Annotated in this window: 49 protein-coding genes and 1 other RNA gene; 20 read left to right on the top strand and 30 right to left on the bottom strand. The window is 67.0% G+C overall.

Going from position 1 to position 54,360, the window contains the following annotated elements; genetic code table 11:
- Positions 1–277: 277 nt before the first annotated feature.
- The 4 genes from paoC to ssrA form a co-directional block, all read right to left on the bottom strand.
- Entirely contained in the window at positions 278–2,485 is a 2,208-nt protein-coding gene (gene paoC, locus RQI43_RS20120; protein WP_311276367.1) for an aldehyde oxidoreductase molybdenum-binding subunit PaoC, read from the bottom strand.
- 3 nt (positions 2,486–2,488) lie between these two features.
- Positions 2,489–3,439 (bottom strand): xanthine dehydrogenase family protein subunit M, encoded by a 951-nt coding sequence (locus tag RQI43_RS20115; protein ID WP_311276366.1) that lies wholly within the window; start codon positions 3,437–3,439, stop codon positions 2,489–2,491.
- Positions 3,436–4,071 carry an aldehyde dehydrogenase iron-sulfur subunit PaoA gene (gene paoA, locus RQI43_RS20110; protein WP_311276365.1) on the bottom strand — a complete coding sequence of 212 codons (636 nt, stop codon included), beginning with the start codon at positions 4,069–4,071 and terminating at the stop codon, positions 3,436–3,438. Before paoA ends, RQI43_RS20115 begins: the two co-directional genes overlap by 4 nt.
- A 368-nt stretch (positions 4,072–4,439) precedes the next feature.
- Positions 4,440–4,767, bottom strand: a transfer-messenger RNA (tmRNA) gene (ssrA, locus tag RQI43_RS20105).
- 154 nt (positions 4,768–4,921) lie between these two features.
- On the opposite strand from ssrA, the gene RQI43_RS20100 reads away from it, so the two are divergent.
- A complete protein-coding gene (locus tag RQI43_RS20100) occupies positions 4,922–5,491 on the top strand; it encodes a peptidase S14 (protein ID WP_311276364.1) in 570 nt (189 codons plus the stop codon).
- A gap of 133 nt (positions 5,492–5,624) precedes the next feature.
- Here the strand turns inward: RQI43_RS20100 and RQI43_RS20095 are convergent, their stop codons facing one another.
- The gene (locus RQI43_RS20095) at positions 5,625–8,384 is read right to left on the bottom strand and encodes a molybdopterin cofactor-binding domain-containing protein (RefSeq protein ID WP_311276363.1); all 2,760 of its coding nucleotides are present in this window, start codon (positions 8,382–8,384) and stop codon (positions 5,625–5,627) included.
- Positions 8,381–9,208: an FAD binding domain-containing protein gene (locus tag RQI43_RS20090; protein WP_311276362.1), complete on the bottom strand. Its 828-nt coding sequence runs from the start codon at positions 9,206–9,208 to the stop codon at positions 8,381–8,383. The genes RQI43_RS20095 and RQI43_RS20090 overlap by 4 nt, the downstream gene beginning before the upstream one ends.
- Before the next feature lie 233 nt (positions 9,209–9,441).
- Here RQI43_RS20090 and RQI43_RS20085 point away from each other — a divergent pair, with 233 nt between their 5' ends.
- Positions 9,442–10,305 carry a DUF6925 family protein gene (locus RQI43_RS20085; RefSeq protein WP_311276361.1) on the top strand — a complete coding sequence of 288 codons (864 nt, stop codon included), beginning with the start codon at positions 9,442–9,444 and terminating at the stop codon, positions 10,303–10,305.
- A gap of 31 nt (positions 10,306–10,336) precedes the next feature.
- Here RQI43_RS20085 and RQI43_RS20080 read toward each other — a convergent pair whose 3' ends face one another.
- Genes RQI43_RS20080 through RQI43_RS20065 form a run of 4 tightly spaced genes read right to left on the bottom strand, consistent with a single transcriptional unit; the run spans position 10,337 to position 13,743 of the window.
- Positions 10,337–11,185, bottom strand: coding sequence for an alpha/beta hydrolase (locus RQI43_RS20080; protein ID WP_311276360.1), 849 nt, complete (start codon positions 11,183–11,185; stop codon positions 10,337–10,339).
- The gene (locus RQI43_RS20075) at positions 11,182–11,961 is read right to left on the bottom strand and encodes an ABC transporter ATP-binding protein (RefSeq protein WP_311276359.1); all 780 of its coding nucleotides are present in this window, start codon (positions 11,959–11,961) and stop codon (positions 11,182–11,184) included. Before RQI43_RS20075 ends, RQI43_RS20080 begins: the two co-directional genes overlap by 4 nt.
- Positions 11,954–12,799, bottom strand: a complete 846-nt coding sequence (locus RQI43_RS20070; RefSeq protein ID WP_311276358.1) for an ABC transporter permease — start codon at positions 12,797–12,799, stop codon at positions 11,954–11,956. Before RQI43_RS20070 ends, RQI43_RS20075 begins: the two co-directional genes overlap by 8 nt.
- Positions 12,796–13,743 (bottom strand): NrtA/SsuA/CpmA family ABC transporter substrate-binding protein, encoded by a 948-nt coding sequence (locus RQI43_RS20065; RefSeq protein ID WP_311276357.1) that lies wholly within the window; start codon positions 13,741–13,743, stop codon positions 12,796–12,798. Before RQI43_RS20065 ends, RQI43_RS20070 begins: the two co-directional genes overlap by 4 nt.
- Before the next feature lie 405 nt (positions 13,744–14,148).
- On the opposite strand from RQI43_RS20065, the gene RQI43_RS20060 reads away from it, so the two are divergent.
- The 3 genes from RQI43_RS20060 to RQI43_RS20050 all read left to right on the top strand — a co-directional run bounded on the left by RQI43_RS20060 (position 14,149) and on the right by RQI43_RS20050 (position 17,107).
- Complete coding sequence (locus RQI43_RS20060) at positions 14,149–15,051, top strand: LysR family transcriptional regulator (RefSeq protein ID WP_207411728.1); 903 nt, start codon at positions 14,149–14,151, stop codon at positions 15,049–15,051.
- Between the two features lie 464 nt (positions 15,052–15,515).
- Positions 15,516–16,262 (top strand): PIG-L family deacetylase, encoded by a 747-nt coding sequence (locus RQI43_RS20055; RefSeq protein WP_311276356.1) that lies wholly within the window; start codon positions 15,516–15,518, stop codon positions 16,260–16,262.
- A complete protein-coding gene (locus RQI43_RS20050; RefSeq protein WP_311276355.1) occupies positions 16,259–17,107 on the top strand; it encodes a galactosyltransferase-related protein in 849 nt (282 codons plus the stop codon). Before RQI43_RS20055 ends, RQI43_RS20050 begins: the two co-directional genes overlap by 4 nt.
- 208 nt (positions 17,108–17,315) lie before the next feature.
- On the opposite strand, the gene RQI43_RS20045 is transcribed toward RQI43_RS20050, so the two are convergent.
- From RQI43_RS20045 to RQI43_RS20030, 4 genes are all read right to left on the bottom strand, one after another.
- On the bottom strand, positions 17,316–18,392 hold the full coding sequence (locus RQI43_RS20045) for a glycosyltransferase (RefSeq protein ID WP_311276354.1): 1,077 nt from the start codon (positions 18,390–18,392) through the stop codon (positions 17,316–17,318).
- Positions 18,389–19,504, bottom strand: a complete 1,116-nt coding sequence (locus RQI43_RS20040) for a glycosyltransferase (RefSeq protein ID WP_311276353.1) — start codon at positions 19,502–19,504, stop codon at positions 18,389–18,391. The genes RQI43_RS20045 and RQI43_RS20040 overlap by 4 nt, the downstream gene beginning before the upstream one ends.
- Positions 19,497–20,606 (bottom strand): glycosyltransferase family 4 protein, encoded by a 1,110-nt coding sequence (locus tag RQI43_RS20035; protein ID WP_056425992.1) that lies wholly within the window; start codon positions 20,604–20,606, stop codon positions 19,497–19,499. The genes RQI43_RS20040 and RQI43_RS20035 overlap by 8 nt, the downstream gene beginning before the upstream one ends.
- 208 nt (positions 20,607–20,814) lie before the next feature.
- A complete protein-coding gene (locus RQI43_RS20030) occupies positions 20,815–21,201 on the bottom strand; it encodes a tautomerase family protein (protein ID WP_311276352.1) in 387 nt (128 codons plus the stop codon).
- Between the two features lie 114 nt (positions 21,202–21,315).
- Here RQI43_RS20030 and RQI43_RS20025 point away from each other — a divergent pair, with 114 nt between their 5' ends.
- From RQI43_RS20025 to RQI43_RS20005, 5 genes are all read left to right on the top strand, one after another.
- Entirely contained in the window at positions 21,316–22,218 is a 903-nt protein-coding gene (locus tag RQI43_RS20025; protein WP_311276351.1) for a LysR substrate-binding domain-containing protein, read from the top strand.
- A gap of 7 nt (positions 22,219–22,225) precedes the next feature.
- Positions 22,226–22,738, top strand: coding sequence for a hypothetical protein (locus RQI43_RS20020; protein WP_311276350.1), 513 nt, complete (start codon positions 22,226–22,228; stop codon positions 22,736–22,738).
- A gap of 336 nt (positions 22,739–23,074) precedes the next feature.
- Positions 23,075–24,568 carry an HWE histidine kinase domain-containing protein gene (locus RQI43_RS20015; protein ID WP_311276349.1) on the top strand — a complete coding sequence of 498 codons (1,494 nt, stop codon included), beginning with the start codon at positions 23,075–23,077 and terminating at the stop codon, positions 24,566–24,568.
- Between the two features lie 58 nt (positions 24,569–24,626).
- Entirely contained in the window at positions 24,627–25,232 is a 606-nt protein-coding gene (locus RQI43_RS20010; RefSeq protein ID WP_056426004.1) for a sulfite oxidase-like oxidoreductase, read from the top strand.
- Positions 25,225–25,947 carry an FAD-binding oxidoreductase gene (locus RQI43_RS20005; RefSeq protein WP_311276369.1) on the top strand — a complete coding sequence of 241 codons (723 nt, stop codon included), beginning with the start codon at positions 25,225–25,227 and terminating at the stop codon, positions 25,945–25,947. The genes RQI43_RS20010 and RQI43_RS20005 overlap by 8 nt, the downstream gene beginning before the upstream one ends.
- A 676-nt stretch (positions 25,948–26,623) precedes the next feature.
- Here RQI43_RS20005 and RQI43_RS20000 read toward each other — a convergent pair.
- The 3 genes from RQI43_RS20000 to RQI43_RS19990 all read right to left on the bottom strand — a co-directional run bounded on the left by RQI43_RS20000 (position 26,624) and on the right by RQI43_RS19990 (position 29,898).
- The gene (locus RQI43_RS20000; RefSeq protein ID WP_311276348.1) at positions 26,624–27,718 is read right to left on the bottom strand and encodes an NAD(P)/FAD-dependent oxidoreductase; all 1,095 of its coding nucleotides are present in this window, start codon (positions 27,716–27,718) and stop codon (positions 26,624–26,626) included.
- A 144-nt stretch (positions 27,719–27,862) separates the two neighbouring features.
- A complete protein-coding gene (locus RQI43_RS19995) occupies positions 27,863–29,200 on the bottom strand; it encodes an acyltransferase (RefSeq protein ID WP_311276347.1) in 1,338 nt (445 codons plus the stop codon).
- A 458-nt stretch (positions 29,201–29,658) separates the two neighbouring features.
- Positions 29,659–29,898 carry a hypothetical protein gene (locus tag RQI43_RS19990; RefSeq protein WP_207411715.1) on the bottom strand — a complete coding sequence of 80 codons (240 nt, stop codon included), beginning with the start codon at positions 29,896–29,898 and terminating at the stop codon, positions 29,659–29,661.
- Between RQI43_RS19990 and RQI43_RS19985 the strand changes: the two genes are divergently transcribed.
- Both RQI43_RS19985 and RQI43_RS19980 read left to right on the top strand, forming a co-directional pair.
- Positions 29,867–31,882: a right-handed parallel beta-helix repeat-containing protein gene (locus RQI43_RS19985; RefSeq protein WP_311276346.1), complete on the top strand. Its 2,016-nt coding sequence runs from the start codon at positions 29,867–29,869 to the stop codon at positions 31,880–31,882. The genes RQI43_RS19990 and RQI43_RS19985 overlap by 32 nt on opposite strands.
- A 435-nt stretch (positions 31,883–32,317) precedes the next feature.
- Entirely contained in the window at positions 32,318–34,033 is a 1,716-nt protein-coding gene (locus RQI43_RS19980) for a DEAD/DEAH box helicase (RefSeq protein WP_056426018.1), read from the top strand.
- A 200-nt stretch (positions 34,034–34,233) separates the two neighbouring features.
- Here the strand turns inward: RQI43_RS19980 and RQI43_RS19975 are convergent, their stop codons facing one another.
- Together RQI43_RS19975 and RQI43_RS19970 are read right to left on the bottom strand one after the other, a co-directional pair.
- A complete protein-coding gene (locus tag RQI43_RS19975) occupies positions 34,234–34,941 on the bottom strand; it encodes a hypothetical protein (protein WP_311276345.1) in 708 nt (235 codons plus the stop codon).
- Positions 34,942–35,074: 133 nt separating this feature from the next.
- Positions 35,075–35,638, bottom strand: coding sequence for a DUF308 domain-containing protein (locus RQI43_RS19970; protein ID WP_311276344.1), 564 nt, complete (start codon positions 35,636–35,638; stop codon positions 35,075–35,077).
- Positions 35,639–35,802: 164 nt separating this feature from the next.
- Here RQI43_RS19970 and RQI43_RS19965 point away from each other — a divergent pair, with 164 nt between their 5' ends.
- Entirely contained in the window at positions 35,803–36,678 is an 876-nt protein-coding gene (locus RQI43_RS19965; RefSeq protein ID WP_311276343.1) for an AraC family transcriptional regulator, read from the top strand.
- A 49-nt stretch (positions 36,679–36,727) separates the two neighbouring features.
- Here RQI43_RS19965 and RQI43_RS19960 read toward each other — a convergent pair whose 3' ends face one another.
- Positions 36,728–37,753, bottom strand: a complete 1,026-nt coding sequence (locus RQI43_RS19960; protein WP_311276342.1) for a hypothetical protein — start codon at positions 37,751–37,753, stop codon at positions 36,728–36,730.
- Positions 37,754–38,087: 334 nt separating this feature from the next.
- Between RQI43_RS19960 and RQI43_RS19955 the strand changes: the two genes are divergently transcribed.
- Both RQI43_RS19955 and RQI43_RS19950 read left to right on the top strand, forming a co-directional pair.
- Positions 38,088–39,554 carry an ATP-binding protein gene (locus RQI43_RS19955; RefSeq protein ID WP_056426030.1) on the top strand — a complete coding sequence of 489 codons (1,467 nt, stop codon included), beginning with the start codon at positions 38,088–38,090 and terminating at the stop codon, positions 39,552–39,554.
- A complete protein-coding gene (locus RQI43_RS19950) occupies positions 39,551–40,213 on the top strand; it encodes a response regulator transcription factor (protein ID WP_056426034.1) in 663 nt (220 codons plus the stop codon). Before RQI43_RS19955 ends, RQI43_RS19950 begins: the two co-directional genes overlap by 4 nt.
- A gap of 18 nt (positions 40,214–40,231) precedes the next feature.
- Here RQI43_RS19950 and RQI43_RS19945 read toward each other — a convergent pair whose 3' ends face one another.
- Positions 40,232–41,134: a LysR family transcriptional regulator gene (locus RQI43_RS19945; RefSeq protein WP_311276341.1), complete on the bottom strand. Its 903-nt coding sequence runs from the start codon at positions 41,132–41,134 to the stop codon at positions 40,232–40,234.
- 98 nt (positions 41,135–41,232) lie between these two features.
- On the opposite strand from RQI43_RS19945, the gene RQI43_RS19940 reads away from it, so the two are divergent.
- Positions 41,233–42,198, top strand: a complete 966-nt coding sequence (locus RQI43_RS19940) for an alpha/beta hydrolase (RefSeq protein WP_311276340.1) — start codon at positions 41,233–41,235, stop codon at positions 42,196–42,198.
- Positions 42,199–42,226: 28 nt separating this feature from the next.
- On the opposite strand, the gene RQI43_RS19935 is transcribed toward RQI43_RS19940, so the two are convergent.
- The 5 genes from RQI43_RS19935 to tsaD are packed head-to-tail and all read right to left on the bottom strand — an operon-like array spanning position 42,227 to position 46,107.
- Positions 42,227–42,643, bottom strand: a complete 417-nt coding sequence (locus RQI43_RS19935) for an EVE domain-containing protein (RefSeq protein ID WP_311276339.1) — start codon at positions 42,641–42,643, stop codon at positions 42,227–42,229.
- Positions 42,644–42,691: 48 nt separating this feature from the next.
- Positions 42,692–43,156: an opioid growth factor receptor-related protein gene (locus tag RQI43_RS19930; RefSeq protein ID WP_311276338.1), complete on the bottom strand. Its 465-nt coding sequence runs from the start codon at positions 43,154–43,156 to the stop codon at positions 42,692–42,694.
- Entirely contained in the window at positions 43,153–44,142 is a 990-nt protein-coding gene (locus RQI43_RS19925; protein WP_311276337.1) for an NAD(P)H-dependent glycerol-3-phosphate dehydrogenase, read from the bottom strand. The genes RQI43_RS19930 and RQI43_RS19925 overlap by 4 nt, the downstream gene beginning before the upstream one ends.
- On the bottom strand, positions 44,139–45,044 hold the full coding sequence (locus RQI43_RS19920; RefSeq protein WP_311276336.1) for a GNAT family N-acetyltransferase: 906 nt from the start codon (positions 45,042–45,044) through the stop codon (positions 44,139–44,141). The genes RQI43_RS19925 and RQI43_RS19920 overlap by 4 nt, the downstream gene beginning before the upstream one ends.
- 19 nt (positions 45,045–45,063) lie before the next feature.
- On the bottom strand, positions 45,064–46,107 hold the full coding sequence (gene tsaD, locus RQI43_RS19915) for a tRNA (adenosine(37)-N6)-threonylcarbamoyltransferase complex transferase subunit TsaD (RefSeq protein WP_311276335.1): 1,044 nt from the start codon (positions 46,105–46,107) through the stop codon (positions 45,064–45,066).
- 157 nt (positions 46,108–46,264) lie between these two features.
- Between tsaD and RQI43_RS19910 the strand changes: the two genes are divergently transcribed.
- From RQI43_RS19910 to RQI43_RS19895, 4 genes are all read left to right on the top strand, one after another.
- On the top strand, positions 46,265–46,981 hold the full coding sequence (locus RQI43_RS19910; RefSeq protein WP_311276334.1) for a uroporphyrinogen-III synthase: 717 nt from the start codon (positions 46,265–46,267) through the stop codon (positions 46,979–46,981).
- A gap of 136 nt (positions 46,982–47,117) precedes the next feature.
- Positions 47,118–49,385, top strand: a complete 2,268-nt coding sequence (locus RQI43_RS19905) for a hypothetical protein (protein WP_311276333.1) — start codon at positions 47,118–47,120, stop codon at positions 49,383–49,385.
- A 129-nt stretch (positions 49,386–49,514) separates the two neighbouring features.
- Positions 49,515–51,095: a heme biosynthesis protein HemY gene (locus RQI43_RS19900; RefSeq protein WP_056426058.1), complete on the top strand. Its 1,581-nt coding sequence runs from the start codon at positions 49,515–49,517 to the stop codon at positions 51,093–51,095.
- Positions 51,096–51,202: 107 nt separating this feature from the next.
- Positions 51,203–52,330, top strand: a complete 1,128-nt coding sequence (locus tag RQI43_RS19895) for a DUF2336 domain-containing protein (RefSeq protein WP_311276332.1) — start codon at positions 51,203–51,205, stop codon at positions 52,328–52,330.
- Between the two features lie 24 nt (positions 52,331–52,354).
- Here RQI43_RS19895 and RQI43_RS19890 read toward each other — a convergent pair whose 3' ends face one another.
- The 4 genes from RQI43_RS19890 to RQI43_RS19875 all read right to left on the bottom strand — a co-directional run bounded on the left by RQI43_RS19890 (position 52,355) and on the right by RQI43_RS19875 (position 54,308).
- Positions 52,355–52,696, bottom strand: coding sequence for a DUF1491 family protein (locus tag RQI43_RS19890; protein ID WP_311276331.1), 342 nt, complete (start codon positions 52,694–52,696; stop codon positions 52,355–52,357).
- A 247-nt stretch (positions 52,697–52,943) separates the two neighbouring features.
- Positions 52,944–53,381 (bottom strand): hypothetical protein, encoded by a 438-nt coding sequence (locus tag RQI43_RS19885; RefSeq protein WP_311276368.1) that lies wholly within the window; start codon positions 53,379–53,381, stop codon positions 52,944–52,946.
- Between the two features lie 13 nt (positions 53,382–53,394).
- The gene (locus tag RQI43_RS19880) at positions 53,395–53,775 is read right to left on the bottom strand and encodes a glycosyl hydrolase (RefSeq protein WP_311276330.1); all 381 of its coding nucleotides are present in this window, start codon (positions 53,773–53,775) and stop codon (positions 53,395–53,397) included.
- A gap of 71 nt (positions 53,776–53,846) precedes the next feature.
- Complete coding sequence (locus RQI43_RS19875; RefSeq protein WP_056426073.1) at positions 53,847–54,308, bottom strand: hypothetical protein; 462 nt, start codon at positions 54,306–54,308, stop codon at positions 53,847–53,849.
- Between the last annotated feature and the right edge of the window lie 52 nt (positions 54,309–54,360).

Genomic DNA, 54,360 nt, shown 5'->3' with positions numbered 1-54,360 from the left:
ACACAACAGCCGCCCGCCGAACCGAAGTCCCCGCTGGCCGCCGCCGATGAACAGGCTTCTAGACCCACCCCTCACTCTCGTCAATGCCAAAATGACAGGACACTGAAACTTTCGCGACAATCCCATGAAACAAGGACATGGCAAGGCTCGATAACGCTCTGCTAATTCTGGGAAAATTGCTCCCGAGCGCAGCTCGCCGGCTGGGCCGCCGGCTTACGTCGGCGCGCCTTGTCATTGAGTGAGACGAAGGCGCGCGGATCGCACGCCTTCGAGAGCGCTACGCAGCGTCGGGCATTTGGTCGATGAGCTTGTCCAGCGTGACCGGATAATCCCGGACCCGTATGCCGGTTGCGTTGTACACCGCGTTTGCCACCGCCGCGGCGACACCGCAGATCCCGAGTTCGCCAACGCCTTTGGCTTTCATCGGCGAGGAGATCGGATCGGTCTCATCCAGGAAAACCACCTCCTGGTGCGGTATGTCGGCATGGACCGGTACTTCGTAACCCGCGAGGTCGTGGTTGACGAAGAAACCGCGCCGTGTGTCGACGGCGAGTTCCTCCATCAGCGCCGCACCGACGCCCATCGTCATACCGCCGATGACCTGGCTCCTCGCCGATTTCGGATTGAGGATACGCCCTGCGGCGCAGACCGCGAGCATGCGTCTGACCCGGATCTCGGCAGTGCTCGTATCGACACCGACCTCTACGAAATGGGCTCCGAACGTCGATTGCTGATAGGTCTTCGAGAGATCGCCACCAAACTCGATCGTATCCTCGGCGACGAGCTCCCCATCTTTCGCCGCATCCGCGAGGGGCACCGAACGGTTTCCGGAGCGGACATATCCATCCGCGAATACGGCATCGTCCGAGTTGACGCCAAGCGCCCGTGCGACCGCCTCGCGCAGCTTGACGCAGGCGGCGTACACGCCCGAGGTCGAAGAGTTCGCGCCGAACTGGCCACCAGAGCCCGAAGAGACTGGGAAGGCCGAATCTCCAAGTCGAACCACGACTTTGTCGAGGGTCAATCCCATCATCTCGGCGGCCGTCTGGCCGATGATCGTGTAACTGCCGGTGCCGATATCGGTCATATCGGTCTCGACAGTCACGACGCCTCGATCGTCGAGGCGAACACGCGCGCCGGACTTGACGTTGATGTTGTTGCGGAATGCGGAAGCGACACCCATCCCGACGAGCCAGCGTCCTTCGTGGACCTGACCTGGCTTCGCGATCCGCTTGTCCCACCCGAACTTTGCAGCACCCTGGCGCAGGCATTCGACGAGGCTGCGCTGGGAGAACCGGCGCTCGGGCTTCTCGGGATCGACCTGCGTGTCGTTGCGAATACGGAACTCCACCGGATCGATCCCGATGCGCTCGGCCATCTCGTCCATGGCGATCTCGAGCACCATCAGGCCTGGAGCCTCACCGGGCGCGCGCATGGAATTGCCCTCCGGCAAATCGAGCATGGCGAGGCGGGTCTGGGTCATGCGGTTGGCGCCGCCATAGAGCAGGCGGGTCTGCTGCACCGCAGCCTCCGGCTTGCCGCCGGGCAAGTTGCCGGACCAGCTTTCGTGGCCGATCGCCGTGATCGTCCCGTCCGGCGTCGCGCCGAGCCGGATACGCTGAATCGTAGCGGGGCGGTGAACCGTGTTGTTGAACGTAAGCGGCCGCGTCAGGGCGACCTTCACCGGTCGCTTGGCGGCTCGCGCGCCCAAGGCGGCCATCACAGCCTCCGAACGCAGGAACAGCTTGCCGCCGAACCCGCCGCCCACGAAGGGGGAGATGAGGCGGACCTTCTCCTTCGGCATACGCAGGGTCAGAGCGAGGTCCCGCGTTCCCCAATCGATCATCTGGTTCGAGGTCCAGACGGTGAGGCTGTCGCCGTCCCAGGAGGCGATGGAGGCATGCGGTTCCATCATCGCATGAGCATGGTCGGGTGTCGTGTAGGTAGCATCGAGCTGGATGGGCGCCGCCGAGAAAGCCCCCTCGAAATCACCGATCGATGTATCAGAGGGCGCGCTCGCGAGCTTCTCCGGCTTCCCGGTGTCCTTCACCGCCGCAAGATCGAAGGCGCCCTCGGTCTCGGTGTAGTCCACCCGCACGAGCGCTGCGGCTGCGCGCGCCTGCTCGAAGGTTTCGGCCACCACCAGTGCTACGGCTTGATGGTAATGCTCGATCTCCGGGCCACCCAGAAGCTTGGCGGCGTTGAGCTTGCCCTTGTCGAGGGGGCCGGCATTCTCAGCGGTAACGATAGCCAGGATACCGGGTGCCGCCTTGGCAGCGCTCAGATCCATCGCATTGATCCGCCCTTTTGCGATGGTCGCGCCGATGACATAGCCATAGGCTGCCTTCGACTTCGGATCGTACCAATCGTAGGCGTATTGCGCCCTGCCCGTCGTCTTGAACGGACCGTCGATCCGGTCCGTGGGCTTGCCCACCACCTTCAGTTCGTCAATCGGGTTCCGACCCGCGGGAGTGTCGAACTTCATGGTTCAGGCCCTCGCTTCGGTCAGGACGGCGCCAAGTGCGCGCTCGGTCAGCTTCAGTTTGTAGGCATTGTCGTCAGTCGGCCTCGCATCCGCGAACAGACGGTCCGTCACGGCCTTCGCTCCCTTCGGAAGCTCCGCTTCGGCGGCCTCGTCACGCCAGGGCTTCGGAGCGACACCACCGATTGCCACGCGCCCGCTTCCGTCGCGCTGGATAACGGCCGCCACGGAGACCAAAGCGAACGCGTATGAGGCGCGGTCCCTGACCTTGCGGTAGATATGCGTCCCCGCCACCGGCTTGGGGAGCGTGACAGCGGTGATGAGTTCGCCGGGCTGCAGGCTCGTCTCGATCTGCGGCGTGTCTCCCGGATTGCGATGAAACGCGGCGATGGGGATCGTCCGGGTAACTCCCTCACCGTTCACCGTCTCGACATGAGCGTCGAGGACCCGCATGGCCACGGCCATGTCGCCGGGATGCGTGGCGATACAGGCTTCACTGGCACCGACCACTGCCAGCTGGCGGCTGATACCGCCGATGGCGGAGCAACCGCTTCCAGGCTGGCGCTTGTTGCAGGGCTGCGCAGTGTCATAAAAGTAGGGGCAGCGGGTTCGCTGAAGCAGATTGCCGGCCGTGGTCGCCTTGTTCCGTAACTGGCCCGAGGCACCGGACAGAAGAGCCCGGCTCAGCACGGCGTAACTGCGCCGCACCCGCATGTCGGCCGCCAGATCGGTGTTGCGCACCAAGGCACCGATCCGTAAGCCCCCCTCCTCCGTCGGCTCGATCGTATCGAGAGCCAAGCCGTTGACGTCGACGAGGTGGGTGGGCGTCTCCACCTGTAATTTCATCAAGTCCAGGAGGTTGGTGCCGCCGGCGATGAACTTCGCGCCGGGGACGCGCGTGATGGACGCAGCGGCTTCGGCCGGTGATGTTGCCCGCTCATACGTAAAAGACTTCATGCCTGCCTCCCCGCAACTTCGGACATGGCATCGACGATGTTGGAGTAAGCACCGCAGCGGCAGATGTTGCCGCTCATACGCTCGCGGATCTCGTCAGTGGTGAATGAAGCGGTCGCGGTGAGATCAGCGGCGACATGACTTGGGATGCCAGCCTTGATCTCATCGAGGACCGCAATGCCTGAGCAGATCTGGCCCGGCGTACAGAAGCCGCATTGGTAACCGTCATGCTTGATGAAGGCTGCCTGCATCGGATGTAGCTCGTCAGGCTTCCCCAGCCCTTCGATGGTGGTCACGGTATCGCCCTGGTGCATCACCGCGAGAGTCAGGCAGGAATTGATGCGCCGACCGTCGACGATCATCGTGCACGCCCCGCATTGGCCATGGTCGCACCCTTTTTTGGCACCCGTCAGGTGAAGATGCTCGCGCACGGCGTCGAGGAGGGTCGTGCGGGTATCGATATCGATCTCGTGTGCCGTTCCGTTCACGGTCAGCGAGACCTTTGACATGACAGGGCCGGACGCGTCACCGGAAGCAGCCCAGGCGGAGGAGGGGCAAGCAACAGCGACCGCACAGGCTGATGCTCCCGCCATCAAATCGCGCCTGTTGAGTTCGAGGTCTTCAGTGCCATGCATGGCGTTCTCCGAACCTGAGCCATAGACATTGGAATCCGTTGCGTCGTGTCGCGGTAGTCTTGGCGGAGCTTCGACCAGCCACCGGCAAACGCTCGACGTCCAGGGGCTTTCCCTAATGATGCGAACTAGCGCAGGCAGATCGGTCAGCAATGCTTTGGAAGAGTTCCAGATGCCGAATGTGCGTACGCACACACGGCCTGCTCATGCCCCCGCCCAGCTGGCAATGTCATCAGATGCCGGAGGATCTGGCGATGAAGTCTCACATGAAAATTTCGTGCCAGTAATAAACGACGATCCAACCGAAACCGGCGGTGCCGCGGCTGCCACATATCCAATGAATCCATGAGAAAAGTGGGTCCCGGGGCCGAAGCCCCGGGTTCTGTTTCGACGGTTACCCTACCGCAAGATGCTTACGCCGCGAGGCGGGCATCCATGACAACGTTATCGTTGGCATTTAGAGTTTTGGCCAAATACTTGGAACAGGGGTTACCTGCGCCAAACCGGTCGAGTCCTTACCGACGCTCTCGCGATCCCTTTACCGCCCAGTCGATCCTATTTCGCCCCCATCAGAAACGCATCACGATGCGCTTTTGGTGGAGGCGCCGGAGTACTGCCCTCCGGGTCCTGAAACGTTATTACGAACCGGTCATCAAACGCAGGCTGGATATAGGCTCGATGGGCCGAAAAGTCCAGATCCGTCCCCGGGCCGTGAGGACGTGCTTCGCCGTCCTGGCCGTGATTTTTCGTCGTCATCGCAACCGCGGACGAGGTTAGGTCTTCTGATCCGATACGAGACGGGCATGAGTCCTGCGGGAGGAAGCTCTCCGCGCAACCCGGCCAAGGATCGACAATGGACGCTTCGCCTCTTTCCGCCCCCGATTTCAAGGCTCCCGCCATCTTGCTGTCGGGCCCGGTCGATCATGACATGTACAAGGATTTCCGTCGCCAGTTCGACGCTGCCTGCGAGCGCGATCTGGTGGTGGTCGAACTCACGACTCTGGGTGGCGACCCCGAAGTAGCCCGTATGATGGGCGAAGACATCCGCTTCGCCAGCGAGGTCACGCCTCACCGTCGCCTCGTCTTCCTCGGAAAGGCCGCGATCTACTCCGCCGGGACGACCCTGATGAGCTTCTTCGCCCGCCCCAACCGCTATCTCACGCGGGGGACACGGCTTATGATTCATGAACGCAAAATGGCCAAGACCCTCGAGATCCACGGCCCGCTGACCACATGCATTGCCAGCCTGAAGGCGACCCTGCACGAGATCGAGACCTCCATCGAGATTCAGAACGAGGGTTTCGCCAACCTCGTCGCCGGCTCGAACGTCACCCTTGACGAGGTCATCGAGAAGGCATCGTACAATTGGTACATCGAAGCTGACGAAGCCAAGCGCCTTGGGCTGATCGAAACGGTCCTCTGAACGCTTCCCGCCGAAGTGGATACCGCTTTGGCCAGGAGAAACGCAGCACGGAAACAGTCAACAGCTGCACCCGACGCAATGTGGTGAGATGCAGCTTCCTTAATCGATACAAAATCCGCGGCAAAGGCCGAGCTCATACCGAGCCGTCACGACGCTCTACCGCTTCCATGACCGACAAGTAGATACGGTCCGGCGCGAACGGAGTCGCGGTGAGCCGCGCACCCGTAGCGTCGCGGATGGCATTGGCGAGCGCCGGAGCAACCGGGTTGAACGGGCTCTCGCTCATGGATTTCGCGCCGAGCGGGCCAATGCTGTCGTAGGTGTCGGCAAAAATGACCTTGGTGCGGGGTACATCTGCAAAGGCGGGGATGTGATAGTTACGGAACGTCTGCGTGACCACACGCCCCTCGTCATCGATGCGCACCGCCTCGTACAAAGCCGCGCCGATCGCCTGAGCTACGCCTCCCTCGATCTGGCCACGGCATTGCATCGGGTTAATCACCCGGCCGGCATCGGCGGCATGCAAGCTGTCGAGGATGCGCACTTCGCCGCTCGACCGGTGCACTGCGACCCGGAAACCCTGGACGTTGAAGGCGACGGAGCGCGGCGACCCATCCGCCTTGCCCCTGCGCGCGATCGGTCCATCCGAAAGGAGGTCCGAGAAACCAATTTCCCCCAACGGGCTCGAAATGCCGTCGCGGTGCAGACGGTATTGATCGGGAGCCTCCCCTCCCCTCTCGGCGGCAGCCTCGCGGAGGCCCTGCGCCAGAGCGAGTGCGGCCTTCAACGTCGCCTGCCCGGCCACCACGATACCGGTCGATCCATAAGCCCCGGTGTCATGGGAGATGCGGTCGGTGTCACCGTGGCAAAGGGAGATACGGTCCGGGATCGTACCGAGGGCCGAGGCCGCGATCTGCGCATGAACCGTGGTCGTCCCGTTGCCGAACTCGGCGGTGCCGACATCAAGAGCATAGGTCCCGTCCGCGCGAAGCGCGATCCGTGCTTCTGAGAAATGCCCACGAGGCGGGATCGTGTCGATCATCGCCAGGGCCATCCCCGTGCCGACGAGCCAATCGGCGGAAGGAATGTCTGCCGGGGCGAGTTCGCGCATGGCAGCTGCAACGAGATCGAGGCACTGATCGAGGCCGTAGCTTCCGTATTCCACGTCGTGCGGTTCGAGGCTGTTCGACACCATCGGATCGCCGGGCCGCACGACGTTGCGGCGGCGCATCTCGAACGGGTCGAGGCCAAGGCCACGGGCCAGTTCATCCATGGCCGATTCCACCGCGAAGATGGTCTGGCTCAAGCCATAGCCCCGAAACGCGCCGCTCGGCAGAGTATGCGTATAGACCGCATATCCGTCGACACGCTTGTTGGGGCAGCGATAGACGCCGATCACCTCGTTGCAGCCGTGATGGATCACGCCGCCGGCATGGTTGCCGTAGGCACCGGTATTGGAGACCACATTCAGCGCGATCGCCGTCAGGGTGCCGTCCCGGCGAGCCCCCATCTTCACGGTCACCCGCATCGGGTGGCGTGTGGTGGTGGCGCTGAACTGCTCCTGACGCGTCAGTTCCCATTTGACCGGCCGACCTGTGGCGAGAACGGCGAGTGCCACGAGATCTTCAGTCAACATCTCCTGCTTGCCGCCGAAGCCGCCGCCGACCCGGCCACAGAGCACCCGCACCGAATCCCGCTCTAGCTCGAGGAGGTCGGCCAGCGCATCGCGGGTGAGGAACGGCGTCTGGGTACTGGAGCGGATGACGAGGCGGCCCTGCTCATCGCGCCAGCCGAGAGCCCCATGGGTCTCGAGATGGGCATGCTGCACGCGCTGGGCGTGATAGCTCGCCTCGTGGATGAGATCCGCCTCCGCGAAACCCGCCGCGACGTCGCCGACCTCGCCATGCACCTCCGCGGCAAGGTTGGGATGAGAGAGACGCGGCGGCGCATCCTCACCCGCCCGGTCGGCGCTGTCATGGACCAGGGGTGAGCCCGGTCGCATGGCCTCGTCCGGATCGAGCACCGCATCGCGGATTTGGTAATCGACGAGGAGCGCCGCGCAACCGGCCTCCGCCGCTTCCTCGCTGATGGCCACGACGGCCGCGACCCGCTGGCCGATGAAACGCAGGATCGGATCGAGAATCCGCGTATCCGCCGCGTCGTCGAGGGGATTTTCATGCCGCCCAGTGGAGAAGCTCTTCGCCGGAACATCCTCATGGGTGAAGATGGCCACCACACCCGGTATGGCCAGAGCAGCTGCCTTATCGATCCGCGAGATCCGTGCATGAGCATGGGGTGAACGCAGAACCTTCATATGGAGCAGGTCGGGCACCGCCAGATCGAAGGTGAAGGCGGCATCGCCCGAGACGATCCCCTGCCCCGCCGGGGCCGGGATGCTGCGCCCGCAGGGATCGCCACCTTCCCCCCCGAGGCGTTCGACGCGCGCCACCCCCGCGACGGCGTCGGCGATGGCGCCATACCCGGTACAGCGGCAGAGATTGCCCTTCAAAGCGGTGGCGAGATCGCTCCTTTGACCCTGGTCCAGGACCGATGCGGTCATGATCATGCCGGGGGTACAGAAGCCGCACTGGTACCCCTGGGCATCGACGAAAGCCTGCTGCATCGGGTGTAATCCCGCGGTCTCACCGAGTTCCGGCTTGCAGGACCCCGCCAGCCCTTCGATCGTGGTGACGCGGCGCCCCTCGGCGCGGAAGGCGGGCAGCAGGCAGCTATGGACCGGTTCGCCGTCGAGATGGACCGTGCAGGCGCCGCAATCCCCGGCATCGCACCCCTTCTTGACGCCGAACCAGCCGAGTTCGCGCAACATCGTGCGCAGACATTGGCCAGGCCGTGGCGATGCATCCTGCTCCTGGCCGTTGACGTGCAGGATCATGCCCGAATCTCGTTCTCGAATTCGCGCCTGACCTCTTCGGCGAGGCTGAAGGTCATGTGCCGGCGCCAATCCGGCGCGCCGTGAACGTCGTCATGATACATTGCCATCGGCACCGCCTCGGTAATGGCAGCGATGAGCGCTGCCTCATCCGGCAGCGCGTGGAAGACTAGACGCAGCGGGCGACGCGTCGCGGCCGTGATGGTCAGAGCGAAAGAACCGCTTCGGTCCAGGGTACCGATCAAGAGGGCACCGGAACGTCCATTGGGGCTCAGGGAGATCTGGCGAAAGGCAGTCCGGCGTTCCAGCGCGGCCACGGGGAGATCGACGCGCCGAAGGATCTCCCCGGGCGCCAGGGCATTGCATTGCGCGCCGACGATGAGGTCGACGATGGCGACCTCACGGTCCGCCCCCTCGGGCGTCCAGACGAGGCATGTGCCCTCCAGGGCAGTGGCGAGCGCGATCATCGGCGCGGCCGGCAGCGCGAGACAGATGTTGCCTCCCACGGTGGCCATGTTCCAGATCTTGAACGATCCGAGCAGCGCCCGGCAGCATTGCGCGACGAGCGGCGACGCGCGCCAGGAGACCGGCAGGTCGAGGCGGAACAGGTCGGCAATGGTGCAGGTCGCGGCGATGGAAAGGCCACGCTCACTCACCTCATGCGCTTGCCAGCCGAGTCGGGAAAGGTCGACGAGCCGGCGCGTGTGCGGCTGAGGCTCAGAGAACAGCCACGTCCCACCGGCCAACCACGCATCACCGTCCTGCCAATCGGCCAAGTCGAGGCGATTCCTCGGCGTGGCGACGGCGCCGACTGAATTCAGGTCCATCCTCGAAATCCATGAATGATCGGGCCGAGAGACTGCCCGGTCGAGACGACGATGGGAAGCGTCCGGCGAGGGCGAACGCATTGGGTCCGCAGCAATTTCAGTGCCGCCTGTGATCGCACCTCGCGCACGACGCTTCGCCCCGGTAATCTGCTGCGATGGAGCTTGTCACAGACGCGTTTCACACACCAAAGCGCCCACCGGGCGCAGCCTCCAGGAGAGCCGTTGCTGACCTGATGAGGAAGGCGCTCGACGATTCCTCTACGAGTTGGAGTTTAGGCAGTTTCGGCGCGGTCGCGAGCTTCCTTCGGGATGCGACTGAGGAAGCACGGCCGCTGACGGACGCACGGGTGGGTCTGACCACGGCACGGGGAGCCATCGCCCTCGACCCAGACGCCGACTGTCGTCCCGTGGCTTACGAAACCGGCTTCGCCTTCGGCTGGAGCCATGCCGTGGCCCTGTGCCTGCCCGATCATGCCTGCGCCATGAATAGACGGTCGGTCATCACCGAACTCGGCCCCGATCATCATGCAGCAAACCCCGAAGATCGCGATGGCATCCTGTTCGATCTCGGTCTGAGCTTACTCGCTGTCGATGCCTGTATCCGGACGAACGATCCAAGCACGATCGCGTTGCTGAGGAGCTCCGTCGGAAAAGGTCTCTTCGGAGCCGACGATACCGTTGCCGCGCAGCTCGTCGCCGCCGGTCCTCATCGCGTCTTCGTCACGCGGATCGGGCGGATCGAGGTGTTCTCGCCCATCCGCATCGAGGCGGGATTGGCTCCGATCGGCCCGAGGACCCATCTGGTGCCGAACATCCTGCGCCTCGGCCGGACCCATCCCGCCACGGCTCCGATCCCGCCTGGCTGGGTGCCCTGCGGCGCGATCCACCCGCCTCATCCGTGCAGGGACAGTGCCGGCGGGAGAATTCCCTTTCGGCGTGAGCGACACGAGGCTTTTCAAGCCTTGCTGGCGCGCTGGGGCGAGCCGGACCTGCTCGCAGCGAAGAAGGCGGAAGCCGTCGTCGGACGCCATGCGAGGAGCGCGCGGCGGGCGGGCGAGGCTCAGGAGGCGTGCCTGCGCGGCGAAAATTCGGTGTGATGGACTGGGCTTAGGCACGGCGGGAGGCGCGCTACGGGTCCTTCCCGGCCAGCTCCACGGCGAGGGCCGTCAGCGCGCCGTCGGGGCGGATCAGCTCGTCGAGGATCGAGAAATGGTCGTGGCCGGGCAGTTCGGTGAAGCGTGACGCGTTCCCGCGCGACCGCCACGCGCGGTCGTAATCAGCGGAATGCCGCCGCAATTCGGGCAATTCGTTCGATCCGCACACGATGGCGAGGGGCTTTTCCGAATGCGGCACCTGCCGGATCGGCGAGAGCGTCTCGATTTCCGTCTCGGTCAGGTGCAGGCGGTCGTCGAGCTCGGTGTGCCGGATCGGCTCCAGATCGAACACACCGCTGATAGCGAGGCCCGCATCGACCTCGGGCCACGCCATGGCAAGCGCCGCGAGATGCCCGCCCGCCGACCAGCCCGAGACGACGAGGCGACGGCGCCCCCTCCCCTCCTCCAGACCGCGCAGGACAACGAGCGCCGCCCGGATCTCGGCGGCGATCTCGGTGAGGCTGGCATCGGGCGCCAGGGTATATCCCACCAAGCCCACATCGAGACCGTGATGCAACGGCCCTTCGGCCATGCAGGCGAAATCCTGGCGCGTATTCCTGATCCAGTAGCCGCCATGGATGAAGACGAGGAGCGGCGCATCCTCCGCCCCGCTCCGGAACAGGTCGATCCGGTTCCGCTCGGCCGGCCCATAGGCAAGGTCGAGCGTGTGGGGGTGGAGCGCGCGAAACGCGGCGCTCCGGGCACGCCAACCGGACAGTCGCGCGGCAGAATCGGCGACGGCGCGGGTGTTGTCGTAGGCGCGGCTCAGGGTCTCGCGGTCCATCCGGCGCCAGTCGCCGGATCGCGACGCCGCGCCGCTCATGCGGCCACGGGGGCGTGGTGGCTGTGGAGCTGGGCCGAGAGCATCCGGCGCACATCGTTGAAGGCCGGGCTCGCCACGTCCCGGCGGCGGGCGAGGTCGATGGTGTGGATCGCGTCGATCCGGCCGGGGCTCGGGGACATGACCACGACACGGTCAGCGAGGAAGATCGCCTCCTCGATGGCATGGGTCACGAACAGCACCGTCAACCCGGTGCGGCTCCACAGGTCGAGGAGCTCGTCCTGCAGCCGCTCGCGGGTCATGGCGTCGAGCGCTCCGAAGGGCTCGTCCATGAGGACGATTTCGGCATCGTTCGCCAGTACACGCGCGATGGCGACCCGCTGCTTCATGCCCCCGGAGAGCTGGTGCGGAAAGGCGTCGGCGAAGCGCTGTAGCCCGACGAGGGCGATGTAGCGCTCCACCGTATCGCGGATTTCCGCCGCCGGCCGGCCACGCGATTTCAGGCCGAAGCCGATATTGTCCCGCACGGTGAGCCAGGGGAACAGGCCGTAATCCTGAAACACCATGCCCCGGCTCGGGCTGGGACCCTCGATGGGCTTGCCCCACATCAGCGCCTCGCCGCCGGTGGCCGTCTCGAACCCGGCGACGATGCGGAGCAAGGTGGACTTGCCGCAGCCCGAAGCACCGAGCAGGCAGATGAACTCGCCCTTGGCCACGGTGAGGTTGGCGCCGCTGAGAGCCTGTACCGTGCGGCCCTGGACGGCGAAGGATTTCGACACGCCGCGAATGTCGAGGATCGGCACGGTGGGCTCAGCCATGTGAGGGGCTCCAGGCGAGGAGGCGCTGGCCGATCAGCATCACGGCCCGGTCGCAGACGAAGCCGGCGACGCCGATCACGATCATGCCGCAGATCACGATCTCGGTGCGCGAGAGTTGCCGGGCCTCCATGATGATCGCGCCGAGGCCGGTGGGAACGCCGGTCATCTCGCCGACGACGATCACCACCCAGGCGAAGCCGAGGCCGAGGCGCAGACCGGTGAAGATCGAGGGAAGTGCCGCCGGCAGCACCACGCGGGCGAACTGCGCCGAACCCCGGCAGCCGAGCATGGCGGCGGCCTCGAACAGACGCGGCTCGACAGAGCGGACCCCGAAGATGGTGTTGACGAGGATCGGGTAGAACGCGCCGAGGAAGACGAGGAAATAGGCCGAGCGCGGACCCAGGCCGAACAGGATCATCGCCAGCGGAAGCCAGGCGGTCACCGGCACCGGGCGCAGGATCTGCAGGGTCGGGTCGAGGAGCTGACGCATGAGCGGAACCCGGCCGATGAGCAGGCCGAGGGGGACCGCCGCCAGGGCAGCGAGACCGAACCCGCCGAAGACGCGGGTGAGCGAGGCGGTGAGATGCGTGAGCAGCGTGCCGCTGAAGGCATCCCCCTCCGGTCCGCCGATGGCGAGATCCACCATCGCCGTCCAGACCTCAGAGGGCGGCGGAATCAGGCTGTAGGGTTTGCCGACCGTGAGCAGATGCCAGGCAATGCCCATCGCCACCGGCAGCGTGAGCGCGAGCAACGCCTGCTTGAGGCTCGCGAAGCTCGGAAGCGCGCGGCGGGTCGCTACCTCCGCCACCGCCGGCGCGGAAACGGCCGGCGCGCTCACGAATCCCTCATTGCATCGACGAAGCGGGTATCGATGAAGCTGGAGAAGTCGGGCAGGCGCTTGATCTGCCGGGCCGCCAGCATGTGCTCGGAATAGGCCTTGGCCTGCTTCACTTCGGTCTCGCCGAGCTTCCACTTGAATTCGACATTGGGGACGGAGAGCTCGATGGCCTCCCGCTTTTGGCCGAGCTTCTGCACCGCCATCGCCACGGTGGCGTCGCGATTCCCTTGCGCGAAATCCGACCCCTTGCGGTGGATCTCCAGCATGGTCTTCACCACCTCCGGCCGCTCGGCCAGCGTGTCGCGATGGGCGCCGAACACCATGTTGAGGGAGCCCATCTCGGTGCCGTAGGGATACTCGACCAGTGTGCCGATTCCCGTGGAGAGGCTGACGCCGGGGGCGGGCTCCGCGCCGACATAGGCGTCGACGTCACCGCGTGCGAGGGCGATGTGCATCTCGCTGAAGGAGATGCGGACCGGCGTGATGTCCTTCACGCTCACGCCCTCCATGCGCATGCGCTCCAGGGCGAAGACCTCCTGGGTCGAGCCGGGCCAGATCGCCACGCGCTTGCCCCTGAGGTCGGCGACCTTCTGGATGCCCGACCCGGTCTTGGCGATGATGGCCATGCCGCGATTGCAGGTGGAGGCGATGACGACGATGGGCTCACCGGCCGCGGCGCCCAGGGTGCCGGCGGCGATCCCGAACGTTCCGAAATCCACCGATTTCGTCACCACCGCGTTCTTGCACTCGGTGGGACTCTCGAACGGGATCACCTCCACGGTGACGCCGGGCGGCGCGAACTGGGCGTAGAAATACGGCGCGATGGAATGGATCAGCTTCAGCGATCCCATCCGGATCACGATGGGCGTCTCGGCCCGCAGCACCGACGGTGCGGCGACGAGGCCGGCCCCGAGGCCGGCGAGGAAGGTGCGACGACGAATCATCTGAGCCGGCTCCGACATGATGTGAACCCGGAGAGGGTATGTCGGGAGGCCGTTGCAAACGAGTGCTGGTTATCGACGATGGTGTTGCGGAATTCGCAACACCTGGCGTAGGGCGGAGCTCTCATCTTATGCGCCGGAGGACTTCGGTTTTTGGCAAAGTCTCGCTCGACACAGCCCAGGAAGTTTGGCCCCCACCGTCATTCCGGGTCGCCGAAGGCGAGCCCGGAATCCAGAATCGCCGCGGCTGCTACGTCGAGCAGACGTAGCGGCTCTGGATTACACGCTTGCGCGCGCCCTTCGGGTCCGGGCGCCGCTACGCAGCCTCGGAATGACGGAGGCGTGTTCACGTACAGGGGAAACCGAAGCCCTATGTCCTCTTGAGGTGCTTGCCATAAAGCTTTTGCCATGAAGCATCTGCGCACCCTGACCTACGTTTCCGAGGTGGCGCGGCGGGGCTCGATCCGCCGGGCGGCGGAGGCGCTGAACATCGCGCCCTCGGCGCTCACGCGGCAGATCCAGGATCTCGAATACGAGTTGGGGACGCCGATCTTCGAGCGGCTGGCGCAGGGCATGCGGCTCAACGCGGCCGGCGAGTTGCTGGTGCGCCATATCCGGGATCAGGTGTCGGACATGGAGCGGGTCCGCTCGCAGATCGCCGACCTGTCCGGCGTGCGGCGCGGACATGTGGCGCTGGCCTGCAGCCAGGCTTTCGTGAACCAGATCGTGCCGGACGAGGTCCGGGCCTACCGGGCGCGCTTTCCCCTCGTCTCGTTCACGGTCCAGGTGCGCGACCATGCCCAGGCGGTGGCGGCCCTCGTCTCCTTCGAGGCCGACCTCGCCCTCGTGCTGCAGCCGCCGCCCTCGGTCGATCTCCACGCTTTGTTCACCTGCCGGCAGACGCTCTGCGTGGTGATGCGCGCCTCGCACCCCCTGGCCCAGGAGGAAGGGCCCGTCCGGCTGCGCGAATGCCTCACCCATCCGCTCGCCCTGCCCGACCGGTCGCTGGCGATCCGCCATCATCTCGACGATGCGCTGGCGCGCCGGGGAACGCCGTTTCGCCCCGCCGTCGAATCGAGTTCGCTGGAATTCCTGCGCAACCTCGCCCTGCGCGAGGATGTGGTGAGCCTGCAGGTGCCGAGCGGCATCCCCAATGACCAGCGCCTCGTCAGCCGGCCCATCGACGAGCGCGACCTCTCTCCCATGACCCTGATTCTCGGCCAGCTGCGCGGGCGGATGCTGCCCGTGGCCGCCGCGAAATTCGCCGACGGCCTCGCCGCGAGCCTCAACGACCGCTACGGCGCGGCGTGACTTGTTCAGGCGGCATTCCGGTTCGTACTCTATACAGACGGCGTCATTGCCGAGAGACCGTCCAAACCATCCCCCCTCATCCGGAGGTGCCGCGCAGCGGCCTCGAAGCTCGAAGGAGGCCTCCAGAGACCTTCGCGCGAACTGGAACCCTCCTTCGAGGCCTTCGCTCCGCTACGGCACCTCACGATGAGGGTTACCGGATTCACACATCTGCTCGAAGGCTGTTCGCTCCATCCAAGAGGGTTCGACATGAGGCGCGACGGGCTCCCTCTCCTGGAAGGAGAGGGTTGGGGTGAGGTGTGGTCCATCTTCGGAAAACTCACACACCTCACCCTGTCCCTCTCCTTCCAGGAGAGGGGACCCGCGCGGCCCGCGACATGTGCGAATGCCGTTGAGATGAGGGGAAGGGTCGGGACAATCATGGCGATGGCGCTGCCATCCTTTCACAGGGACTAATCGCTTCCATGCATGCCGACGCCTTTCTCACCGCCGCCGAGAATCTCCCCGTGGCGGATCTCGATGCCCTCACCGATGGTGGCGGGCTCGTCGTCGTCGCTCCGCATCCGGATGACGAGAGCCTCGGATGCGGCGGCCTGATCGCCGAGGCCTGCGCGCGCGGACGCGACGTGCGGCTCGTCATCGTCAGCGACGGCTGCGGCTCGCACACCCATTCCGCCCTCTATCCGCCGCTCCGCCTGCGGGCGCTGCGCGAGGAGGAGACGCTGGAAGCGGTGGCGGCGCTCGGCCTCGCTCCCGCCAACGTCACGTTCCTGCGCCTGCCCGATGCGGGGGTGCCGAGCCGCGGCCCCGAAGCGCAGGCGGCGGCGGATGTGGTGGCGTCCGTGGCCAAAGAGAGCGGGGCCGGCGCGGTCTGCGTGACCTGGGCGCACGATCCCCATTGCGATCATCAGGCGGCGGCCGCCATCGTGAGGCTCGCCCAGCCGAAGCTCGGCGCGACGAAGGCCTTCGCCTATCCGGTCTGGGGCTGGACCCTGCCGCAGGGCACGGAAGTCGGCGGTCCTCCGTCGGGCTACCGCGTCGATGTCAGCGCGCATGTGGCGGCCAAAGCACGGGCCGTGGCGGCGCATCGTTCGCAGACCACCGACCTCATCTCCGACGACCCGACGGGTTTTCGCCTCGCGCCGGAGATGATCGCGCGCTTCCTCGGCCCCTACGAGATCTTCGTCTCCATGCCGGCGGACGCTGCGTGAGCGCCACCATCATCACCCTGAACAAGGGCCGCGACGCGCATCTGGCGCGCCTTCTCGAAGGGCTCGGCCGGGGAACGCATCCGGCCGAATGCATCGTGGTGGAGATGGGGGCGAACCCCGCCCCCCTCCCCGATCACGGTTTTCCCATCCGCCGCATCGACTTGCCGAGCGGAGGTCTGCCGCTCGCCCGGGCCCGCAACGCCGGACGCCGCGCGGCTTGCGGCGATCATCTGATCTTCCTCGATGTGGATTGCATTCCCTCGGGCGATCTCGTCGCGAGCCTCGACGCGGATCTCGGCCAAGCCGACGGGCTGATCTGCTGCGAGGTGAGCTACCTGCCGGCGCGGGCCGTCGACGATGGCTGGACCGAGGCGGGGTTGCGCGCGTCGGGCCATACCCATCCGGTGCGGAGCTTCCCGGCTGCAGGCCTTGCCCGTACCGACAATCCCGGCCTGTTCTGGTCCCTCGCCTTCGGTGTCCGGGCCACGACCTTCGACCGGATCGGCGGGTTCGACGAAGCCTTCGACGGCTACGGCGCCGAGGATACCGACCTCGCCTTCCGGGCCGATGCCGCCGGCATCCCGATCCTGTTCAGCGCGGGCGGCCACGCCTTCCACCAGTATCACGGGGCCTTCGACCCGCCGCTCCAGCATCTTTCCGACATCATCGCCAACGCCACCCGCTTCCATGCCCGGCACGGACTCTGGCCCATGGACGGCTGGCTCGATGCCTTCGCGCGGTTGGGCTTGCTGCCGCCGAATTGGCACGAGGCCCCGACGATCCTGCGCATGCCGACCGCGGACGAGATGGAAGCCGCGCGGGTGCCGCTGGACCGGCCATTTTAGGTATTGGTGTAGAACCGCTGGCGGCTTTGCTTTCAGACGTGGAGGGCTGGTTCATCCCACCCTTCACCTTATCCTAATGCGCCGGAGCGTAGCGGAGGCTTTGAGGGAGCCCTCCAGTGGCCGATGCGGTCCCTGGAAGCCTCCTTCGAGGCCGCTCCGCGGCGCCTCAGGGTGAGGCGGAGGATTGGACCAACACCTCAAACAGGCATTAAATCCGAGGCGTGCGACGCCGCTCGATTCCCTGAATCACATCCTCGATGATCGCGACCGTGCGGCCGATGGCGTCGGCTTGAACCAGCCCGCCGATCACCGCCGGATCGAGCGCGAGGCCCGCTTGAATCAAAGCCGGCCAGTCCGAGGCGTCGGGCCATTCCATGCGGACGATGGCCGCGCCGAGTTTCGCCAAAGCCTCCGCTTTCGCCGTCTGCTCGTCGAAGGCGCGGGGTTCCGGCAGGCAGAGGAAGCGCTTGGCCCGCGTGGCCACCGCCGCGACGACGCCGTCGCCGCCGCCGCCGACCACCAGGGCGGCGCGGTCAAGATAGGGGCCGGTCTCGGCGACCCAGCCATGGAGATGCAGGTTCGGCGGGAGATCGGCGGTCGGTGACTCCACCGGGCCGAGAACGTGCCAGTGCCGGTCGGGAACGGCACGCGCGGCGGCCGCGAGGTCGGAGACCGAGCCGCCGGCCCCGCCTCGCCCGTAGATCACCGCAATGGAGCCGTCTTCCGACGCGCCAGCCTTGGGGGCATCGGCCAGGAAGCCGGCATAGAGGGTCTTCGCCCGCACCCAGTCCGGCGTTCCGGCGGTCTCGATCGCGGGCGGGTTGAAGGCGAGGAGGCGCTCCGCCGAGCGGAAGCCTTCGAGATGCGGCGTGTCGGTGCGGTTTCCGGCCAGCCTCACCACGAGGGTCGGCACCGAGAGGAGACGCGCGAGGAGCGTCACCTCCACCGACACGTCGACGATGAGCAGGGCCGGATCGTGCTCGGCCATCCAGGCGGCGAGCATCCCCATCCGGGCGCGGATGCGATCGATCCCCACAGGGACATAATGAAAGCAGCCCGGCCGGATCGCCTCGCCGTCCTGGCCGTCGAAGCCGGTGAGGCGGTCGTCGGGCAAATCTAGGATCGCCCCGTTGGCACGCGAGGTGTCGATCTCGGCAAATGTGCCGATGAGGGTCACGGGCCGGTCCAGGCGAGCGGCGATGAGGTTCGCCCGCTGCCAGTGACCGGCACCCTGATGGTGGACGTAGTAGCCGACGGGACGCCGGCGCGCCGCCGCCTCGCTCACGCGACGCGCGCCGTACGCCTGTCGATCAGCCGGGCGAGCAGGGCATCGAGCCCCGCGATGGCCTCGTCGAGGGGGACATGGGCCGGCTCCGGCCCGATCTCGCCGACCCGCTCTCCCACGCGCTCCGCGAAAGCGATGGCGTTGACGCAGGTCCCCGGTTGGATCGCGGCGATGTCCTCCGCCGATACGCCGAGCGCGCGCAAGCCGGCTTCCGGGCCGCCCTTGGCGCTCCAGGCGAGGCGGAACGCGCGCTGGCGCTCGATCACGGCGAGCCAGTGGCTGGCGGGCGGAAGGCGATACTCTTCCTCGCCGGCGACGACGCGGGCGCGGCGAGCCATCTCGGTGGCCATCCCGCCGGTGACCCGGCCGGTGCCGCGATCGGACACCGAGATCGAGACATGGGGGCAATGGCGGACGCGGCCACCCGCAAGGCGGACCTTGGCGACCAGCGCGTTGTCCTCGCCGCAAGGGATCGCGGGCAGCCCGCCGACTTCCCGGTAGAGCGCGGCGCGAAGCGCCAGGCTCGCCGCCACATGGTCGCCGTGGCGGGGCGCCGGATCGTGGGCCGGCGGATCGATGGCCTCTTCGAGGGCGCGCACCGCGACCCAGTATCGTTCGATCCGGCGATGGAGCGCGTGGATCTCCGGGTCCCGGTTCTCGCTCTCCTCCGTCTCGATGACGAGACGGCCGCCCACGAGTTCGGAATGTTCCAGGGCCGCCAGATTGGCGCGGGCCCAGCCGGGCGCGGCGACGGCGTCGGCGTCGGTGCTGAGAAGAACGGCATCCTCGACGCCGTCGGAATCCAGCCAGTCGGCCCCCGCATCCAGCGCCATCCGGCGCGCGGTGCCCACATGGGCCACCTCACGCGGCACCACCGCTTCGATCACCCGGAGATCGAGATGGCGCGTCTCGCCGTTGCGCTCCATCTCGCGGATCAGCGACACCGTTTCGTCGGTGCAGTTATTGGCCAGGATCACGACACGCAGCAGCGCGCCGTCTCCCGACCCTATCTGCCGGTCGAGGGAACGCACGAGGCGCGGCATCACCTCGGCTTCGTTGCGGGCGGGCACGCAGACGACGGCCCGGCCGAGGGAGAGCGGGTTGTTACGCATTGTCGAGAAGCGATGCGCGAGCGCCGGCCGGGACCGGACGGACGGAGACGGGGGTCGACCAGCGGCGGATTTCGGCATGGTACATCGCCTCGTAGCGGTCGGTCATGGTGTCGGCGTCGAAGAGGTGCTCGGCCCGGCGGCGGCAATCGTGCCGGTCGAGGCGGATGGCGCGGGCGAGTGCACGGCCGAGATCCACCGGATCGTCGGCGACGGCGAGAACGCCCGACGTCTCGTCCAGGATGTCGGGGATGGCGCCGCGCGCGAAGGCCGCGACCGGCGTGCCGCAGGCCAGGAACTCCGCCAGCACGAGGCCGAACGGTTCTTCCCAGCGCGGCGTGCACAGGGCCACATGCGCCTCGCCGACGCGGCGGGCGAGTTCGGCATGGCCGAGATGGCCGAGATAGGTGATGTCCGGGCCGAGGCGGGGCGCGATCTCGGCGTCCCAATAGGCGCGGTTGCTCTGCGGACCGGCGAATTTCAGGGGGATGCCGGCGACACGGGCGGCATCGATGGCCAGATGCGGCCCCTTCTCGGGGACGAGGCGTCCCATCCAGATCGCATGGGGCTCGCCCTTGGGGACGGGCGAATAGGCGAAGGCGTCGAGATCGATGCCGTTGCCGATCACCAGCGGCTCGTCGATGAGCGGCAGCCACTCGCGCGCCAGGGATTCCGAGACGGCGGCGAAGGTCATGTCGTCCGCCCGTGCCTTCACGCCGCGCACGAAGGGCTCGAAGGGCGGCGTGTGCAACGCCGTCACCATCGGCGCGCCGAGGTCGCGGGCGCGCAGCAACGGCAGGTAATGCAGGCTGTTGTTGTGGATGATGTCGAAGTCGCCGCGCGCCACATCCGCCACCATCGCCTCGTAGGCGGCGAGCTCGGCGCGGTCGATCCGCAGGGCGGATTCGTCGTCGACGGCGCTGCCGGTGGGCGGGCAGACCGCCTTCAGGCATCCGCGCGCATCCGACCCTTCGGAGGCGTAGAGCGTCACGCTGTGCCCGCGGGCACGCAGGGTGCTCGCGAGCAGATGCGTGTGCATCTCGAGCCCTCCCGAGAAGGGCTGGGCGATGGGATATTTGAGGTGGGCGAGGAGGGCGATCTTCACGGGGCTGCAGACATCACTTCTCGAGTGTCCTACGCCGCGAATGACGCGGCCGACGGACACTGGAATGCCCCCGCGGTCCCGTTCGACGCGACAGTAAGGCCGGCAAGGCCTCTACCGTGCTCATTTAGGATGACACAGGTGAACGTCGCCCGAACGAGGTCGGCAATATGCCGATTGTCCGAACCCGTACCATCCGGCCCACCGAATCTCAGCGTGCGAGCCGCCGGTGCTCCTGGGTCAGGCCGTCATAGCCCCAAGACTCGGCCGCGATTTCCTGGACCACCACATAGGTCGCCAGCGGCAACCCATCCCCCAGCACCCGATGCAGCAGGGCATTGGCCTCCGCGATGAAGCGGGCCTTCTGTTCGGTATCGTTGGTGCCCGCCGTCACGGCCGCCTGAATATGGGCGGCGCAGCCCAGCGGTCGGGCTGCCACCTGCCATCCCTGCAGCGGAACCTCCTCGACCAGCACCGACGTCAGGTCGGCGTTCTTGCCGAGCACCCCGGCCATCAGCTCCGTCACGCCGCGATGCAGGCTGTCGAACTGCTCCGCAGCGATGGCCGGACCGGCGATCTTCACATTCACGAATGGCATCAGGTCTTCCTCCCCTTCGGATCGCGGACGCTCCGCGATTGACGGTCGGATGGTGACCCCTCAAGATGGTTTGGAAAATCTCGTAATTCTGAAGCATCCGTTCGGAAAACTTCAATGGTCCTACCGGTCAACCTCGATATGGACGTGTTGCGGTCCTTCTTGGTCGGGATCGATCTCGGCAGCTTCGCCAAGGCCGCCTCGCGTCTCGGCCGTTCGCCTTCCGCGATCAGCCTGCAATTGCGCAAGCTCGAAGATCAGGTCGGCCAGCAACTCGTGCAGAAGCACGGGCGCGGGCTCGTCCTCACCGAGGCGGGCGAGATGATGCTGGGCTATGCCCGCAGGCTGCTCGACCTGAACGATGCCGCCGTGAGCGCCCTCGGCTCGCCAGCCCTCACGGGTAGCGTTCGCATCGGCCTGCCCCAGGATTTCGCCGAGACCTGGCTGCCGGAGACGCTCGGCCGTTTCGCGCACCTGCATCCCGGCGTCAGGATCGACGCCCATGTGGATCGAAACGCCATCCTGCGCCCTTGCCTGGAGGCCGGGGAGCTCGACCTCGCTCTTCTCTGGGACGAGGATCGCGTCGAGCGGGATGGCACCGTCATCGGAACCCTGCCGATGGCCTGGATCGGGCCACGCCACGGCATCGTGCATAGCGCGGACCGTCCACTCCCGCTGATCCTGTTCGGATCGCCCTGCATCTTCCGGCACGCGGCCCTCGAAGCGCTCGACGCGGCCTGTATTCCCTGGCGGATCTCGTTCAGCAGTCCGGGGCTCGCGGGCCTGTGGGCGGCTGTCTCGGCTGGGCTCGGCCTGACCGTGCGCACGCCCCATGGCCTGCCTGTCTCCCTCGAGGCGCTCGATCCCTTAAACGCGGGCCTGCCACCTCTGCCCTCCCTCTCGTTGCGGCTGCTCACGGCGCCGGCGGTGAAAAATCCAGCGGTAGAACGCCTGGCAAGTCTTCTGCGCGAGGTTCTGACCGATACGATAGACGTCAAGAACCACCAAATAACAGCATGATTCGACTATGGTTTCGAGCCCTGAACCATTAATGGAGCCGGCTTTTGTGCGGCGCAAAACAATTCTCGAAACAACCGTCAGAGCGCTGCAGGAAATGGTGGCCGACGTTACGCATGACCTGCAATTTTGTCCTTATAAATGCGGGACAATCCGGAAAAATATTGGAACGAATGACGCATGCCATCCATTACGACATGAGAAATACTTCCTGGAGGAACAGATGCGACAGATTTCCAAGCTCATCGGCGCCGGCGCCATCGTGATGTTCAGCTCCGCCATGGCTCTTGCCGCTCCCTGTGCCACCGGATCCACGGCGGATGGGAAGGCGGCCATGAACGACAAGAGCTCGAAGGTCGATCCCGGCGCGACCGGCAATGTCAGCCCCGGCGCGAAGGCCGAGTCGCCCGGTACGGTCGGCGCCATGAACAATGTCGGTGCCAACACCGCGACCTCGGCCTCGGACGTCGCCAAGCAGCAGGACGGCAAGCCCACCGCGGCGGATGCCGCGAAAGGCTGCTGAACGCCCCTTCACCGATCGTCAGGACGCCCGCCCGGTTCGACCGCGGCGGGCGTTCCGCGTTCTGGGCAGCGTCCCGGCGTCTGAAAGGGTCGATTTCGTCAAAAAGCACCGCTTCAGCCAAAGGACCGGTGTTCTGTATGTAAACATACACAAATCAAGGCGAAATAACGGCCAGGGAACTCATCACGAAAGCGCTGTGAGATAAGTCGAGATGAAGCCTTGCTTAAGCTTAACTCACGCGTACAACGAATAATGTCCGAATCGCTTCATCGCGCACGGGTCGGATTCTAGGTCGAGGCAACGCGTGAGACATTGGACCATCCTGGGCGCCGTATCGTGATCCGGTTTTCCGAACAGGAGCGGATCGCCTCGGAGATCGCCCGCACCGTCGACGGACCGGACCCTTTCGCCGCGGCCCTCCGGGCCACGCGGATGCCGATGGTCATCGCCGACCCGAACCTGCCGGACATCCCCATCGTCTTCGTGAATGCCGCTTTCGAGCGCGCCACCGGCTACTCCCGCGACGAAATCCTCGGCCGGAACTGCCGGTTCCTTCAGGGCCCGAAGACCGATCCGGCGGCCGTTGCCCGCATTCGCGATGCCATCGACAGAGCCGTTCCGATCGAGATCGACCTGCTCAACCATCGCAAGAGCGGAGAGGTCTTCTGGAACCGCCTCCTCATCGCGCCAGTCTTCGATTCCCAACGCAAGGTGGCGTATTTCTTCGCCTCGCAATACGACGTGACCTTGGAGAAGGACCGTCTGGTCCGGTTGCAGAACGACCACGACGCGCTGGAGGCCGAGGTTGAGCGCCGCACCGTCGCGCTTCGCCGCAGCGAGACGAATCTGCGCTTCGCGCTCACCGCCGGCCAGATCGGCTCATGGAGCCTGGATCTCGTCGCGATGACGCTGGAGACGTCCGACCACTTCCGGGCGAATTTCGGTCGGGATCCCGATGAGCCGTTCAGCTACGGCGAGATGAGCGCCGCGATCCATCCCGGCGACCGCGAACGGATGAAGGCGCAGATGCGCCGATCCATCGAGCAGAACATCGATTACGATATCGAGTACCGGGTCGTCACGCCGTCCGGTGACCTGCGCTGGGTCCATATCCGCGGGCAGACCGTCTACCGTCCCGATGGAACGCCCGTCAGCATGGCCGGAGTCTCCCTCGACATCACCGCGCGCAAGCACGCGGAAGAGCATCGCTCGCTCCTCGCCGGCGAATTGACCCATCGGGTGAAGAACACCCTCACCCTGATCCAGTCGATCATCCGCCAGACCCTGCGAACCGCCCCCACCCTGGAGGAGGCGGGCCGGTCCCTCGAAGCCCGGGTGGTGTCGCTTGCCGCGGCGAACGATGTGCTGACCGAGGAGGCCTGGGACAGCGCCTCCATCGCCGACATCGCCGAACGCGCCCTCGCCCCGTTCCAGAGCAAGGGGCGGGAGCGCGTGCATGTCGAGGGCGGCGAGATCAGGCTGCCGCCGCGCGGTGCCCTGGCGCTCGCCATGGCGCTGCACGAACTCGCCACCAACGCGGTGAAATACGGGGCCCTGTCCAACGATACCGGCCTGGTCCGGCTGTCCTGGACCCTCCTCGACGACACGGCGTCCTTTTCCTTCCGCGTTCTCTGGCAGGAGACAGGCGGTCCTCCGGTGGCCGTGCCGACACGAAAGGGCTTCGGATCGCGGCTGATCGAGCGGGCTCTGGCACAGGAAATCGACGGCACGGCGAAGATCTCGTACCGGCCGGAGGGTATTCTCTTCGTGGCCGAAGGCATCCTGCCGGGACATCCGCAGGATGAGGGCGAGTCTCCGGGCTCCGCTTGACCCGCTGGTTCTGAAGCTCGAAGGAAGTCGCACGGCAAGCGCGACGACGGAGACGAGCATGGCCACACGCGGTTTCACGGGACGACGGCCACCGGAGGCGACGCAGGAGCGGCTTCCGCCGGGCCAGTATCTCGAACAGGACTTTCCCGTCCTGCAGATCGGTCCGAACCCGCGCATCGACATGGACAGCTGGAGCTTCACCCTGCGTGAGGGCTCGCGGCCCATCAAGAGCTGGAATTGGGACGAGTTCTCCGCCCTGCCCCGGACCTCCTGGCGCGGCGACATCCACTGCGTGACGAAATGGTCGAAGTTCGACACCGGCTGGGAGGGCGTCAGCATCGACGACATCCTTGCGGCGGCGGGGATCTCGGCACCGACGGAATACCTGCTCGCCGAAGGCTACGACGATTACACCACCAACGTGCCGGTCGCCGATCTTGCCGGCCCCAAGGCCATGGTGGCGACCCATTACGAGGGGCAGCCGATCGAACCCGACCATGGCGGCCCGGCCCGGCTCTTGGTGCCGCACCTGTATTTCTGGAAGAGCGCCAAATGGGTGAAGGGCCTGCGCTTCACCAAGAAGGACGAGGGCGGCTTCTGGGAACTGCGCGGCTACCACATGTACGGCGATCCCTGGCGTGAGCAGCGCTTCACCGGTGATTGATCCGGCGGCACGGCCCCTCCCCTGGCAACAAGCCACCCTCCTCGCCATCAAGCCGGTGACGCGGCGGGTGAAGAGCTACCGGTTCCGGACCGCTTTCGACCGGCCGATGCTGGCCGGACAGCATGTGGACGTGCGCCTGACGGCACCCGACGGCTACCAGGCCCAGCGCAGCTACTCCATCGCCTCGGCGCCGGGCACGGACGAAACCATCGAACTGATGATCGAGGGCCTGCCCGAAGGCGAGGTTTCGGGCTTCTTCGATTCCGTGGCGGAGATCGGCGACACGATCGAGCTGCGCGGCCCCATCGGCGGCTCGTTCGTCTGGCGCCCGGAGGATGGCGGCCCCCTCCTCCTCGTCGGCGGCGGGTCCGGCGTCGTACCGCTGCTGGCGATGCTGCGCCACCGCGCGGCGGCGGCGCCTCACGTGCCCGCCCTGCTACTCTACTCGGTGCGAGAGGCGGATGAAGCGATCGCCGCGGAGGAACTGGCTGTCCGCGCCCGTGACGAGGCGCATTTCGACCTGATGCTCAATCTGACGCGCGCCGGTGGCCGCCGGATCGACGGGGCGATGATCGGCGAAGCGTTGGGCAAGCTCGGGTCTCCGCGCCACGTCTATATCTGCGGCGGAAACGCCTTCGTCGGCAACGCGGCGGACCTGCTCCTCGATGCCGGGTTGGAACCGGGACGCATCAGGACCGAACGTTTCGGCGGCTGAGCGCACAGGCAAACGCTGGCGGGCCGGGGGCGCCCTACGCCCAATGGCGCGCCCACAATGCCACGCCCCCACCGACGGCGAGGGCCAGGAGCGGGGTCACCACAACGGCGACGAATTAGGATCTCGGTCATGGCTTGAGGCCTTTCAGGACCATGCGCGCTAGGGCGTGAAGCCGGACGCTGCATCTCAGGACGATTGCGACGCTCAGCAGAAGGGTCAACGGGCCGACGCCCCGCCCTCAGGCCTACGATAGTCACACATCCCACAGGAGACGCGGGTCTCCTCTCCCGGAAGGAGAGGGACAGGGTGAGGTGTGTGAGCTTTTCGGAGATGGACCGCACCTCACCCCAGCCCTCTCCTTCCAGGCAGGGCGATCGCATATGCCGATTTGCCTGTCAGAAACCCGCTGGCACCACCCCGTCATCCCGGGTCCGCGCAGCGGAGCCCGGGATCCAGAAACACAAGTGGTGCAGGACTTTACACTGTCGGCGGCTCTGGATTGCACGCCTCTGGCGCGGCCCTCCGGGTCCGGGCTCGCCTGTGGCGACCTGGAATGACGGCGTGGTGTCATATGCGATCGCCCTCTCCTTCCAGGAGAGGGAGCACGTCGCGCTTCGGGTTGAACCCTCTCGGATGAAGGAAAAGCCAGCGGGGAGATGTGGGAATCCGGTAGCCCTCACGCCTTGGCCCCGACCAGCCGATCCGCCACCTCCTCGGCCAGCGACAGGCTCGATGTGAGGCCGGGGCTCTCGATTCCGAACAGGTGGACGAGGTGCGGCAGGCCGTGCTCGGCCGGCCCGTCGATGAGGAAATCCGCCGCCGCCTCGCCCCGCCCGGTGAGTTTAGGGCGGATACCGGCGTAATCCGGCGTCAGCGCATCCTTAGGCAGTCCCGGCCAATAGCGCCGGATGGCATGGGCGAAGACCTCAGTGCGGGCCGGATCGACCGCGTAGTCCGGCGCGTCAACCCACTCCACATCCGGCCCGAAGCGCATCCGACCGGCGAGGTCGAGGGTGAGATGGATGCCGAGCCCGCCCTCCATCGGGGCGGGATAGATCAGCCGCGAGAAGGCCGGACGGCCGAGGCACCCGAAATAGCTGCCCTTGGCGAGGACCTGCCTCGGGATGCGCTCGCCCGGATAGGGCTCGACCGCCCGCGCCACGGCCTGCGCGCCGAGGCCGGCGGCATTGACGACGGCGTCGAAGGACAAGTCCTCGCCACAGACCTCCACTTGCCAGCCCCCGGAATCGCGCCGGATCGCGCCGACCTGAGTATGGAAGGCGATGGCCCCGCCGGCATCCTCGATATCCCCCTGCAGGGCGAGCATCAGGCCGTGGCTGTCGACGATGCCGGTCTCGGGCGAATGCAATGCCGCGACGCAGGCGAGGTTCGGCTCCAGGGCGCAGGCCTCCCGGCCCTCGATGAAGGCGAGGCCCTCGACGCCATTGGCCCGGCCGCGTTCGGCGATTCCCTCCAAGGCGGCCCGCTCGGGCTCGGAGGTGGCGACGATGAGCTTGCCCGGACGCGCATGGGGCACGCCGTGGCCCCGGCAGAACTCGTAGAGCATCCGGCGGCCACGCGTGCAGTGCCGCGCCCGCAGGGAGCCGGCGGGATAGTACATGCCGCCATGGATGACCTCGGAACTGCGTGACGACACGCCGGTCCCGATGGCCCCCTCGGCCTCGGCGACGATGACGGAATGCCCGCGCCGGCCGAGGGCCCGCGCCACCGCGAGGCCGACGATTCCTGCGCCGATGACGAGCATGTCCATCTAAGGTCCTGCCTGACAGTCTTCTTTGGCCCCATGCACCAGGGCCTCCCTTAGCAGGTCCCAGGGTACGACGGGGATGGGGCTTCTCGAAAGGCCCCGGCCGGCCGTTGGAATCACCGACCATTCTGGTCCGCCGACCCGATGCTACCGCCGGGCGGGAGATCGACGCCAGAAGCCAGTGAACACGTCCCTGACGCTTTGGGTCAGAGGGATTTCGATCTGACGATGCACGATCCAGGCAAGAATTCCGGCGAGCGCCACTGCACCGACAAAGGCGGCCAACCTCAAATACAGGCTCTGCGGATCGAAAGCTTTGAAGACGATCTTCTCGCAGAGTTGATAGGACAGGAAATGCGTCAGGTATAGCGCGTAGCTGCTGTTGCCCTGTTCTATGGCAAAGGCGGTTTTCGAGACGACGCCCTTGGTCTCCAGCAAGATCGCGGCGAGGACGAGTGAAGCTGCCGGCAGACCGAGGCCGATAAAGCGGGGAACGGTCGGCCAAAGAAACTCCGCCGCCAGCAAAAGACCGAAACTGGCAAGGCCCAAGGTGCCGATCATCGGGACGTTGAAGAGGCTCGTCAGAATCGCGACGTGTCGCGCGATGTAATAGATCCATATGCCTGCGACGAACTCGAGTATGATCGGGTCCGTATAAAACCGGCCGAGCGCATCCTCGGGGCGAAACATCGCTCCGAGGATCACGAGCGCGACCATGGTGAGGCTGAGACAAAGGTATCGATTTAATTCCGTCTGAATGTACAGGCTCAGACAAAAGAGGCAATAAAAGAAGATTTCGTAATTGAGCGTCCATCCGAGGAACAATACCGGCTGGATCAAACCGTTCGATTTCTCAAACGGAATGAACGCCAGCGACATGAGCAGCTGCGCCGGCCCGGCATCGACGCTGCGGAATAGAAAGGGCATCGATAGGGCCGTGAGAAAGACAGCGATTGTCATGAACCAGTATAGGGGAAGGACGCGAACCAGTCGTTTGACGATGAATTGACGTGGGCTCACGTTCCGGCCGTCGGTGGTGTAGGCCATCACGAACCCGCTTATCACAAAGAATATATCGACGCCCCAAGCCCCCATTGAATATTTCAGATCACCGAAAAGCAAGATTTGGCAGTGAAAGCCAACAACGAGATAGGCCGCGATCGCCCTCAATGTCTGGACATTGTATATCATCGGATCGTCTCCACTGAGATGATATGAACGATCGTTCGACGCTATCCAGGCGATTGCGTTTGACTGCTCCGATGGGAAGCGCACCGCCACCATCATCACTGCCGCGCGTTCTTCGAGAAAGTGCGCATCGGGGCTATCTCGGTCTTTAGCGAAGTAGCATCCGCCAATGCGGACGGCGGCAAAGCCCGCCGTCACTGGCATTCGCGGCCACTGCCACCTCGGCGAGATCCGCCACGCCACATAGCCGCCGCCATGGTCGCGATTGCGAAGGGCCGGGCTCAGGCGGTCGCGCACCAAGGGGTTCCGGGACCTCGGCGGAAGGGAAGCGGCATCCTGTGCGAGAGCCCCGTTTCCGTCCGGTAGTAATCATCCGCCACAATGCACGCACCGGCATACGACCCGCTTTTCAGGCGAGACCGGCGAACCTCGCGCCAATGATCGAAAATCATCCGTGACACATTTTGAACAAGATCTGCTCACTAAGATTTGTTGTGACAATAAAGAACTAGAATACTGAAGTGTACCGATCTGTACATTTGCCAATTGGCACAGAGGAAGTTCTTCTTAGTGCCGGCTGGTAATTCGTACGATCCGATTATTCGCTCATCAGTGCGACAATAATCTTGGGAATAGTGTCGGCAAACAACGCCGATGCTCATGGGGATCCGTGGCCAAAACAGCAGCGGATTGAGAGGGTCGGCATCAGGACCGGCCGCAGACACAACTGGAAATTGAATGCAGCATTCGCAACATCACGTCGCATCGTGCGACGACGCGCGTTCCGCCTCCGACACGGGCCTGGGGTCGAGCCCGATATCCGACGTCGTTTCGGGACTTGCCGACGGCAGCGTCTCAAGCACGGTTCCGGTCATCGACAGCGCGGAACCCGTCTCCGACGTCCCTGTGGTGGTGGAGTCAGACGCCGGGGCGACATCCGCATCCAGCGCCAGCGCGGCTCCGTTGACACGCCATGATGGGACGATCGTCGCCAAGGAAGGCGATGTCATTCGCAACCTCGACATCTATGTCGATAGCGGTCCCGGCATCAATATCGACAACGTAAACAATGTGACGGTCGAGAACGTCCGCATCCATATCAATGGAAACGGCGGCACCGAGGAAGGCGCCGGCATCCGCATCATGCGGGGCAACAACGTCGATATCCAGAACGTGGAGGTCTTCAACGAAGGCGCACCCGAGACGGGCGCAGAGCGGACCCCGGACCATTACGGGATTTCGGCCTTCGAGGCCGAGGCTCTGAGCGTGACGAACGCGACGTTCCACGACACCTCGACGGGCGTCCTCGTGCAATATTCGCCGGGCGCCACACTCGACGGCATCGAAGGCTACGATATGCGCGGGCCCTTCCCTCGCGGACAGCTCGTACAATTCGGCGAGTCGCCGGACAGCAGCCTCAACAACTTCTACGTCCACAACGATCCGAAGGTCGCTTGGACCGAGGACAACATCTCGGTTTACTACAGCGACAACGTCACCGTCTCGAACGGCGTGATCGACGGCAACAATTCGCCGAGCGGTCAGGGAGTCATCTTCGAGGGGTCGAACAACGGCACCGCCCGCAACATCGATACGATCCATATGGGCAACGGCGCGTTCGCGGATTACGGCCAGAACAACACCTTCGATTCCACACGCTCCTTCGACAACATCGCAGAGGACCAGGGACGGGGAAATCCTCTCTCGAACGCGCTGCTCTGGGGCGTGAACGAGAATACGGTGGTGACCAATTCCTCGTACCAGAATGCGGGAAATCCGGGCAACATCGTCTGGGGAGAGGGCAATATCGGCGCCGGCATCGACGTCACCGAAGTGAACGGCCAGACGCCCATGGCCCATTACACGAACGCGTTCAGCGAAGGTTTCTCGGGTTCGGTGCCCGAGGTCGACACTCCGGCTCCCATCCCCGAGGGGCCGGATGTGGTGGTGCCCGACATCGGAGCGACGCCCTCGCCCGAAGAACCCCCGGTCGTCGCGCAGCCATCCGAGCCGGCACCCGTGGACGAGCCCCCGACCGAGGGCGGCAACGCTCCTCTCACGCGCCATGACGGGACGATCGTCGCCCAGGAAGGCGATGTCATTCGGGACATGGATATCTACGTCGATAGCGGTCCCGGCATCGACATCGATCGCGTGGACAATGTGACGGTCGAGAATGTCCGCATCCATTTCAATGGAAACGGCGGCACCGAGGAAGGCGCCGGCATCCGCGTCATGGATGGTGACAACGTCGATATCCAGAACGTGGAGGTCTTCAACGAGGGCGCACCCGAGACGGGCGCCGAACGGACCCCGGACCATTACGGGATCTCGGCCTTCGAAGCCGACGACCTGAGCGTAACGAACGCGACCTTCCACGACACCTCGACGGGCGTGCTCATCCAATACTCGCCGGGTGCGGAACTGGAGAACATCGAAGGCTACGATATGCGCGGGCCCTTCCCCCGCGGACAGCTCGTGCAGATGGGCCAGTCGCCGGACAGCAGCCTCAACAACTTCTACGTCCACAACGACCCGAACGTCGCTTGGACCGAGGACAACATCTCGATCTACTACAGCGACAACGTCACCGTCTCGAACGGCGTGATCGACGGCAACAATTCGCCGAGCGGTCAGGGAGTCATCTTCGAGGGGTCGAACAACGGTACCGTCCGCAACGTCGATACGATCCATATGGGCAACGGTGCGTTCGCGGATTACGGCCAGAACAACACCTTCGACTTCACGCGCTCCTTCGACAACATCGCGTCGGATCAGGGACGGGGAGATCCTCTCTCGAACGCGCTGCTCTGGGGCGTGAACGAAAATACGGTGGTGACCAATTCCTCGTACCAGAATGCGGGAAATCCGGGCAACATCGTCTGGGGAGAGGGCAATATCGGCGCCAATATCGACGTGGCCGAAGTGAACGGCCAGACGCCCATGGCCCATTTGACCAACGAGTTTACTTGGAGCTGATCCGATCCGTGTCTTCGGACAGGCTTAGGCTCGTTCGACATGCATGATGAACGATGCTCGGTGTGAACGAGCACCGAGCATCTGATCTTACACAGCCGAACTCGAAACCAATGTGGGGTCCCGACAGGCAACCGTCGGGGCCCCTTTTCGTGTCGGACGTCGTTTTGAGCGATCCGCCTTCACCGATCGTGCCCGCATTGGCCGCTTGAAAAACTTGGTCGGGAAGGGCCGCCCGGTGCCCTCGCCACGGGATGCACGCAAACCACGCTTGGAAGCATTGCAGCATGGGGCGTGGCGTCAGCGCCGCATTGCGGCTAGAAGCACACGCTCCGTAACCGAACGAGGCCGGACCCACGACCGGATGCAGCGACGTCGCCACTCAGGGTGACTCGAATCCGCAGGGTTTGCCTTGTCTGCCTGCAAGGCCTCTGCCCCGTGCCCTTTCCTACCCTGCCGGCCCCGCTCGTCCGAGCGCTCGAGGCCCGCAACTACGAAGACCCGACCCCCGTCCAGAGTGCCGTGATCGAGGCGGCGGCCCAGGGCCGCGACCTCCTCGTCTCGGCCCAGACCGGTTCCGGCAAGACCGTCGCCTATGGCCTCGCCTTCGCCGACACGCTCCTCGGCGATGCCGAGCGGCTCGATCCGCCCGGCCCGCCGCTTGCCCTCGTCATCGCCCCGACGCGCGAACTCGCTCTTCAGGTCCAGCGCGAGCTCGAATGGCTCTATGCCGAGACCGGAGCGCGCGTGATCGCCTGCGTCGGCGGCATGGACCCTCGCCGCGAGAGCCGGGCTCTCGCCGAGGGCGCCCATATCGTCGTCGGCACTCCAGGCCGCCTGCGCGACCATCTGGAGCGCCGCAACCTCGCCACCCAGAACCTGCGCGTCGCCGTCCTCGACGAGGCCGACGAGATGCTCGATCTCGGCTTCCGGGACGACCTCGAATTCATCCTCTCGGTGACCCCGAAGGAGCGGCGCACCCTGCTCTTCTCCGCGACCCTGCCGAAGGCCATCGCCAGTCTCGCCGAGCGCTACCAGAACGACGCCCTGCGCATCGCCGTGAAGGGCCAAGAGCGCGGCCATACCGACATCACCTACCGCGCCGTGCGGGTGGTGCCGCGCGAGATCGAGCACGTGGTGGTCAACACCCTGCGCTACACCGATGCGCCCACCGCCATCGTCTTCTGCAACACCCGCAACGCCGTGCGGCACCTCCAGGCGGTGCTCACCGAGCGCGGCTTCTCGGCCGTCGCCCTGTCGGGCGAGCTCGGCCAGGGCGAGCGCAACGCCGCGCTCCAGGCCCTGCGTGACGGCCGCGCCAAGGTCTGCGTCGCCACCGACGTCGCCGCCCGCGGCATCGACCTGCCGACGGTGAGCCTCGTCATCCATGCCGATCTGCCCCACGATGCCGAGGTGCTGCAGCACCGGTCCGGCCGGACGGGGCGCGCGGGCCGCAAGGGCACCAGCGTGCTGCTGATCCCGGCCTCCAAGCGCCGCCGGGCCGAGCAGATGCTGGCCATCGCCAAGGTCAATGCCGAATGGGCCGCCCCGCCCACGGCCGACGAGATCCGCCGCCTCGACGGCGAGCGTATGTGGCAGGACCCGCTCTTCACCGAGACGCCCTCCGAGGAAGACCTCGCCATGGGCGAGGCGCTGCTCGCCCAGCGCACGCCGCAGGAACTGGCCGCCGCTCTGGCCAAGATCTACCGCGCCCGCCTGCCCGAGCCCGAGGACGTGACCGATCCGGGCGCCGGCCCCGAGCGCAAGGAGCGCAAGGTCTACGACCCCGCCGATTCGGCGCGGATCGATGCGGAAGGCCCCTCGGTCTGGTTCCGGCTCAATCTCGGCCGGCGCGACAATGCCGACCCGCGCCGCCTCCTGCCGATGCTGACCCGTCGCGGCAATATCGGCCGCCAGGAGATCGGCGCCATCCGCATCTTCGACCGGGAGACCAAGTTCGAGATCCGTGGCGGCGCCGCCTCGCGCTTCGCCGCCACCTTCGCCAAGAACGGCTCGCCGGAAATACAGGTGGAGGCGCTTCTCGGCGGCGAGCCCGAGCGTGAGGCCGAGGGCCCGAAGGGGTTCAAGAGCCCCCGCGCCGCCCGCCACGAACGCGAAGCCGGCAAGAAGCCGCCGCAGCGCCGTCCGCGCTAAAAGGAACCGCGTTCCTCTCCCCCTTGTGGGGAGAGTTTAGGAGTGGGGGTGGCGCCGCTTGCCTCCGCAGCTTGAGGGTCGCCCAACCACCCCCACCTCCAACTCCTCCCCACAAGGGGGAGGAGAGCCGCGCATCCGGCAAAATGATTGCCTCCAATAGCGGCTCGCGGAGGGAGCAGGGCGCTGCTAACACCGCTCCGTCACTCGAACGATGCGGTGACGAACTGATCCATTTCGTTCGCGGGCCGGTAAGGCGTCCGGCGCAGGGTGACGGAGCGCTCGGTGAAGTCCGGGTCATCGGCCCGCAAGACCATGACCTTCCCGTCCGGTGAGACCCGGCTGAACGCGAAGAGCGAGACCGCGAGGTTGTCGAAGGCGGCTTCGGTGGACCGGAACCGGCCGGGGGCACCGTTCGCCCGCTCGAACCGGCGCAGCACCTCCCGCGCATCGAGGGAGAAGATTCGTTCGTTCCGAAAATGCGTCTCGGCATGACGCGCTTCGACCGTGACGCCATCCAACCGGCCGTTGCGATATTCCAGAAGGATGGGCCTGCGGTCCTTCTCGAGGTTCTGCCGGTCCAGGCTCGCCAGATCGGTGGCGGCTCGCCTCATGGTGGAGATGTCGGCCGCCGACAGAGATGGTCCCAACGCGGCGATCAGGCCTTCGGTATCGGCCGCCGCATCCACGCCTCGAATGAGCGGAGTCGGGATGCCGTAGACCGGGTCCGCCGCGGCGGCGACCTCCCCCGGCGTGAGACCGAAGACCAGACGGCCGATCCCGGCATGGGGCTCCGCTCGCCAGTCGACGTTCATGACCTCTCCTTCCCGCTCCATCGGATGGGCGAGCGCAGCGGCGGCCGCCAGAAGACACGCCCAGAATGCCAAACGCCATGGCAGGATTCGCGTCATGTTCGGGTCGCCTCTTCTTCGACGATCGCGCCGTCACCTTCAGTTTCGATCCCGCACATCTGCAACACGGCCTCGCGACCGTGATGCGAGGAGGCCGGAGCATGGAACCCGGCCATGATTGCCGATCCCGACATCACGCTGTGCCCTCCACCGAGGCTTGCCGTGCCCGTGCCACCGCCAGCCACACGGCCGAGACGAGGAAATAGAAAGCGCCGAAGCCGGCGTAGGGTGCGACGTCCATGATGCCGGGCGTTGCGACGTCGTTCGCCTTCGCGAGGAAAAAGAGGCCCGCTAGCGACGATTGCGCCCCACTGAGAACCATCGCCCATTGAGCGCCGCTGTTCCAGCGCCGGATGCCGGTGGCGAGCTGCAATAATCCGGAGAGGATGGCCCAGCAGCCGAACTCCGCGAGGACCGCGTGGGGGCTGAGGCCGAGGGAGAGGGCGACCGCGAGGGCGGTGACGGTGCTGATCGCGGCGTTGACGATCTGGCTGGGATTGGCTCTCCACCCGCCGCTGCGCTGCGCATCGACGAGATTGGCCGCTGCATCCCAGGCGGGATACGCCACGAGAAGGGCCGCCGCGACCGGGGATACGCTTCGTCCGACGGTCACGGCTGCGGCGACCCAGGCGGCGGCAATGCCAACACGGACGAAATAATAGGTTGTCAGCCATTGTGTCGAGGCGGGAACTGGCATGTCGATGTCCTTCTCATATGCCTGTCGCTCCGAGGATCGGCAAAGTAGCGCCAGCGCGCTGAAGGCCTTGCGGTATCCTCGATGCTCGTGAGACCTTGCCCATCGCCGCAGCGGGGAAACGTCTCCAAGGACCGCAAGTGTAATTTTTGGACCCCGCATCGGCCATGACGGATCCGCCGAAAGACTTGACCGATCGTCCGGAGATCGTTTCCGCCGGCGCGGAGAACGCGGATCTGCTGTCGCTGGTGTTGGCCCAGATTCGGCTGAACGGTGACCGGGTCCAGGCCCGCACCGTTTCGCACGGCGAACCGCTGAAACTGGACGTCGATGCGGCCCATGTTCTCGTCGTCGCCGAAGGTGTGCTTCAGGTCGGCGGAAGCGCCGGACAACCGCTCGTGCTGGATACCGGTGACCTCATGCTCCTGCCACGCGGCCCCGGGGCGGCGCGGCTCGTGGCGTCACCCGAGCCGGCGACGGTCATCGTCTGTCGGTTCTGGTTCGACCCCTACAGCCTTCGCGGCATGATCTCGGCCCTGCCGGACCTCATCCACATCCGACACGAAGAGGGGGCGGAATGGCTGGACGGCATGGTGCATTTCATGATGCGGGAGACGACCGACCCGCAGCCCGGCGCGGCCCTGATGATCTCGCGGATCATCGATCTGCTCGTGATTCGCACCCTGCGGACCTGGGTCCATCTCGGGCATACGTCCGGCTGGCTGAGCGGTCTCTCCGATGCCCGCATCGCCCGCGTGCTCAAGGCCATGCACGAGCGGCCGATGCAGCCCTGGCGTATCGACGAATTGGCAGGCCTTGCCGGCATGTCCCGCTCGGGCTTCGCCGAGCGGTTCACCGAACTCGTGGGACGCTCGCCGCTGCGATACCAGAACGAGTGGCGGCTCAGCCTCGCGCGGGACATGCTGGCGAGGCGTGAGGCACGGGTCGGCGAGATCGGGCTGCGGGTCGGCTATACGTCGGAGGCCGCGTTCAGCCGCGCCTACAAGGCCCTGTTCGGGCACCCGCCACGGGACGAAACGTAAGTCCCCGGACTGGCCATCGGCGTCCGCAGCGCGCGTCTACGGTCGCCGATCAGAACTGGTTCGGCAGGTTCTTCACGGCGTTGCCGAGGGCTTCCACGCTCTCGGCGATCTTGCGACCGGCCGGGGCGAGGGACGGCACTTTCAGGCCGAAGATTTCGCTCTGTTCGGGTTCCGGTGCCGCTGCGGGTGCCGCTGCGGGTTCGGCGCTGGCTTCCTGCACGGGCTTCGCGGGCTTGGCCGGCTTGGGCTTGGCCACCGCCACACTCGGCTTGGCGACACTGGCGGCGGGCTTCACGACCACGCTGGCGCTGGGCTTTGTAGTTTCAGCGCCGGCCTCGGCTCGGGCGGGCTCGGGCGGAAGAGATGCGAAGCTCGTGGCCGCCGAGCGTGCACGGATGGTCTGGGCCGCACTCGGGGCGATGACCGAAGCGACGCGGTTCGGCACGATGGGCGAGAGTGCGTTGGGCGGCAGAGCGAGGCTCACCGGCTCGATCGGCGGCAGCGCCTTCGGACGGGGCGCTTCTGCCTTGACGATCGAGGGAGCGGGCGTCGCTGCCGCCAGCGTCACGGGAGTATCGACCTTCGGCGGTGCTTCGACCTTGGCAGTGGCTTCGACCGGAGCGGTAAGTTGCACCTTCGACGACGCCTCGGCCTTAGCCGGCTCCTCGACGAGGGCACGCCTCTCCACGAGCTGAATGCCGGTCTCCCGGGCCGGCGCGGGTGATCCGGCTGCCGAGGCCAGGGCCGGCACGCCGTCGCGCAGGTCGGGCCAATCGGCCGCTTTGGCCTGGAGGGCCTGCGCCTTCTGCATCTGGTAGAGGTTCGGCCGCGCCACCTGCGGACCAGCGAGACTGCCCATCGCCGAATAGGCCGCGTAGGACAGGCCGGCCACGACGACGCAGCCCAACGTTCCGAGAACGACCATGCGACCGCGCGCGGCGGGCTTCGACCCAAGCTTCGACCCAGGCTTCACCGGCCTGGCCGCGACCGGCTTGTCAGCAACAACCTTGTCAGCGACGGGCTTGCGGGAGCCAGCGTCGCGCCTTTCGCTCGGGTCGATGGCAACCTGCATCATCGGGCGAGTTCTCTAACAATGGTCGAAAAAACGTTTGACCGTCACGGAATCGCGACGGCGCGGAACGGACGTGATGCCGACATTCGGGCACAAAGATGTCCTCGGACATCGTGCCAGTCACGCCCGTGTCGTCGCTCACATGTATCTGGATAAAGCATTGGCGCTTAACGCTCGGTATCCGTCGAGCACTTGCGGCCGAGCGCCATTTTCAGATGGTCGCGGCGTCGGGGTGAAACGGGCGCTGTGCGCCCCATCCCGCATGCGCGCATTCCCAGCGGATGGGTTATCGCTACAAGCGCACAGCCGCACCCGATCCATCCCGGTACGATCGACGATGACCCTATCTCCCCCCGGCCCCCCGCCTGTGGAACCGGCCAGACGCGCCTCGCCGCGCCTACGCTGGGCCTCCCTGCCGACGCGGGCACGCCTCGTCGTCCTCGTCCTCGCCATCGATCTGCTGGCGGCCGTGGTCTCGTTCAGCCTCATCGTGGTCAATGCCCGCTCGGCCGTGCAGGTCGAGATGCAGGCGACCCTCGCCAATATCGAACTGGTCGTGGCCGACACGATCGGCCTCGCGCAATCGGCCTCCCCCGCGAGCCTGCTGCGCACGCTGGAATTAAGGGTGCAGGACCTCCGCCATGTCCGCGTCGCGGTGTTCGATGCCGAGGGCGGTAAGGTCGCCCTGGCCAACCCGCGCGCGCGCCGCGAGAGCCATCTCGCCCCGCGCTGGTTCGCCGCCCTGATCGCCCCGGCACCACAGCGCGACGAGTTGCCCATCGTGGCGCAGGGCCAGCGGATCGGCACCGCGCTCATCACCACCGAACCCCTCGACGAGATCGACGAGGTCTGGGGCTACACGGTCTCCCTCTCGCTCGCGAGCCTGTGCCTCAATCTCGGGCTTCTCGGCGCCCTCTACATCGCCTTCGGCCGCGTCCTCGCTCCCCTGACGCAGCTGGCGGACGGCCTGACCCAGCTCGAGCGGCACGATTACACGGTGCGGCTCGACCCGCCCGCCTCACGCGAACTCGCCATCATCGCCGAGCGCTTCAACAGCGTCGCGGAGGCGCTCTCCGAAGCCCGCGCCGCCAATGGCCGCCTCAACCGGCAGCTTCTCACGGCGCAGGACGACGAGCGGCGGCGCACCGCGCTGGAACTCCACGACGAGTTCGGCCCCTGCCTCTTCGCGCTCGAGGCCAATGCCGCCTCGGTGACGCGGATGGCGCAGGCCGAGAGCCAGCCGGACCGGGCCAAGCTCACCGCCCGCGCCGACGAGATCAGCGCCATCGTCGGGCAGGTGCAGGGGCTGAACCGTGACCTCCTGAATCGCCTGCGCCCCCATGCCCTGGGTCAGGTGCCGCTGGCCGAGTGCCTGCAACTTCTCCTGCGGAATTTTCGCAGCCGCCATTCCGAGACGGTGTTCGAAGGCCGCTTCACCGATCTCGCCCGCGGCTACGGCGACCTCGTCGACCTCACCGTCTTCCGCTGCATCCAGGAGAGCATGACCAACGCGGTCCGGCATGGGGAGGCGCGCCATGTGATGGCGGAGGTGAGCGAGAGCCACGCCTCCGACGCGTTGCGGGTGGAGATCCGCGACGACGGCACCGGGCTGGCGGAGAAACGCACGTCCGATCTCGACGGAGGTTTCCGCGGTGGAATCGGTTTGTCGGGGATGCGAGAGCGCGTCGAAGCGCTCAGCGGCACATTTCACCTTGACAACGCGGCGCCGGGGACGGTTGTCCGGATAGTGATACCGCTCGATCCCGAGCGGACCGAGGACACGAGCCCGATCGTTTCCGTATGAACGCGTTCACACCGACATCGACCCAAGCGCCCGTCCTCGTGATCGACGATCATCCGATCGTCCTCCAGGGCTGCCGTCGCGTCCTCGAAGACGCCGGTATCGAGCGGATCGCCGAGGCGACCAGCACGGTGGCGGGCTACCGCCTGTTCTTCCGCCTGCGCCCCTCGATGGTGATCTGCGACCTGACCTTCCAGGGCAGCGGGCTCGCGGGTCTCGATCTCATTCGCCGGATGCGCAGCGCCTCGCCCGGCATTCGCATCCTGGTCTTCAGCATGCACAACGATCCGGTGATCGTATCGCGAGCGCTGGAGGCTGGGGCGCTGGGCTACGTGCTCAAGGACCACGCCTCTGTGGAATTGTACGAAGCCTTCGAGAAGGTCCGTTCCGGCCAGGTCTATCTCGACCGTCGCCTCGCCACCGAGGTCGCCATGCTGCGCACAGACCCGCGCCGTACGCCGGAATCGCAATTGACCCCGCGCGAGCAGCAGATCCTCACCCGGCTGGCCCAGGGCAAGTCCTATGGCGTCATCGCGAGCGACCTGTCGGTGAGCTACAAGACCGTCACCAACGCCTGCTCGCAGATGCGCCAGAAGCTCGGCGTGCGAACGCTGGCCGAACTCATCCATGTCGCGGTGACCCAGGCGCAGCGGCAGGGCTGAGATCGTCCTTCTCGGCAATCAGACGATGCCGTCGATCCGGCGCAGGGCCGGGACGACGAAATCGACGAAGGCGCGCACCGTCGGTCGCAGGAACTTGGCCGAGGAATAGGTCAGGAAAAGCTCGGTCGGCCGGATCTCGTGATCGCCCAGGACTCTGACCAGACGACCGCTCGCCAGATCCTCCGACACGAGCTGGACCTGCGCCGTCCCGATCCCCCGCCCCGACAGCATGGCGTCGATGAGGACGCGCGCGTTGTTGGTCGTCAGCACCGGCCTCACCGGGACTTCGACCGTCTCACCGTTCCGGCACAGGGGCAATGTATCGGCCCGGGACAGCACCGTATCGGTGACGAGGAGGCTGTGGTCGGGGAGATCGTGCGGCTCAGTGACCGAAGCGCGTTTCGCGAGATACGACGGTGCCGCGACGAGGATGCGCTGGACCAGCCCGATCCGACGCAGGATCGCCTCCTGGTCGACCGGGCGGCCCATGCGGATGGCGAGATCGAAGCCTTCGTGGATGAGATCGGCCGAGCGGTTCTCGAGGGTCAGGCGGACCGAGACGGCCGGGTGCCGATCCTGAAAGTCGGCGACGATCCGGTGGAGGCGGCTCTCTCCCAAGCAAACCGGGCCGTGCACGCGCAGGGAACCTCCGATCGTCCCGGCTTCGTTCCGAGCCTTGTCGATTGCGGCGTCGATGGTGGCGAGGGCGCCATTGGAGGATTCGTAGAGACGCAACCCCACGGGTGTCGGCCGGATGGCGCGGGAGTTTCGCTCCAGCAGCCGGGCTCGCGTATGGGCTTCGAGATTGCGAAGGAGCTTGCTCACCGCCGGCTGCGAGATCCCGAGATCCTCGGCGGCCGCCGTCATCGAACCGCGCTCCACGGTGCGAATGAAGGCGCGCAGGGCGACGGTGAGATCCATGCATAACCCCTGGTTATGGCAACGAGCGCTGTCCAGCGCGTAGACGCTGCGTCGGCATCGGACAACCATTCTGCATCGCAACGATGACGGATGCCGACATGCCGATCCAGCGCCGAGACCTCCTCCGTTCCGCCGCATGCGCCTCCCTCGCGCTCGGGATCCTCCCCGATCTCGTGACCAGGCCCGCGCTCGCAGCCGTATCCGATTCCGGGCTGGATGCGGGCGTGCCGCCGCCGGGAGCGGCCAGTCGCTTCGCGCAGCTCAATGGCATCCGCATGCATTACGTCGTCGCCGGGTCCGGCCCGCCCCTGGTCCTCCTGCATGGCTGGCCGCAGACATGGGCGGCCTGGAGGGGAACGATGGCCGCCTTGTCCGACCGCTTCACCGTCATCGCGCCCGATCTCAGAGGGCTCGGTCTCTCGGAGCGCACCGTATCGGGCTACGACAAACGTACCATTGCGGAGGATATCCGCGCTCTGATCGACCACGAGGCGGGTGGCCGTGCGGGCGTGGTCGGGCACGACATGGGCGGCAAGGCGGCCTACGTCCTGGCGCATCTGCACCCCGACCGGATCTCCCGACTCGTCCTCGCCGATTGCCTTCTTCCCGGCACGGAGAACATGGACCCGCTCCGGGGCGGAGCGTGGCACTATGGGTTCCACATGGCCCCCGATATCCCCGAAATGCTCACGGCCGGTCGGGAGCGTGGCTATATCCGCGACCAGATCAGGGCGTGGTCCCACCGCAAGGAGGCCGTTACGGACGAGGCGATCGCGGAGTACGCGCGGCACTATGCATCGCCCGGCGGCATGAAAGCGGGGTTCAACTACTATCGCGCTCTCAAGGACGACGCCGCGCTCGCGGCCAGCTTCGCCGGACGCCGTCTCGCAATGCCGGTCCTGGCCATTACGGGCCGTTACGGGGTGGGCTCGCACCTGTCGGACGCCCTGAGCCGCGAGAGCGATCGGCTGGAGACGATCATCGTCGAGGAGAGCGGCCATTTCGTCGCCGAGGAAGCGCCGGAGACGTTCCAGGGTGCCGTGGCGCAATTCATGACGACGTGATCGCTTGGTCGGACGGGGTGGGGAAGCTCTAAACGAGCCCACCCATCCCTCGCACGATCGCCCATTCCTCCTCCGTCACCGGCTGGACCGAGAGGCGGGAATTGTTGACCAGTACCATCGCCTTCAGGCACGGCTCGGCCTTGATCGCCTCCAGGGTCACCGGCTTCTTCAGCGGCTCGACCGCACGGAGATCCACCATGCCGAACCGGCCGGTCGGGTCGGTGTCGTCGGGGTAGTAGGGGCGGATCACCTCGACGATCCCCACCACCGCCTTGCCCTCGTTGGAATGGTAGAAGAACCCGCGCTCGCCCACCTGCATCGCCATGAGGTTGAGCTTGGCGACGTGGTTGCGCACCCCGTTCCAGGGCGTGCCGTGCTCTCCCGCCTCGACCTGCTGGTCCCAGGACCAGGTCTTCGGCTCGGATTTGTAGAGCCAATACGCCATCGTTCGCCTCGCTTGTCGGCCCCTCCTTAGCGCGGGAAAGCGTGGCAGTCAGGCGTCGCGGAGGGCCGATCCCCAATAGCGCAGGCTGTCTTCGTTGATGGGCGAGCCGGCTTCAGCGTTGCGGGTCGTCACGAAGGCGTGGAACGCCTCCGCCTCGTCCGGACCGAGGAGGCTGCGGATCGCGGTGAGGATCCGGGTGATGCGCAGGTGGTTGTGATCGTAGGGGCGGAGCCAGCCGTCGGTGCGGGTATAGAAGAGCCGCATCCGTGCGAGCGCCGAGCGCAGGCCTTCTCGCGCGGTCTGGTCGGCGCGGATCGCCTCGGCCTCGTCGCGCCCCAGCACCGGGGCGCCCGGCACCGCGCGGCTGGCTTCGGCCAGGGGAAAGCACCATTGGATATAGTCGTGCACGCCCTCGATCCGCGCATCGTCGAAGGCGAGAATATCGGCGAGGCTGCGCCGCGCGCCATCACGACCCGTGCCGGAGAGAAAGGCGTGGATCGGCCCCGTGCTCATTCGGCTTCCCCCTTGAGGGGACGGGCGAGGAGCCCCGCCACCACGGCATCGACGCTCGCTCCCCCGGAGACGATGGCGGCCACCGCCTCGGCCACCGGCATCTCCACCGCGTTGCGTCGCGCCAGGGCGATGAGCGCGGCGGCGGTGAAGGCGCCCTCGGCGAGCTTGCCGCCCGCCGCCTCCTCCGGGGTGGCCCCGGCGCCGAGGCGCTGGCCGAAGGCGAAGTTGCGCGATTGCGGCGAAGAGGCGGTAAGGACGAGATCGCCGAGGCCGGACAATCCCATCAGCGTCTCGGGCCGTCCGCCATAGGCGCGGGCAAACCGCATCAGCTCGGCGAAGGCCCGCGCGATCAGGGCGGCGCGGGCGCTCTCGCCGAGGCCGCGCCCCGCGACGATGCCGGAGGCGATGGCGAGCACGTTCTTGCCCGCCCCGCCGATCTCGACGCCGCGCACATCGTCGGTGTGATAGACGCGCAGAGCCGGGCCGGACAAAGCGGCGGCGAGGCGGCCGGCGAGGGCGCCATCTTCCGCGGCCAGGGTGACGGCGGTGGGCAGGTTGCGGGCGACATCCGCCGCGAAGCTCGGGCCGGACAGGACGGCCACGGGCGCGCCGGGCATCGCCTCGGCCGCCACCGCGCTCATGAAGGCGTCGCTGCCCCGCTCGATTCCCTTGGCGCAGAGGACGATGGCCGCCTGCGGATCGAGGGACGGGCGCAGGGTTCCCAGAACGCCGCGCAGGGTCTGGGCCGGCGTCACCAGCAGGACGATGCCCGCCCCGGCGAGATCGCGCGCTTCGCCGGTGGCGCGGATGCCGTCGTGCAACGTCACGCTGGGCAGGTAGCGGGCGTTCTCGCGGTTGGCTTGAAGCCGAGCGGCAGCCTCCCCGTCGCGCAGCCACAGGGTCACGGGCCGCCCCGTGGCCGCCGCCGCGTTGGCCAGCGCCGTTCCCCAGGCGCCACCGCCCACCACCGCAATCCGGTCGCTCATGATCGATGGTCCTCTGGCGCTTCGTCCCCGATCGAGGATGTCCCGCCCGCTTTCAGCCGATAGAGCCGGTGCGGCTGGAGACGGTCGTCCGCCGGAAGGGCCGGATGCAGGAAATCCTCGGCGAACACCATGCCGAGCCGCTGCATGACCCGCAGCGACGGGGTGTTGCACGCGGCGGTGAAGGCCACCACGGCCGGCACGCCGCAGCGCCCGAACAGGTCGTCGAGGGCGAGCCTTGCGGCTCTCGTGGCGAGGCCGCGTCCCCAGGCGGAGCGGGCCAGTCGCCAGCCGATCTCCACCGTCGCGCCCGCCGTCTCCCCACCCCCGAACGGCATGGGTCGGATCAGCCGCATGGCGCCGACGAAGCCGACGAACCCCTCCCCCGGCACGTCGAGCGCCCAGGGCCCGAACCCGTCGGACTCGAAGCGCCGGTCGATGGCGCGCGCCTCGATCAGGCTCTCGCCCCGGCTCTTGGTGGAGGGGAAATGACGCATCACCTCCGCATCGGCATTGAGATCCGCGAAAGGCCGATCGTCCGCACGAAGCCAGCGCCGGAGGACGAAGCCTTGCCCCTTGAGCGAGGCGGGAACCGGCGGCGGCACGCTGCGCCGGATCTTGCCGCGCCAGGCGAGGGAACGCCGGTTGAGGAGTCCGAGATCGGCCTTCTCGGCCAGCACCGCCTCGCCGAGATCGATGGCGAGGGAGAGCCGGTCCGGCGGCATGTTCGCCCAGGCGGGCGGGGCCACGCTCTCGCGCCAGGGACCGCCGCAGGCATTGTCGAGGAGGATGCGCGCGAAACAATGATCGAGGCGCACCGGCCATTCCGGCCGGGCGCGTGCCGCTTGGGGGAGACGCCGGTCGACGAGGTCGCGCCAGCGCCTCTGCAGGGCGACGGGCGGCACGGTCCCTTTCAAAAGACCCTCAGGCAACCGCCGCCGCCTCGGCGAAGGGCCAGCGGGCGCGGGCCGGCGCGGTGAGATCGTCCACGAGGCCGAGGCGCAGGCGCTCGATTCCCGCCCAGGCGATCATCGCGCCGTTATCGCCGCAGAGGGACAGGGGTGGGGCCACGAAAGCGAGACCGGCCTCGTTTGCCTGTGTCGTCAGCGCACGCCGGATCGCGCCGTTGGCAGCGACCCCGCCGGCGGCGACGAGGGCGGTCGGATGGCCCGCGATGGAGCCGAACTCGCGCAGGGCGACACGGACCCTGTCCACCACCACGTCCACCACCGCCGCCTGGAAGCTGGCGCAGAGATCGGCCACATCGGCGCTGGAGAGCGGGGCCAGCCGCTCGGCCTCGATCCGCAGGGCGGTCTTGAGGCCCGACAGGGAGAAGTTCGGCTCGCGGCGGCCGAGCATGGGCCGCGGCAGGGCGAAACGCTCCCCGTTGCCGGTCTCGGCCATGCGCTCGACCTCGGGGCCGCCTGGATAGCCGAGGCCCAGGAGCTTTGCCACCTTGTCGAACGCCTCGCCGATGGCATCGTCCACAGTGGTGCCGAGGCGGACGTAATCGCCGACGCCCTTCACCGCCACGAGCTGGGTGTGGCCACCGGAAGCCAGCAGCAGCAGGTAGGGAAAGCCGATGCCGTCAGTGAGCCGGGCCGTCAGCGCATGCGCTTCCAGATGGTTCACCGCGATGAGGGGCTTTCGCGCCACCAGCGACAGGGTCTTGGCCGTGACGAGGCCGATCAGCACCCCGCCGATCAGGCCCGGCCCGGCCGCGACCGCGATGCCGTCCACCTGCGACAGCGTCATTCCGGCGCTGTCGAGGGCACGGGCGACGAGGCGGTCGAGCACCTCCACATGGGCGCGGGCCGCGATCTCGGGCACGACGCCGCCATAGGCCGCGTGCTCGGCGATCTGGCTCAGCACCTCGTTGGAGAGGATGCGGCCGCGCCCGTCCTCGCCGGGCATCACGACGGAGGCCGCCGTCTCGTCGCAGGTCGTTTCGATGCCGAGGACGTTCATGACGATGCTTTGGATTTCACGGAGACAAGGTTTCCCACCCTAGCCGGGCATGACGGTGGAGGGCAACGACGGCCGGAGCCAGCGATGGTCGTCCACCGGCAACCACGTGTCATCGAAGCGGCTTGCCAACGGCCCGCCGAGGAGCGAATCCGAAGCCATGGTGGCGACACGAATCTGGATCGCGCGGCCCGAGCCGGGCGCCACGCGCACGGCCGAGCGACTCTCCGCCCTGGGCTTCGAGCCCCTGGTGGCGCCGGTCCTCGTGGTGGCGGCGACGGATGCTCCCCTGCCGGAAGGCCCCTTCGACGGCCTCGTCGTCACCAGCGCGAACGCGCTTCGGCAAGCCTCGCGATGGCACCCGCTCCATAGCGTCCCCGTCTTCGCGGTGGGCGCGCGCACGGCGGCGCTGGCACGGGAATGCGGGTTTACATCGGTGAAGACGGCCGACGGCAACGCCGCCGATCTCGTCGGCCTCGTGGAGCGGGAAGTCTCGCCGGGAGCATCCCTGCTGCATGTGGCGGGGGAGGACCGCAAGGCGGAACCGGAGGCATCCCTGACACGAGCCGGCTTCCGGCTGACGAGCCACATTGCCTATGGCGCACGAGCCGTGCCGTCGCTGCCCGCATTGGTGGCGTCGGCGCTCGCGCCCCCGTCCACGCTGACAGGCGTGTTGCACTACTCACGAAGAAGCGCCGCGACGGCTTGCGAACTCGCCATCAAGGCGGGATATGGCGGAGCTTTCGCGGCGCTCAGGCATTACTGCTTGTCGGCGGACGTGGCGGCTCCCCTGGCTCGGGCTGGGATCGCTCCCCATTTCGTTGCCGGACAGGCCAATGAGGATTCACTTCTCGCGGGCCTGACATCAGGATTCTGACAAGCGGTCTCGCCGAGGCGGCGGCCTCGGTGCTAGGACGAATGACAAGCTGTGACCGCAGGGCGGCAAACGGAGCGCGGAACGCGCCAGGTTGCGGAATGCGGCAGACGAAAGTCGGGAAGGGAGCAAGAAGCCCGTGAATCCACCCAACAGCGACGGAAAAGGTCCGGGAACGCCCACCGGGGCGAACGGCCCCAAACCCGAGACCGGCAAGCCCGAAACCGGCAAGCCTGAAGTGGGCAAGCCCGGCACGCCGATTCCCGGCTCCACGAGTGCTGCCTCCACGAATCCTGCCGCCGCCAAGCCGGGCTCCACGAATCCTGGCTCTTCGAATCCCGGCTCCGCAAGTTCAGGCGAAGCAAAGCCGATCGTGCCGCCCGTAGGATCATCGGCCCAGCCGGCCAAGGCCGAGACGCCTGTCGCCAGCACGACACCGGTATCGACGGTCGCCAAACCTTCTGACGGCAAGCCGGCCGACGTGAAGCCGGCTGACCAGAAGCCCGATGCCGCGAAGGCGGGCACGTCTCCGTCCAGCCCCGTGAAAGCGGATGCGCCGAAGGTGGAGCCGGTCAAATCCGAGCCGCCGAAATCTGCCGCATCGAGTTTCGACGCCGGCAAGGCCGGTGGCCCCAAGCCCGATTTGTCCAAGCCCGATCCGGCGAAGTCGGAGCCCGCGAAGCCTGCCGGTTCCGGCCCCATCGGCGCAGGTCCGGCGGCGAGCGGTGCGTCATCGATGCGTAACGATGCGCCGAAGGCCGGGGCGGCCACCAGCGGCCCGCAATCCACGCCGCAGAAGGCAGAGATCACCGACGGGCCGATCATCGACCTGAAGGCGAAGCGGATTTCCGATTCCCCCGAGGCCACCAAGACCGGTCCTGCTTCGAGCGCGACCAAACCCTCCGGCTCCACCACCTTCACGGGCAGCCCGGACAAGCCGTCCGCGCCCTCCGACACGAAGAGCGCCGGTTCGACGACGCCCAAGATCGGTCCGGCCGTAACCGCGCCCGAACCCAAGCGCGGCGGCGCGGGCTTCGGCTCGGTCGCCACGGCCGGGCTCCTCGGTGGTGTCATCGGTGCCGGCCTGCTTTTCGCCGTGGAGCGCTCCGGTGCCCTGGGCGTCGCGGAGGACGGTCGCATCGCCGCCCTCGACCAGAAGATCGCCGCGCTTGCGCCGAAGGAGGCCCTCGCCGCCCTCGACAAGCGCATCGGCGCCAACGAGGCCGGCCTGAAGCCGCTGCAAGAATCCATTCGCTCGGCCGATGCCATCGCCAAGGAGGCGCTGCAGAAGGCGGGATCCGTGTCCGCGGTACCGACCACGGCGCCGACCGGTGACGGATCCGCGCCAGCCGCGACCCTGCCGCCGGATCTCATGGCCCGGCTCGATGGGCTCGACCAGCGCGTGGCGGCTCTACAGGAAGAGCCGGGACGCGACCAATCCGGCAATGCCGGTCTCACCGCCATCACCCCCCAGACCCTGACCGGTCTCGAGGACAGGCTGAAGGCCGTCGAGGGCAAGGTCGACACCGCCGCCAAGCCCGCCGCCAACGACGGGCTTGCGAGCCAGGTCACCGCCCTGAAGGGTGAACTCGAGACGCGCACCAAGGCGAATGCCGAGGCCGGGGAAGCGCTGAACCAGAAGCTCGCGAGCCTGCAGCAAACCCTCGAGAGCCGCGTGAAGGCCGCGACGGAAGCGGTCCAGACCGCGACGCAGGCCAGCCAGCAGGCGGTCGACGCCAACAAGGCGCAGGCGGCCGAAGCGGCCAAGGGCGTGGAGCGGCTCATCCAGGCCCAATCCGAGAAGATCGCCGGCCTCGATCAGGCCCTGGCCAGCCGCGCGGAGGCCTCCACCGTCCAGGCCGCCATGCGGGTCGTCGCGGCGGACCGCATCGTCGGCGCGCTGAATACCGGCTCGCCCTATGCCGATGCACTGGCGGCCCTGCGCAGCTCCGAACCCGGCGATCCGGCACGGCTCAGCGCCGTCGCGGCCTTCGCCGACAAGGGCGCTCCGACGGCCGCGTCTCTCGCCGCCGAGTTCCGTCCCATCGCCGAGCGGATCGCCGCGAACCGCAAGGCGGCCCAGGCGAAATCGGTGGCCGAGACAGGCGACATCAAGCAGCGCCTGATGAGCATGGCCGAATCCATCGTCCAAGTCCGCAAGGTCGACGCGCCGGCAAAGCCCGGCGAAACCGTCACCGAGGATGCCGTGCCGAAGGTGCAGGATGCCCTGGATCGCGGTGCCATTGCCGAGGCGGCCAAGGCCTTTGCCGGCCTGCCCGAGGATGTACGCGGGCAGTTCGGCGAGTTTGGCACCAAGCTCGCCTCGCGGGCCGCGGCGGGTGACGCCGCGCGGATGCTGCTGGCGGACGCGTTCAAGGCCTTGCCGTCGACCGGTACAGCCCGGTGAGGTCCGTCCGTCCGCGCGGATCGCCGGACGGCGTCGTCTCGATCATTGTGTGCGGGCGCAGCTTGCCCGCCTTTCCCGATACTCGCGTCCCCTCCCCGGCCGACGCCACCTTCCGGAGTTCGTGATCCCATGTGGCGCGCCCTCGCCTTTCTAGCCCTCCTCGCCATTGCCGCCTTCGGGGCGACATGGATCGCCGACCGGCCCGGCACGGTCACCATCGTGTGGAACGGGTACGAGGTCGCCACGAGCCTCGCCATCGCCCTGATCGGGGTGCTCATCGCCGCCATCGTCATCGGGTTCATCTGGGCCGTGGTGAGGGGAATCATCACGCTTCCCGAGGCCCTGGTCCGTGGCTCCAAGGAGCGTCGCCGGGCCAAGGGTTTCTCCGCCCTCTCGCGGGGCATGGTCGCGGTCGGCTCGGGCGATCCCCTGGCGGCGCGTCGCCATGCCAGCGACGCCGAGCGTCTGCTCGGTGCCGAGCCCCTGGCGCTCCTCCTGAAGGCGCAGGCCGCCCAGATCTCCGGTGACCGCGAGGCGGCGGAACACGCGTTCCAGCGCATGGTCAACGATCCCGAGACGCGGGTGCTCGGCCTGCGCGGGTTGTTCGTGGAAGCCCGCCGCCGCGAGGACGACGTGGCCGCCCGTGCCTATGCGTCCGAGGCCGCGCGCCTCGCTCCCAGCGTCACCTGGGCCAACGAGGCCGTGCTGGAGGCGCAATGCGCCGATGGCGATTGGAGCGGCGCCGTCGAGACGGTGGAGCGCCGTGCCTCCCTCGGTCTCATCGAGAAGGGGCTCGCCCGTCGCCAGCGCGCGGTCCTTCTCACCGCCGCAGCGCAGACCCGCGAGGCCGGCGAGCCCGAAGCGGCGACGCAGCGCGCTCTCGATGCGGTCAAGCTCGCGCCCGACCTCGTCCCGGCCGCCTGCATCGCCGGACGCCTGCTCGCGCGGCGCGGCGACCTGAGGAAAGCGGCCAAGATCGTCGAAGCGGCCTGGCGCGCCAATCCCCACCCGGACCTTGCCAAGGTCTATCTCGGCCTGCGCGTGGGCGATTCCGTGCGCGACCGGCTCGCCCGGGCCGAAACCCTCGCCAAGATTTCCACCTGGCACCCCGAAGCCCGCCTCGCCATGGCGCAGGCCGCCTTGGAGGCGCAGGAATTCGGCAAGGCCCGCGAAGCGCTGGCGCCCCTTCTCGCCGAGCGTCCGACCGTCCGCACCTGCCTCGCCATGGCGAAGATCGAAGAGGCCGAGCACGGTGCGGGAACAGGCCGGGCACGCGAATGGCTGGCCAAGGCCGCCCACGCCCCGCGCGACCCGATGTGGATCGCGGACGGGATCGCCTCGGAGCGCTGGGCGCCGGTCTCGCCGGTCACCGGCCATCTCGACGCCTTCGTCTGGAAGGCGCCGACCGAGTTGCTCGAGGGGCCGTCCAGCGACGATGTCACCGGCGACCTCGTCGACAAGGACGATCGCAGCCAACCGGCCCTCGCGCCAGCCCTGCAGGGCAACGAGATGCCGGCACCGGTGCCTGCGCCCGTCGCGTCACCTGCGAAACCCGCCGAACCCCAGCCGGTGAACGGCGCCGCGATGGTGTCGAAACCCTCCGCGCCGGCCACGGGTCCGATGGCACCCGGTGCCGTGACACCGGTGGTGTTCCCCCCGCCGAAGGGTTCCGATTCCACGTCTGAGAACAAGGCGCGTCTGGTCGGCTGATCCCGCAATGGGGCAAGAAGGGCGGCGCGGCGGCGTCGCCCTTTAAAGGTCGGTTCACGCAAGCTCGCTAAAGCTGTGTCCAGCGAGTTCTGCGTAAACGAAGTGCCATGTCCCCATCTCTCGACGATGCGCCGGACTTCTCCGGCCTGATCGAACTGTCGCGTCTCGGTGACCTCGATCTGAAACCTGTCATCCTCCGGGTGCAGACCGATCTCTTCCTCACCGCGACCGCGCGGGACAGGAAGACGGTGGAGGCCTTCGAATCCCTGGCCGGCGGCCTGATCCCGACCGTCGACGACGAGACAGCCGAGATCGTGGCGCGCAAGCTGGCGCCCTTCCCCGCGACCCCGCAATCCGTCCTCGCCGCACTCGCCGCACGCGGCGGTGAGATCAGGGATCTGGTCATCGCGCAGGCGCCGGACCTGTCGGCGCTCGTGATCGAGGCCGCACTGGCGGACGGGTCGGACATCGCCGTCGCCATCGCCCGACGGGCCGATCTGAGCCGCAGCCTCATCGACGAGATGGCCTCCCGCGACGTCGCGGCCATCGATCTCGCCCTTGCCGAGAACTGGCAGCTCAGCCTTCAGGGCACCACCGTCGCGCTCCTGGTCGGTCGCGCTAGAACCAGGCCGGACCTGGCCCAGGCGCTGCTCGCCCGTCCCGACCTTGCTCCTGGCGATCTCGGACCACTGTTTCTGTACTCCGACGAGGAACTCCGCGAGGCGATCGGCCGGGCGGTGGGCTCGCGCGCCGCACTTCGGCCAGCGCCTCACCTGCCGCGCGAGGCCGGAGCCATCCTCACCGGTTTCTCCGGGCGCAAGGATGTGGCCGGCTTCGTCGGTGCACTGTCGGACATGCTCGGGCTGCAGCGCAATTTCCTCGCCGGGACACCCGACCCGAGCCGCCGCTACGACCTCCTGACCCTGGCGCTTCGCGCGGTTGGGCTGCACGAGGAAGAGGCGGTGTATGTCTTCCTCACCCTCAACGAGACCGTGGCCCGCTCCGTGGACCGGGTCTACGATCTGGTGAAGCTGTTCCGCACCATCCCGCGCGGTGCGGCCCGAGACCTTCTCTGTGCGGTTCTCGACATGCCGCTGGCCGAGCGGCTCAACGGCGGCTCCGCCCACCAGCCCTACGCGGCCCCCGACGCGGTGCGTCCCCGCATGCCCGCCACCGAGCGCGCCCCGCTACGCCCGGCCCTTCCCGGCAGGGTGCGGCAGTCCGGAACGGCCTGACGGTCCACCGGAGCCCGCGTCGTTCTATTCGGCGAGATCGAGATGGTGGCGGCCTGCGCGGTCGTCGATCTCGATGATCCAGAGATCGTCGTCGAAACGCAGTTCCGTGCCGATGCGGAGTTCGACATCGGGCGGCGAGGCTTCGCTCATCAGCCGAACGAAGCTGCGGTCCGCCCCGTCCCCGGTATCGACGAGGGATTGCGGGGCCGGACCATAAAGGTCGGCCCGGCCATCCAGACGGTCGACCTTCACGAAGATGGCTCCCGCCTCGGGCGCACCGCGCCGGCGCTGCACCGCGTCGATCCCCTCGACGGCGAGACGGCGGAGATGGGCCGAGACCCAGAAATCGGAGCGCAGGCGAGGCATGGCCCGCCTATAGCACCGATGGATTGGCGCAAGCATCGGCCTCCGGGGACCAATGCCCGGATCTGATCCGGCGCTCGATGGCGATCGCCCGTCTCGGGTCTATAAATCGACCGGTGCCGGGTTGATCGACGAGGCTCCTGCGCCTGGATCAGACACAAACGGGACCACCCTTGCAAGGGGCGGTCCCGTTGGGTTTCCAGAGAAGCGTCCAGCCTGAGCACGCCAGGATCGGGGCTGCCCGGAAGACCTACTGGGCGACGGTCGAACCGGTGGTGGTGGTCGATTTCACCGGCTTCGAACCCGGCTCGTGCGACATCGTCTTGGTGCGGGATTCGACGCTCTCGCCACCGCGGACCTTGGTCTTGGTCTGCGACTTCGAGAAGGTGCCGCCGTCATGGGACATCGCCTTCGCCTGTCCGTTCAGGCCACCGTTACCGGTCTCGTTCACGTGCGAGCGATCCTTGGTCTTGCCGCCGGCGGCGCTGCCACCGGTCGCGAGCGAGGAGCCCGTCGCGCCGTCCGAGCCCGTCGAGGTGCCGCCCGTCCCGACCGTCGAGGCGGACGTGCCGCCGGCGGCGGCGGAACCGGCGCTGCCGCCCGTCGCGCTGCCGCGAGTCTGGGCATCGGCGATGGTGGGCGCGAGGAGGAGCCCGAGGGCCGCGAGCGCGGGAAGAACCTTCGTCATCGTCATGTCAGCCTCACCTCTTGTCCTTGGGAACGGTGACCACGCAGTCGCCGTCGCCGGTGGTTGTCATCGTGGTGCCGTTGCCGGAGCTCGAACTCGAGGCCGAGCTGCTCGTCGTGCCATCGGCGGATCGGGTGGTGACGGACGGGCCCCCGGTGGAGGAACTCTTCACGCCGTCCGGACCGGCCGTGACCGAACTCGACACCGCTCCGGTGTTCTTCGCCGCATCGGCTGGGACGACTTTACAGGGTTTTCCGTTCGGCCCGGTGGTGACCGTCGTGCCGCCCGAGACGCCGTTCGGTCCCGCGGTGACGGTGCTGGTCTGGGCATGGCTCGCGGCGACCCCGGCAATGGCGAGGGCGCCGCCGAGAAGCGGCAGGATCATACGCGCCATGGTGCAACTCTCCTCGGAAGCGGGATGGGCGCGGCTCCGGGGAACCGCGCCCGAGGGGTCAGACCTGCGGCTCAGCGCTTGTTGTGGCCGGGCGCGTTCTCGGAATTGCCGGGACCGCTCTTGTCGTGGCCAGCAGCGCTGCCGGACTTGCCGGCGCCGCCAGACGTTCCGGCGGACGACCCACCGGTTCCGACCGTCGAGCCGCTGGTGCCCTTGCCGGCCGACGAACCGCCGGTACCGACCGTCGAGCCCGAGCCGCTACCCGTGCCGGCGGACGAACCACCCGTGCCGACGGTCGAGGAGCTGTTTCCTCCACCGGCCGACGAACCGCCCGTGCCCAGCGTCGAGGACGTGCCCGAGCCGCTTCCGGAGCCAGCCGACGAACCACCCGTACCGACCGTCGAAGAACTGGTGCCACCGCCTGCGGAAGAGCCGCCGGTTCCGACGGTGGACGACGACTGCGCGACCGCCAGGGCAGCGCCACCAAGGACGAACGTCGTCGTGAGGGCGACGATGCGAATCTGCTTCAACATAAGGTTGCTCCAGTTGTTGTAGTCTTTACGGAGCAATAAACGGAGACCTGCC

It is taken from the genome of Methylobacterium sp. WCS2018Hpa-22, from assembly GCF_031843785.1.
GTDB lineage: Bacteria > Pseudomonadota > Alphaproteobacteria > Rhizobiales > Beijerinckiaceae > Methylobacterium.
Note: the sequence above shows the minus strand (reverse complement) of the source record. Positions and strands in the feature narration are given on the sequence as shown.

Coding starts and splice junctions, on each gene's coding strand:
- RQI43_RS19960 (WP_311276342.1), bottom strand. CDS start 37,753: ATGATGCAGGTTGCCATCGACCCGAGCGAAAGGCGCGACGCTGGCTCC.
- RQI43_RS19890 (WP_311276331.1), bottom strand. CDS start 52,696: ATGCCTCGCCTGCGCTCCGATTTCTGGGTCTCGGCCCATCTCCGCCGT.
- RQI43_RS19910 (WP_311276334.1), top strand. CDS start 46,265: ATGGTGGCGACACGAATCTGGATCGCGCGGCCCGAGCCGGGCGCCACG.
- RQI43_RS20100 (WP_311276364.1), top strand. CDS start 4,922: ATGGACGCTTCGCCTCTTTCCGCCCCCGATTTCAAGGCTCCCGCCATC.
- RQI43_RS20000 (WP_311276348.1), bottom strand. CDS start 27,718: ATGGACATGCTCGTCATCGGCGCAGGAATCGTCGGCCTCGCGGTGGCG.
- RQI43_RS20065 (WP_311276357.1), bottom strand. CDS start 13,743: ATGATTCGTCGTCGCACCTTCCTCGCCGGCCTCGGGGCCGGCCTCGTC.
- RQI43_RS20010 (WP_056426004.1), top strand. CDS start 24,627: ATGGCCACACGCGGTTTCACGGGACGACGGCCACCGGAGGCGACGCAG.
- RQI43_RS20030 (WP_311276352.1), bottom strand. CDS start 21,201: ATGCCATTCGTGAATGTGAAGATCGCCGGTCCGGCCATCGCTGCGGAG.
- RQI43_RS20020 (WP_311276350.1), top strand. CDS start 22,226: ATGGTTTCGAGCCCTGAACCATTAATGGAGCCGGCTTTTGTGCGGCGC.
- RQI43_RS19895 (WP_311276332.1), top strand. CDS start 51,203: ATGTCCCCATCTCTCGACGATGCGCCGGACTTCTCCGGCCTGATCGAA.
- RQI43_RS19950 (WP_056426034.1), top strand. CDS start 39,551: ATGAACGCGTTCACACCGACATCGACCCAAGCGCCCGTCCTCGTGATC.
- RQI43_RS19945 (WP_311276341.1), bottom strand. CDS start 41,134: ATGGATCTCACCGTCGCCCTGCGCGCCTTCATTCGCACCGTGGAGCGC.
- RQI43_RS19880 (WP_311276330.1), bottom strand. CDS start 53,775: ATGGCGCGTATGATCCTGCCGCTTCTCGGCGGCGCCCTCGCCATTGCC.
- RQI43_RS19925 (WP_311276337.1), bottom strand. CDS start 44,142: ATGAGCGACCGGATTGCGGTGGTGGGCGGTGGCGCCTGGGGAACGGCG.
- RQI43_RS20080 (WP_311276360.1), bottom strand. CDS start 11,185: ATGAGCGGCGCGGCGTCGCGATCCGGCGACTGGCGCCGGATGGACCGC.
- RQI43_RS20115 (WP_311276366.1), bottom strand. CDS start 3,439: ATGAAGTCTTTTACGTATGAGCGGGCAACATCACCGGCCGAAGCCGCT.
- RQI43_RS19935 (WP_311276339.1), bottom strand. CDS start 42,643: ATGGCGTATTGGCTCTACAAATCCGAGCCGAAGACCTGGTCCTGGGAC.
- RQI43_RS19885 (WP_311276368.1), bottom strand. CDS start 53,381: ATGACGAAGGTTCTTCCCGCGCTCGCGGCCCTCGGGCTCCTCCTCGCG.
- RQI43_RS20095 (WP_311276363.1), bottom strand. CDS start 8,384: ATGATCCTGCACGTCAACGGCCAGGAGCAGGATGCATCGCCACGGCCT.
- RQI43_RS20025 (WP_311276351.1), top strand. CDS start 21,316: ATGGTCCTACCGGTCAACCTCGATATGGACGTGTTGCGGTCCTTCTTG.
- RQI43_RS19970 (WP_311276344.1), bottom strand. CDS start 35,638: ATGCCAGTTCCCGCCTCGACACAATGGCTGACAACCTATTATTTCGTC.
- RQI43_RS19955 (WP_056426030.1), top strand. CDS start 38,088: ATGACCCTATCTCCCCCCGGCCCCCCGCCTGTGGAACCGGCCAGACGC.
- RQI43_RS19975 (WP_311276345.1), bottom strand. CDS start 34,941: ATGACGCGAATCCTGCCATGGCGTTTGGCATTCTGGGCGTGTCTTCTG.
- tsaD (WP_311276335.1), bottom strand. CDS start 46,107: ATGAACGTCCTCGGCATCGAAACGACCTGCGACGAGACGGCGGCCTCC.
- RQI43_RS19930 (WP_311276338.1), bottom strand. CDS start 43,156: ATGAGCACGGGGCCGATCCACGCCTTTCTCTCCGGCACGGGTCGTGAT.
- RQI43_RS20060 (WP_207411728.1), top strand. CDS start 14,149: ATGAAGCATCTGCGCACCCTGACCTACGTTTCCGAGGTGGCGCGGCGG.
- RQI43_RS19875 (WP_056426073.1), bottom strand. CDS start 54,308: ATGTTGAAGCAGATTCGCATCGTCGCCCTCACGACGACGTTCGTCCTT.
- RQI43_RS19900 (WP_056426058.1), top strand. CDS start 49,515: ATGTGGCGCGCCCTCGCCTTTCTAGCCCTCCTCGCCATTGCCGCCTTC.
- paoA (WP_311276365.1), bottom strand. CDS start 4,071: ATGCATGGCACTGAAGACCTCGAACTCAACAGGCGCGATTTGATGGCG.
- RQI43_RS20040 (WP_311276353.1), bottom strand. CDS start 19,504: ATGCGTAACAACCCGCTCTCCCTCGGCCGGGCCGTCGTCTGCGTGCCC.
- RQI43_RS20075 (WP_311276359.1), bottom strand. CDS start 11,961: ATGGCTGAGCCCACCGTGCCGATCCTCGACATTCGCGGCGTGTCGAAA.
- RQI43_RS20085 (WP_311276361.1), top strand. CDS start 9,442: ATGAGGAAGGCGCTCGACGATTCCTCTACGAGTTGGAGTTTAGGCAGT.
- RQI43_RS20090 (WP_311276362.1), bottom strand. CDS start 9,208: ATGGACCTGAATTCAGTCGGCGCCGTCGCCACGCCGAGGAATCGCCTC.
- RQI43_RS20055 (WP_311276356.1), top strand. CDS start 15,516: ATGCATGCCGACGCCTTTCTCACCGCCGCCGAGAATCTCCCCGTGGCG.
- RQI43_RS19940 (WP_311276340.1), top strand. CDS start 41,233: ATGCCGATCCAGCGCCGAGACCTCCTCCGTTCCGCCGCATGCGCCTCC.
- RQI43_RS19965 (WP_311276343.1), top strand. CDS start 35,803: ATGACGGATCCGCCGAAAGACTTGACCGATCGTCCGGAGATCGTTTCC.
- paoC (WP_311276367.1), bottom strand. CDS start 2,485: ATGAAGTTCGACACTCCCGCGGGTCGGAACCCGATTGACGAACTGAAG.